This is a genomic window from Cellvibrio japonicus Ueda107, from assembly GCF_000019225.1.
GTDB lineage: Bacteria > Pseudomonadota > Gammaproteobacteria > Pseudomonadales > Cellvibrionaceae > Cellvibrio > Cellvibrio japonicus.
The window spans coordinates 2,273,602-2,331,272 of sequence record NC_010995.1; the positions used below are offsets into that span (position 1 = coordinate 2,273,602).

Annotated in this window: 53 protein-coding genes and 5 tRNA genes (2 of these 58 only partly in view); 25 read left to right on the forward strand and 33 right to left on the reverse strand. The window is 51.0% G+C overall.

Annotated features, from left to right (window positions below):
- From CJA_RS09525 to CJA_RS09545, 5 genes are all read right to left on the reverse strand, one after another.
- A protein-coding gene (locus CJA_RS09525) for an alpha/beta fold hydrolase (RefSeq protein ID WP_012487568.1) crosses the window boundary here: on the reverse strand, positions 1-331 show its beginning. Its footprint begins 566 nt before the window's first position; 331 of the gene's 897 nt are visible here — the first part of the coding sequence; the start codon lies at positions 329-331; its stop codon lies beyond the left edge, outside the window.
- A 42-nt stretch (positions 332-373) separates the two neighbouring features.
- Positions 374-841 (reverse strand): phosphohistidine phosphatase SixA, encoded by a 468-nt coding sequence (gene sixA / locus CJA_RS09530; protein ID WP_012487569.1) that lies wholly within the window; start codon positions 839-841, stop codon positions 374-376.
- The gene (locus CJA_RS09535; RefSeq protein WP_012487570.1) at positions 841-1,191 is read right to left on the reverse strand and encodes a DUF4389 domain-containing protein; all 351 of its coding nucleotides are present in this window, start codon (positions 1,189-1,191) and stop codon (positions 841-843) included. Before CJA_RS09535 ends, sixA begins: the two co-directional genes overlap by 1 nt.
- 29 nt (positions 1,192-1,220) lie before the next feature.
- On the reverse strand, positions 1,221-2,243 hold the full coding sequence (locus tag CJA_RS09540) for an NAD(P)H-dependent glycerol-3-phosphate dehydrogenase (protein ID WP_012487571.1): 1,023 nt from the start codon (positions 2,241-2,243) through the stop codon (positions 1,221-1,223).
- Positions 2,244-2,778: 535 nt separating this feature from the next.
- Complete coding sequence (locus CJA_RS09545; RefSeq protein ID WP_012487572.1) at positions 2,779-3,276, reverse strand: flavin reductase family protein; 498 nt, start codon at positions 3,274-3,276, stop codon at positions 2,779-2,781.
- Positions 3,277-3,485: 209 nt separating this feature from the next.
- Here CJA_RS09545 and CJA_RS09550 point away from each other — a divergent pair.
- From CJA_RS09550 to ppnP, 10 genes are all read left to right on the forward strand, one after another.
- Positions 3,486-3,562, forward strand: a tRNA-Pro gene (locus CJA_RS09550).
- 35 nt (positions 3,563-3,597) lie between these two features.
- Positions 3,598-3,674 (forward strand) — tRNA-Arg (locus CJA_RS09555).
- 58 nt (positions 3,675-3,732) lie between these two features.
- Positions 3,733-3,808: transfer RNA gene (locus CJA_RS09560), tRNA-His, on the forward strand.
- A gap of 197 nt (positions 3,809-4,005) precedes the next feature.
- On the forward strand, positions 4,006-6,111 hold the full coding sequence (locus CJA_RS09565; RefSeq protein WP_012487573.1) for a TonB-dependent receptor family protein: 2,106 nt from the start codon (positions 4,006-4,008) through the stop codon (positions 6,109-6,111).
- A gap of 169 nt (positions 6,112-6,280) precedes the next feature.
- Positions 6,281-7,123: a bifunctional methylenetetrahydrofolate dehydrogenase/methenyltetrahydrofolate cyclohydrolase FolD gene (gene folD / locus CJA_RS09570; protein ID WP_012487574.1), complete on the forward strand. Its 843-nt coding sequence runs from the start codon at positions 6,281-6,283 to the stop codon at positions 7,121-7,123.
- A 34-nt stretch (positions 7,124-7,157) separates the two neighbouring features.
- Positions 7,158-7,922, forward strand: coding sequence for a tRNA pseudouridine(65) synthase TruC (gene truC / locus CJA_RS09575; RefSeq protein WP_012487575.1), 765 nt, complete (start codon positions 7,158-7,160; stop codon positions 7,920-7,922).
- Positions 7,919-8,623: a 16S rRNA pseudouridine(516) synthase RsuA gene (gene rsuA, locus CJA_RS09580; RefSeq protein ID WP_012487576.1), complete on the forward strand. Its 705-nt coding sequence runs from the start codon at positions 7,919-7,921 to the stop codon at positions 8,621-8,623. Before truC ends, rsuA begins: the two co-directional genes overlap by 4 nt.
- On the forward strand, positions 8,613-9,677 hold the full coding sequence (locus CJA_RS09585; RefSeq protein WP_049765434.1) for a class I SAM-dependent methyltransferase: 1,065 nt from the start codon (positions 8,613-8,615) through the stop codon (positions 9,675-9,677). Before rsuA ends, CJA_RS09585 begins: the two co-directional genes overlap by 11 nt.
- Positions 9,678-9,893: 216 nt before the next feature.
- Positions 9,894-9,969: transfer RNA gene (locus tag CJA_RS09590), tRNA-Asn, on the forward strand.
- Between the two features lie 217 nt (positions 9,970-10,186).
- A complete protein-coding gene (gene ppnP, locus CJA_RS09595; protein WP_012487578.1) occupies positions 10,187-10,468 on the forward strand; it encodes a pyrimidine/purine nucleoside phosphorylase in 282 nt (93 codons plus the stop codon).
- Positions 10,469-10,571: 103 nt separating this feature from the next.
- On the opposite strand, the gene CJA_RS09600 is transcribed toward ppnP, so the two are convergent.
- A complete protein-coding gene (locus CJA_RS09600; protein WP_041551413.1) occupies positions 10,572-12,179 on the reverse strand; it encodes an alpha/beta fold hydrolase in 1,608 nt (535 codons plus the stop codon).
- Positions 12,176-12,898 carry a TIGR01621 family pseudouridine synthase gene (locus CJA_RS09605; protein WP_041552204.1) on the reverse strand — a complete coding sequence of 241 codons (723 nt, stop codon included), beginning with the start codon at positions 12,896-12,898 and terminating at the stop codon, positions 12,176-12,178. Before CJA_RS09605 ends, CJA_RS09600 begins: the two co-directional genes overlap by 4 nt.
- A 369-nt stretch (positions 12,899-13,267) precedes the next feature.
- Between CJA_RS09605 and CJA_RS09615 the strand changes: the two genes are divergently transcribed.
- The 4 genes from CJA_RS09615 to CJA_RS09630 all read left to right on the forward strand — a co-directional run bounded on the left by CJA_RS09615 (position 13,268) and on the right by CJA_RS09630 (position 16,915).
- Positions 13,268-13,879 carry an acyltransferase gene (locus CJA_RS09615; protein ID WP_041551416.1) on the forward strand — a complete coding sequence of 204 codons (612 nt, stop codon included), beginning with the start codon at positions 13,268-13,270 and terminating at the stop codon, positions 13,877-13,879.
- A gap of 33 nt (positions 13,880-13,912) precedes the next feature.
- Positions 13,913-15,454, forward strand: coding sequence for an FMN-binding glutamate synthase family protein (locus CJA_RS09620; RefSeq protein ID WP_012487582.1), 1,542 nt, complete (start codon positions 13,913-13,915; stop codon positions 15,452-15,454).
- Between the two features lie 27 nt (positions 15,455-15,481).
- Entirely contained in the window at positions 15,482-16,069 is a 588-nt protein-coding gene (locus CJA_RS09625) for a DUF3806 domain-containing protein (protein ID WP_012487583.1), read from the forward strand.
- 234 nt (positions 16,070-16,303) lie between these two features.
- Entirely contained in the window at positions 16,304-16,915 is a 612-nt protein-coding gene (locus CJA_RS09630; protein ID WP_012487584.1) for a TMEM165/GDT1 family protein, read from the forward strand.
- 93 nt (positions 16,916-17,008) lie between these two features.
- On the opposite strand, the gene CJA_RS09635 is transcribed toward CJA_RS09630, so the two are convergent.
- Both CJA_RS09635 and CJA_RS09640 read right to left on the reverse strand, forming a co-directional pair.
- A complete protein-coding gene (locus tag CJA_RS09635) occupies positions 17,009-17,428 on the reverse strand; it encodes an HIT family protein (protein WP_012487585.1) in 420 nt (139 codons plus the stop codon).
- 26 nt (positions 17,429-17,454) lie between these two features.
- Positions 17,455-18,300 carry a hypothetical protein gene (locus CJA_RS09640; protein ID WP_012487586.1) on the reverse strand — a complete coding sequence of 282 codons (846 nt, stop codon included), beginning with the start codon at positions 18,298-18,300 and terminating at the stop codon, positions 17,455-17,457.
- An 88-nt stretch (positions 18,301-18,388) separates the two neighbouring features.
- On the opposite strand from CJA_RS09640, the gene CJA_RS09645 reads away from it, so the two are divergent.
- The gene (locus CJA_RS09645; protein ID WP_012487587.1) at positions 18,389-18,844 is read left to right on the forward strand and encodes a YaiI/YqxD family protein; all 456 of its coding nucleotides are present in this window, start codon (positions 18,389-18,391) and stop codon (positions 18,842-18,844) included.
- A 435-nt stretch (positions 18,845-19,279) separates the two neighbouring features.
- A complete protein-coding gene (locus CJA_RS09650) occupies positions 19,280-21,085 on the forward strand; it encodes a DEAD/DEAH box helicase (protein ID WP_041551421.1) in 1,806 nt (601 codons plus the stop codon).
- A 75-nt stretch (positions 21,086-21,160) separates the two neighbouring features.
- Here the strand turns inward: CJA_RS09650 and CJA_RS09655 are convergent, their stop codons facing one another.
- Positions 21,161-21,442 carry a hypothetical protein gene (locus CJA_RS09655; protein WP_012487589.1) on the reverse strand — a complete coding sequence of 94 codons (282 nt, stop codon included), beginning with the start codon at positions 21,440-21,442 and terminating at the stop codon, positions 21,161-21,163.
- 13 nt (positions 21,443-21,455) lie between these two features.
- A complete protein-coding gene (rapA, locus tag CJA_RS09660) occupies positions 21,456-24,389 on the reverse strand; it encodes an RNA polymerase-associated protein RapA (RefSeq protein ID WP_012487590.1) in 2,934 nt (977 codons plus the stop codon).
- 185 nt (positions 24,390-24,574) lie between these two features.
- Between rapA and CJA_RS09665 the strand changes: the two genes are divergently transcribed.
- Positions 24,575-25,504 carry a D-hexose-6-phosphate mutarotase gene (locus CJA_RS09665; RefSeq protein WP_012487591.1) on the forward strand — a complete coding sequence of 310 codons (930 nt, stop codon included), beginning with the start codon at positions 24,575-24,577 and terminating at the stop codon, positions 25,502-25,504.
- A 68-nt stretch (positions 25,505-25,572) separates the two neighbouring features.
- Here the strand turns inward: CJA_RS09665 and CJA_RS09670 are convergent, their stop codons facing one another.
- Positions 25,573-26,556: a malate dehydrogenase gene (locus CJA_RS09670; RefSeq protein ID WP_012487592.1), complete on the reverse strand. Its 984-nt coding sequence runs from the start codon at positions 26,554-26,556 to the stop codon at positions 25,573-25,575.
- 395 nt (positions 26,557-26,951) lie between these two features.
- Between CJA_RS09670 and CJA_RS09675 the strand changes: the two genes are divergently transcribed.
- Positions 26,952-28,673, forward strand: a complete 1,722-nt coding sequence (locus CJA_RS09675) for a putative bifunctional diguanylate cyclase/phosphodiesterase (protein WP_238526749.1) — start codon at positions 26,952-26,954, stop codon at positions 28,671-28,673.
- Here CJA_RS09675 and CJA_RS09680 read toward each other — a convergent pair.
- The 5 genes from CJA_RS09680 to CJA_RS09700 form a co-directional block, all read right to left on the reverse strand.
- Complete coding sequence (locus tag CJA_RS09680; RefSeq protein WP_012487594.1) at positions 28,670-29,293, reverse strand: dUTP diphosphatase; 624 nt, start codon at positions 29,291-29,293, stop codon at positions 28,670-28,672. The genes CJA_RS09675 and CJA_RS09680 overlap by 4 nt on opposite strands.
- A 38-nt stretch (positions 29,294-29,331) precedes the next feature.
- Positions 29,332-30,123: a TatD family hydrolase gene (locus CJA_RS09685; protein ID WP_041551423.1), complete on the reverse strand. Its 792-nt coding sequence runs from the start codon at positions 30,121-30,123 to the stop codon at positions 29,332-29,334.
- Between the two features lie 16 nt (positions 30,124-30,139).
- On the reverse strand, positions 30,140-30,376 hold the full coding sequence (locus CJA_RS09690; protein WP_041551425.1) for a hypothetical protein: 237 nt from the start codon (positions 30,374-30,376) through the stop codon (positions 30,140-30,142).
- A gap of 83 nt (positions 30,377-30,459) precedes the next feature.
- Positions 30,460-30,813 carry a PilZ domain-containing protein gene (locus tag CJA_RS09695; RefSeq protein ID WP_012487597.1) on the reverse strand — a complete coding sequence of 118 codons (354 nt, stop codon included), beginning with the start codon at positions 30,811-30,813 and terminating at the stop codon, positions 30,460-30,462.
- A gap of 131 nt (positions 30,814-30,944) precedes the next feature.
- Entirely contained in the window at positions 30,945-31,958 is a 1,014-nt protein-coding gene (locus CJA_RS09700) for a DNA polymerase III subunit delta' (RefSeq protein WP_012487598.1), read from the reverse strand.
- A gap of 98 nt (positions 31,959-32,056) precedes the next feature.
- On the opposite strand from CJA_RS09700, the gene CJA_RS09705 reads away from it, so the two are divergent.
- Together CJA_RS09705 and CJA_RS09710 are read left to right on the forward strand one after the other, a co-directional pair.
- Positions 32,057-32,695 (forward strand): pseudouridine synthase, encoded by a 639-nt coding sequence (locus CJA_RS09705; protein ID WP_012487600.1) that lies wholly within the window; start codon positions 32,057-32,059, stop codon positions 32,693-32,695.
- 180 nt (positions 32,696-32,875) lie between these two features.
- Positions 32,876-34,030: a conjugal transfer protein TraF gene (locus tag CJA_RS09710; RefSeq protein ID WP_012487601.1), complete on the forward strand. Its 1,155-nt coding sequence runs from the start codon at positions 32,876-32,878 to the stop codon at positions 34,028-34,030.
- A gap of 81 nt (positions 34,031-34,111) precedes the next feature.
- Here CJA_RS09710 and tmk read toward each other — a convergent pair whose 3' ends face one another.
- Positions 34,112-34,738, reverse strand: a complete 627-nt coding sequence (tmk, locus tag CJA_RS09715; protein ID WP_041552208.1) for a dTMP kinase — start codon at positions 34,736-34,738, stop codon at positions 34,112-34,114.
- A 99-nt stretch (positions 34,739-34,837) separates the two neighbouring features.
- On the opposite strand from tmk, the gene CJA_RS09720 reads away from it, so the two are divergent.
- The gene (locus CJA_RS09720) at positions 34,838-35,329 is read left to right on the forward strand and encodes a peptidylprolyl isomerase (protein ID WP_012487603.1); all 492 of its coding nucleotides are present in this window, start codon (positions 34,838-34,840) and stop codon (positions 35,327-35,329) included.
- A gap of 3 nt (positions 35,330-35,332) precedes the next feature.
- Entirely contained in the window at positions 35,333-36,055 is a 723-nt protein-coding gene (locus CJA_RS09725) for a UDP-2,3-diacylglucosamine diphosphatase (protein ID WP_012487604.1), read from the forward strand.
- Between the two features lie 16 nt (positions 36,056-36,071).
- Here the strand turns inward: CJA_RS09725 and CJA_RS09730 are convergent, their stop codons facing one another.
- The 5 genes from CJA_RS09730 to CJA_RS09750 all read right to left on the reverse strand — a co-directional run bounded on the left by CJA_RS09730 (position 36,072) and on the right by CJA_RS09750 (position 40,328).
- A complete protein-coding gene (locus tag CJA_RS09730) occupies positions 36,072-36,482 on the reverse strand; it encodes a LiaF transmembrane domain-containing protein (RefSeq protein ID WP_012487605.1) in 411 nt (136 codons plus the stop codon).
- A gap of 66 nt (positions 36,483-36,548) precedes the next feature.
- Positions 36,549-37,157 carry a MiaE family protein gene (locus CJA_RS09735; protein ID WP_012487606.1) on the reverse strand — a complete coding sequence of 203 codons (609 nt, stop codon included), beginning with the start codon at positions 37,155-37,157 and terminating at the stop codon, positions 36,549-36,551.
- An 11-nt stretch (positions 37,158-37,168) separates the two neighbouring features.
- Positions 37,169-37,651 (reverse strand): DUF1289 domain-containing protein, encoded by a 483-nt coding sequence (locus tag CJA_RS09740; protein WP_012487607.1) that lies wholly within the window; start codon positions 37,649-37,651, stop codon positions 37,169-37,171.
- Between the two features lie 6 nt (positions 37,652-37,657).
- A complete protein-coding gene (treF, locus tag CJA_RS09745) occupies positions 37,658-39,289 on the reverse strand; it encodes an alpha,alpha-trehalase TreF (protein ID WP_012487608.1) in 1,632 nt (543 codons plus the stop codon).
- Between the two features lie 10 nt (positions 39,290-39,299).
- Positions 39,300-40,328: an SMP-30/gluconolactonase/LRE family protein gene (locus CJA_RS09750; RefSeq protein ID WP_012487609.1), complete on the reverse strand. Its 1,029-nt coding sequence runs from the start codon at positions 40,326-40,328 to the stop codon at positions 39,300-39,302.
- A 347-nt stretch (positions 40,329-40,675) separates the two neighbouring features.
- Here CJA_RS09750 and acnB point away from each other — a divergent pair, with 347 nt between their 5' ends.
- A complete protein-coding gene (acnB, locus tag CJA_RS09755) occupies positions 40,676-43,294 on the forward strand; it encodes a bifunctional aconitate hydratase 2/2-methylisocitrate dehydratase (RefSeq protein WP_041551427.1) in 2,619 nt (872 codons plus the stop codon).
- 154 nt (positions 43,295-43,448) lie between these two features.
- Here the strand turns inward: acnB and CJA_RS09760 are convergent, their stop codons facing one another.
- From CJA_RS09760 to topA, 9 genes are all read right to left on the reverse strand, one after another.
- Positions 43,449-45,314: a SurA N-terminal domain-containing protein gene (locus tag CJA_RS09760; RefSeq protein ID WP_012487611.1), complete on the reverse strand. Its 1,866-nt coding sequence runs from the start codon at positions 45,312-45,314 to the stop codon at positions 43,449-43,451.
- A 230-nt stretch (positions 45,315-45,544) separates the two neighbouring features.
- Positions 45,545-45,817 (reverse strand): nucleoid-associated protein HU-beta, encoded by a 273-nt coding sequence (gene hupB, locus CJA_RS09765; protein ID WP_012487612.1) that lies wholly within the window; start codon positions 45,815-45,817, stop codon positions 45,545-45,547.
- 244 nt (positions 45,818-46,061) lie between these two features.
- Positions 46,062-48,479: an endopeptidase La gene (gene lon / locus CJA_RS09770; protein ID WP_012487613.1), complete on the reverse strand. Its 2,418-nt coding sequence runs from the start codon at positions 48,477-48,479 to the stop codon at positions 46,062-46,064.
- Between the two features lie 138 nt (positions 48,480-48,617).
- Entirely contained in the window at positions 48,618-49,919 is a 1,302-nt protein-coding gene (gene clpX, locus CJA_RS09775) for an ATP-dependent Clp protease ATP-binding subunit ClpX (RefSeq protein WP_012487614.1), read from the reverse strand.
- A 124-nt stretch (positions 49,920-50,043) separates the two neighbouring features.
- Positions 50,044-50,688 (reverse strand): ATP-dependent Clp endopeptidase proteolytic subunit ClpP, encoded by a 645-nt coding sequence (clpP, locus tag CJA_RS09780; protein ID WP_012487615.1) that lies wholly within the window; start codon positions 50,686-50,688, stop codon positions 50,044-50,046.
- A gap of 169 nt (positions 50,689-50,857) precedes the next feature.
- Complete coding sequence (tig, locus tag CJA_RS09785; RefSeq protein ID WP_012487616.1) at positions 50,858-52,171, reverse strand: trigger factor; 1,314 nt, start codon at positions 52,169-52,171, stop codon at positions 50,858-50,860.
- Positions 52,172-52,244: 73 nt separating this feature from the next.
- Positions 52,245-52,329, reverse strand: a tRNA-Leu gene (locus tag CJA_RS09790).
- 142 nt (positions 52,330-52,471) lie between these two features.
- Positions 52,472-53,008, reverse strand: a complete 537-nt coding sequence (locus CJA_RS09795) for a DUF6586 family protein (RefSeq protein ID WP_012487617.1) — start codon at positions 53,006-53,008, stop codon at positions 52,472-52,474.
- Positions 53,009-53,030: 22 nt separating this feature from the next.
- Positions 53,031-55,652, reverse strand: a complete 2,622-nt coding sequence (gene topA / locus CJA_RS09800; protein WP_012487618.1) for a type I DNA topoisomerase — start codon at positions 55,650-55,652, stop codon at positions 53,031-53,033.
- Between the two features lie 354 nt (positions 55,653-56,006).
- Between topA and CJA_RS09805 the strand changes: the two genes are divergently transcribed.
- Positions 56,007-56,714, forward strand: a complete 708-nt coding sequence (locus CJA_RS09805) for a hypothetical protein (RefSeq protein WP_012487619.1) — start codon at positions 56,007-56,009, stop codon at positions 56,712-56,714.
- On the opposite strand, the gene CJA_RS09810 is transcribed toward CJA_RS09805, so the two are convergent.
- Positions 56,701-57,246 (reverse strand): hypothetical protein, encoded by a 546-nt coding sequence (locus tag CJA_RS09810; RefSeq protein WP_012487621.1) that lies wholly within the window; start codon positions 57,244-57,246, stop codon positions 56,701-56,703. The two genes, CJA_RS09805 and CJA_RS09810, sit on opposite strands and share 14 nt — an antisense overlap.
- Before the next feature lie 153 nt (positions 57,247-57,399).
- Here CJA_RS09810 and CJA_RS09815 point away from each other — a divergent pair, with 153 nt between their 5' ends.
- Positions 57,400-57,671: the 5' portion of a universal stress protein gene (locus CJA_RS09815; RefSeq protein WP_012487622.1), read on the forward strand. Its footprint extends 184 nt past the window's final position; only the first 272 of its 456 coding nucleotides appear in the window; the start codon lies at positions 57,400-57,402; the stop codon falls past the right edge of the window.

Here is a 57,671-nt window from a genome sequence, read left to right on the forward strand (position 1 = left end):
CACCTATGATAGCGCCGCGGGAGTGTCCCAAAATCACAAACTCTTGCCATTCCAACACATCAGCCAGCGCCAGGATATCCTGAATATCATCCCAGAAGTTATAGAGACCAACACCAGGGCGATGATCACTGAGCCCATGACCTGCCATGTCGACAGCAACCAGGTGAATATCCGGTAGCAAGGCTGCAATACGCGCAAAACTTGCAGAATTGTCCAGCCATCCATGCAGTGCCAAAACAGGCAATTGCCCTACTTGTCCCCACTCCTGGATAGCAAAGGAAAGGCCATTCGCGTACAAACGCCCCTGATGAGGTTGTGCATTATCTGACATTGTTCTCATCCAGGCAGATGTTGCGATGGGGAGCAACACACATCAAACAGCATCGGCATGTTGCTGCCACAACAAATGTGCGAGACCGACTGCTGGAACCTCCATCACCAATGCCGCCAGTGAGCTGGTCGCCATTGGATAAAAATCCAATGGCATACCACACAGCTGATTAACCACGCGACCGACCAAAGGCTGGTGGCTCACCAACAGGAGTGATGATGTATCACCTTGTTGTATTAACCACTCATACAAGGCCGCCGGTTCCGCTTCCGGCACCAACATGTCTGTCGTTTGAATCCCGACCCCGGGAAAATAGCCAGAGGCAATCGCTGCCGTTTGTTGCGCCCGCACCAGTGAGCTGGCCCAGATAGCATCCAGCTTTCCGATCATGGAATGACGCTGCTCAAGCACACGCTTAACATCAGCGCGGCCTTTATCGGTCAGATTGCGTGCTTCATCAGTGGTAACCTGGGCCTCGGCCTGGCCATGTCGCAGGATATAAAGCCGCATTACTTATTTGCCGTTTCATCGGCGGGGAGCTGCTCTGGCTCCTTGTTTTCGGCTTGCTCACTCTCGGCAGCAGGTGCCTCGGGCCAATCCGCAAACGGGAAAGGCTTTTCTTCACTGCTGTAGCAAAGGAATCTCAATACTTCATAAATATAGGTTGATAAAGAATGTCCGAACCGACGCAGGTGCACATTGTCCTGGCCGGTAATGAGCGAAAATAAAAATTGCAATATAACCAGCACCCACATAATCAAACTGGCCAGTTGCAAAATCGCCGCAAACAACAGCATGAAAATCAGGCGAAACCAGTGTTTGCTTGAAGTTAAATTGGATTTGAGTTGTTCATTATCCACAGTGCAGCTCCTTAAGATTAATTAGCTTATCAGGATCGGTTTTTAATAAATTCAACATCGTGATTCTGTTCGCCCATCATCAAACGGGCTGCGACTTCATGAATCGCCTTACCCTGGAATAAAACAGCATATAAACCGGACACCAATGGCATATAAACCCCCAATTCATCCGCTTTTTGCTTAACCTGGCGCAAGGTATTAACGCCTTCTGCCACTTGTCCCAGATTAGCCACGATTTCATCCAATGCCTTGCCTTGCCCCAATGCAAATCCGACACGGTAATTACGACTTAGATCCGAAGTACAGGTAAGAATTAAATCGCCAACACCCGCAAGCCCCAGAAACGTCATGGGATTTGCCCCCATCAATTGGGCAAAGCGCCCCATTTCTGCAAGGCTGCGTGTCAGTAGCATAGCCTGGGTGTTATGCCCTGCCCCCAAGGCAGCGGCCATACCACAAATAATGGCATAAATATTTTTCAAGGCTCCGCCCAGTTCTACGCCATAGCGATCGTGGTTAGCGTAGACCCTGAATGTCGATGAACACAAGGTTTTCTGGACACAGCTGATAAGCGCATCGCTCTCACTGGCGATGACCGATCCTGTTTGTTGTTGCTGGACAATTTCCTTCGCAAAGTTGGGACCACTAAGGACCCCGATAGAATGGCCCGGTAATTCCTGCTCCAGAATCTGGCTCATCAAGGTAAAACCTTCCGGCTCAATCCCCTTGGCAGTACTAATGACCATTGCCCCCGGATCGAGATATGCCCTGGCTTCACGAACCACAGCGCGGAATGAATGGCTGGGGATACTGACAAACACCAGTTGTGCCCCGCGAACAGCTTGTGCCAAATCCGCGCTAATCATCAGATCGTCATGCAACCGGTAACCGGGAAGATAACGGGTATTTTCGCGCGCCAACTGGCTCGCTGTTGCCTGTTCCCCAGAGCGCATCCACAGGTAAACCTGATGTTGATTACACGCAATGATATTGGCGATAGCCGTGCCGAAACTCCCCCCTCCCAACACAGCCACTTTCAGTTTTGTTGCCATACTGCTCATTCCCGTCATTTGCATTTTGGATCCAATGGTGATGGAAATATGCTCAACAACCATGGGATGTTACGTTTATAAAAAACACAAAACAGTCAATCTGTAACTTTTTTGCACAAAAAAATTCATTTTTTATTTGTCCACATTTTCTGTGGATAACTTAGTGGATAGTTTTTGGGAAACAGTCCAAAGGCCCGATAAAACCTACCCCTTTAACAAATTGATCAAAAAACAATCACAACAAATAAATAATTAAAAATCAATAAGTTACAGTTTTTTCATCGATTAAAAATGCAGTTTTTCGACAAATTGCGCAAGCTTCAACCAAGTTGTTCGCTAACACCCCTCAGGTGTGCATAAAGAGTTAGTGACTATTAACCCTAAACCCTAGGCAGACACGAAACCTTCACATTTCAAACGCTATTACCAATTCGCGAAAGGCGTTTATTTGCATCAATTTGTCACAAAATAAATACCCTGAAACCATCGCTGTGTATGCCATAACCTCTATTTAGCAAGCGATGCACAAGATAGTTTACTGGCGGCTGAAAGCACCATAACTACCATCGGTATACAGCAAGGGACTCACGGGCTCTGATGCCACTGAAACATGGCTAATCCGGGCAATCACGATATGGTGGGTGCCGTAGGACGTTACCTTATCGACCTTGCAAAAAAACACAGCCTGGGCATCTGCCAGCACAGGAATCCCTTCTTTCTCAACCCAATACCCGACAGAAAAGCGATCGCGATCGGGATAGCGCCCGGCACAGATATTGGAAACCTCCTGATGCTGGGTTCCCAGGACATTAATTGCAAAGTGGCAGCCTACAGTGGAGAGGTGGGCCTGCCTGGATACTTGCTGGTTGATACAAACCAATAAGGAAGCAGGTGTATCCGAAACAGAAGTTACCGAAGATACCGTCATTGCGAACTTCTCATTATCTTCAAAACAGGTCGATAACACGCATACACCAGATGCCAATCGCCGCATCCCCAGCTTCATGGACGAAGCCAAATTTATATCTTGCATAGAGTCTCTCCCAACGGATGAGCGCGTATTCTGACCAGCTCCCCCTACACAAACAAGTAGTCTACGCGGCGGCTGTATAGTCTCTGGGCAACCTGTTTATTATTTGTCGATGCGAGGTAAATATTTTATTTCACTGCATTTTTTCCGTTGACTCCCCTAAACCCCATCAGTATTATGCGCACCACTCGAAACGCATGGCGTTTTAAGTTCGGAGTGTAGCGCAGTCCGGTAGCGCGTCTGCTTTGGGAGCAGAATGTCGGGGGTTCGAATCCCTCCACTCCGACCAATTTGTACGAGCCTGCGAAGGTTTGTTTCCAGCATGCGCCCGTAGCTCAGCTGGATAGAGCACCCGCCTTCTAAGCGGGTGGTCGCAGGTTCGAATCCTGCCGGGCGCGCCATTAAGGTTACTACCTTTCGTATTCGTCTCCCTTATTTGCGCATTCGCGCATCGCTACGGTGGCTGTAGCTCAGTCGGTAGAGCCCTGGATTGTGATTCCAGTGGTCGTGGGTTCGATCCCCATCAGCCACCCCATTTTCCCTTTTGTTAAATCAATTTGTGTCATTTGATATGTCTATCCAGGCACATCCCCCTATATCTCATCCCATCCCAGCTTTATTCTCATTAGCGCCTGCAAACAGCTATTTTCTGTTGATGTAAATCAATCTTATTTGTATAGTCCTCACACGTAAAAAAACCGTAAATTTAATCATTAATACAAGGAGCCCTCTATGTACCCATCCCATCGTGAGACTTTACAGATCAAAAGATTGGCACTTGCCATATCCCTTAGTTGCGGCAGCCTGCTGTTGGTCAGCACAGGCGCTTCTGCCGATACCGCCTTAAAAAGCCTGCCCAAAATAGATGTGGTAGGACTGGAGGAAGGTGATGCCGAGCGCCAGCCAGGCGCAGTAGCCATAGTTACCCAGGAAGAATTGGAGCTAACCCAACCCCGCTCAACCGAAGAAGCTCTTCGTGCGGTTCCCGGTGTTGCCATTAAAGCTGAAGAAGAAAGTGCCATTGTGGCCAATATTGGTATTCGCGGCCTGAGCTCTGCTGACTATAAAACCCTGATTCTTGAAGACGGAGTACCCGTAGCACCGGGTTTATTCGTAGGTAATGGTCGTTACTACAACCCGAGGATACAACGCATGGAAGGCATTGAGGTCCTTAAGGGCGCGTCTTCTCTACGTTATGGCCCGAGCACCATTGGCGGGGTCATCAATTACATCACCAAACAACCCAAAGACGGAGTCGAGCTTTCCTTGCGTGGTGGCTCCTGGTACACCCGCGAAGGAACCCTGGAGGTAGGTGGTAGTACCCCCTCACAGGAAGCCAGGTTCGGTGCCTTTATAACCCATGTCAGCAGTGACGGCTTTTTGGACAAGGGTTATGACATGACCGATATCATGATCAAAACCGGTATGGCACTGGGCGAAAATCAATGGCTAAGCCTGAAATACAGCGATTACGATAGCGAAGCCAATATTTCCTATCGCGGTTACTTTTTGCAGGATTACAAAGACAAACAACGTTACAACCCGGCACCTGACGACTATTTCCTCAGCGGTCGCCGCTCGCTGGATCTAAACCACGAATGGGATATCAGTGAAGATATTAAGCTCAATACGCTGGTATACGGCAGTGAAACCTACCGCGACTATTGGCGCTATGCGGTTAATAGTACGCAGTCTGTCGCCCAGGGGCGCTGGGTATATACAGACAACCTGAATGGCAACAACCGCAGCTTTGAGCGTTTTGGTGTCGATAGCAGGCTCAAATTAAAACACCAGCTCTTCGGGATCGAAAACGAAACGGAATTCGGTGTGCGCCTGATGAACGAGGAAATGAATGACCAGAACGTTGCTGCCACGCGCGCTACTCCACGCACAGGAACGCTCAACACCGATCGCATAGATTCGGCAGACAGCCTGGCGTTTTATGCACAAAACCGTTTTGTGATCAGCGAGCAATTTGCCGTTACCGCCGGTCTGCGTGCAGAGCGCTACGAACAGAAGCGCAAGGACAAACGTGTAAGCGCAGCCACCGGTAATGAGGCCAGCAGTTCCAACACAGAATATATGCCAGGTGTAGGCTTTACCTACCAGATAGCTTCCGGCCCACAGCTGTTTGCCAGCGTTTACAAGGCATTCTCTCCCGCGCTGAATGGTGATGCACTGGATGGATTACAGGATCAACAACTGGATGCCGAACGCTCCGTTAACCTGGAAGCCGGGGTGCGCAGCAGCGGTAGTGGTGTTAGTTATGAATTGACGTTTTTCCGCATGGAATTTGATAACCAGATTATTCCCGCGAACTCCAACAGTCAGTTCCAGAGAACCAATGGCGGCGAAACTCTGCACCAGGGCGTTGAGGCAGCATTTGGCCTGGCGTTGGGTGGCGGTTTTAGCCTCAAGACCAACGCTACCTATATTCCCGATGCAGAATTTGTCGGTGACCGCCTCGATGCCAACGGCAACGTCACTACCCCCGATGGTAACCGTATTACCTACACCCCTGAATGGGTAGCCAATCTGAGCCTGGAGTATAACTACAACAAATTGCGCACGTCGCTCAGCCTGCACCACACCGGTAAGCAGTACACCGATGTGGCTAATACCATCGCCATTGCCGAAAACACGTCCGGGTTCTTCACCGGTCAAATTGACGCCTATACCCTGCTGGACCTGAGCCTGACCTATGAGGTTAACAGCCAGTTAACGCTAAGCGGCAGTGCCAAAAACCTGACTGATGAGAATTACATCGCCAGTTTACGGCAAGGCATTTATGTTGGGCCGGAGCGCAGCCTGGATGTGGGAATCCGCTATAAGTTCTAAGTGCCTATACAAACCGCACTTGAATACCGACAATCCCGCGCTTGACGCGGGATTGTTTTTTAACCTCTGCCATATCCAATCTACGCCTTGGCGATTGCTGCCTGCTTATGGGAAAATACGCGCAATTTTTTAACCCGCCCTTTTTGACCTCATCACAGGAACTCAATCCATGTCTGCACTGGTATTGGACGGCAAGGCACTTGCTGCAAAAACCGAACAGGAACTCTCACAACGCGTAACAGCGCTCAAAGCACGCAACGGCCAAACTCCGATACTGGCTACCATTTTGGTGGGCGATGACCCTGCTTCCGCAACCTATGTAAAGATGAAGGGCAATGCCTGTACCCGCATCGGCATGGAATCCATCAAGGTGGAACTCCCCTCCAGCACCACTACTGAAGAGCTTTTGGCCAAAATCCAGGAGCTTAACGACAATCCCAACGTTCACGGTATCCTCCTGCAACACCCGGTACCCCATCAAATTGATGAGCGCCTCTGCTTCGATGCCATTGCCCCGGAAAAAGATGTCGATGGGGTTACCTGCCTGGGTTTTGGCCGCATGGCGATGGGAGAGGAAGCCTATGGCTGCGCAACCCCCAAAGGCATTATGCGCTTGCTGGAAGCCTACAATATCGAGATCGCCGGCAAACATGCTGTTGTCGTGGGCCGCAGCCCAATCCTCGGCAAGCCTATGGCCATGATGCTGCTAAACGCCAATGCTACGGTAACCATCTGCCATTCACGTACACGCAACCTGCCCGACCTCATCAAACAGGCCGATATTATTGTGGGCGCCGTTGGCAAACCGGAATTCATTAAAGCTGAGTGGATTAAGGACGGCGCTGTTGTGGTTGATGCCGGCTACCACCCCGGTGGTGTAGGCGACATAGAATTAGGCCCGCTGGTTGAGCGCGCAGCGGCGTACACCCCGGTTCCCGGCGGCGTTGGCCCAATGACGATCAATACCCTGATCTACCAGAGCGTGGACTCCGGCGAGAAGAAGATCCGCTAACGCACCAGCCATACTGACTGCCGCAGCTCATACCATGGCCGAGACACTGACTATCCTGTATCAGGATGAGCATTTGCTGGCAGTTAACAAGCCAACCGGGCTGCTGGTTCACCGCAGCCCGATTGATCGCCACGAAACCCGCTTTGCCTTGCAGTTGGTGCGCGATCAGATCGGCCGTCGTGTCTATCCTGTTCACCGCCTCGACAAACCCACATCCGGCGCCCTGCTCTTTGCCTTGACACCGGACATTGCCCGCCAGCTGGGGCAGCAATTTGAACAGCACCAGGTGCGCAAAACCTATGTGGCAGTGGTGCGCGGTTTGTGCGAGGGGGAAGGTGTGATTGACCATCCATTGCGCGAAGAAATAGATGCCTGCGCCGATATGCGCACTGACAAATCCTCCCAACCTGCAATAACCCACTACAAACACCTTGCGTCTGTAGAGCTGCCCTATTGTGTTGATAAATATCCCAGCAGTCGCTATTCGCTGGTGCGCTGTCACCCACTGACTGGACGCAAACATCAGATTCGCCGCCATCTCAAGCACATTAACCACCCGATTATTGGCGATGCAAAACACGGTAAAGGCCGGCATAACCGGCTGTTCCAGCAGCAGCTGGATTGCCACCGGCTTCTGCTGGCGGCAACCGAACTGTGCTTCACGCACCCACAGACCCAGGAATCCATACAGCTCACGGCGCCCCTGGAACAAGATTTTTACCAGCTGTTACAGCGCTTTGGCTGGGAAAAATATATCCCGCACCACTGGGCTCCCGGAAACCAGGACCGAATCGAATGAGCCAACGCCTCGACGCTTTTATTAGCAACAATAGCGATTTTACGCGCTCGCAAATCCAGCGGTTGATCAAAGCCGGTCGAGTCCATATTGATGACAAGCCGGTATCCCAAGGCGCACAAAAGCTCAACGGCACGGAATCTGTCCGGGTGGATGGCGAGCTTATCGAGCCCTTATCACTGCGTTACCTCATGCTGCATAAACCCCAGGGCTATGTTTGTGCCAATACCGATTCAGAACACCCAACCGTACTGGACCTGATTGACCTGCCACGCAAACAAACGCTGCAAATTGCCGGACGCCTGGATCTGGATACAACAGGCCTGGTACTCCTGACCGACGATGGCCAATGGAATCATCGTATTACATCGCCGCGGAGGGAGTGCAGCAAGCGCTACCGGGTTACCACAGCAGAACCTATTGCGGCGGATACTGCCCATTATTTCACTGACGGCATTCAACTCCACGGGGAAAAACACAAAACACGCCCTGCCCATTTGGAGCTAATCGACGACTACAACGCCTGGCTGGATATTCACGAAGGGAAATACCACCAGGTCAAACGCATGTTTGCCGCCACAGGCAATAAAGTGATCGCCCTGCACCGCACCCGTATTGGCAGCATCACCCTGGATAATCAACTCACTCCCGCCCACTGGCGCCCGTTAACCCCGGCCGAAATACTTGGTATCCATGATGAGTGACCCCGCCTTCCTGTGGCTTTTGCAACAACTGCAACATGAGCCCGGCAGTAATAGCCTGTGGTGTGTCGATGAAAATACCACGGAAGAATGGCGCAGCCTGGCGCCCACCAGCCATATCCATGTCGTGAGTAACCGCTGGGACCTGGCAGATGCCATGGGTCAGGCAGGCTGGCACAGCGCATTCCATGATTTTGATCTCCGCCAGCAGGCCGCTGCCAGCCTCGATGCTGTTTTCTATCGCATTTCAAAAGAAAAACCCCTGGTACACCACCTGCTTAACCAAGCCTGGCGCTGCCTGAAAATTGGTGGAAAGCTGTATTTATCCGGGCAAAAAAATGAGGGAATAAAAACCTTTGCCGAGAAAGCCGCCGATTTACTGGGGTGCGCCAGGCAAACACAGAAGCAAGGGCTGGCCTATAGCGCGATACTAACGAAACAGGGAAACGTTACCCAAGGCCGCCTCCTGGACGATAGCGATTATTCCACCCTCCGGGTTATCAACCCTGAAAGTGCCGTGCCACTGCTCAGCAAGCCCGGGCAATTCGGTTGGAATAAAGCAGACCAGGGCAGTCGATTCCTGCTTGAACACCTACCCGCCCTGCTCCGCTCAGAACAACTTGCTCCAACCACTTGTCTGGACCTGGGTTGCGGCTATGGATATCTGACGCTGAATGCCAGCAAACTCCCCGAATGTGCCAGCATCCAACAATGGTTACTCACCGACAATAATGCTGCGGCCCTCTTGAGCGCCCAGGCCAATGTCGATTATCACCAGCTCAATGCGCAGGTGGTTGGCGACGACTGCGCCGCCCACCTGCGCGAACCGTTGGACCTGATCCTCTGCAACCCCCCATTCCATCAAGGATTTAATGTTGAAGGGGAATTGACGGGTAAGTTTATCGCCACCGCACAGCGCCTCCTGAAACGGGGAGGCCTTGCACTGTTTGTCGTCAATCAATTTATCCCATTGGAGAAAAAGGCCGCCGGTGTCTTTCGCACCATCAAGCTGCTAGCCGATAACGGCAGCTTTAAGCTGGTTGTTTTATCGAATTGATGATCGCGCGGCTCCTGGCAACGCCTTTTTTGCTTATAAAACAAGCGTTAACAGCTATCCTGATCACAATTTTTTTGCGCACTGAGCAACGAAAACACAACCTGTGGTTTTTCTGTACCATTTGCGCTATACCCCTGATTTTTTTATAAAAAAGGTGTTGACCGACCCAAAGGTCATCTATATCATGCGCACCACTTCCACAGAGGAAGTCACTGATCCGCCTTAGCTCAGTCGGTAGAGCAAATGACTGTTAATCATTGGGTCGCTGGTTCGAGCCCAGCAGGCGGAGCCAAACAAACGAAAGGCCGCATTTATGCGGCCTTTTTTGTGGCCGGCCGGTCGTCCATGGCATACCCACACAGGCTATCGCTATGCGAGGTCAAAAATTTCTCCCGACAATTTTTTGTGTGCGGAAAGCGGAAAAAACACAAACACTCAACGGACGTGCCATACCCGCCCAATAACCCGCCACAGATTGCCATCCCTATTGAACAACCAAGGTATAGATCATGTTTAAAGTGAATGAATATTTTGATGGCGCCGTCAAATCTATCGCCTTCCAGACCGAAACCCTTCCCGCCACTGTAGGCGTGATGGCAAAAGGCAGTTACGAATTCGGCACCAGCCAAAAAGAATATATGACCGTGGTTAGCGGTAGCCTTACCGTCGTATTACCGGGTAGCGATAAGGCAGAGACCTTTACGCAAGGACAAACTTTTATTGTAGAGGCCAACCAACGCTTCAACGTAACAGCTGATGTCGAAAGCTCTTACCTCTGCTGCTACGAATAACAATATTAAGTTTCTGTCCCATCCATAAAAAGGCCACCGCTCAGGGTGGCTTTTTTATTACCCGCTTATCTACCAATCGTTTAGAACAGCGACCAAACAACAGCTAGTGCTGTACCACATCAACAGCCTGACAAGGCTCAAAACTTGCCTGCAAGTTATTCAGAAACTGCGCCAGATCCGCCAGCACACAAGGCTCTTCAACCAGGACAGAATGTGCCACATCAGTGCGCAATACCCATTGCACATTCGGCCAGCGCTTTTTCAGGTCATGCGCCCAAGCAGCTGGTGTAATAGGATCAAGTGCGCCACTCAAGAGCAATGTCGGCACCTGGGGTTCAAACAATTCGAGCCCCTGATTATCGGAAGAGAGAAAATGGCAGGCTTGATAACGCCATTGATCGCGCATATATGCCGCCAACAATGGATGTTCCTCTACCGACGCTTGATACAACTGACCATCCTGTAATGGATTATCGGCACAATCCACGGCCATAAATGTCAGGCTATTAAAATCGTTTGAAAAACTGTTATTCATAAACGGCTCAAGCAATGCTTCCAGGTTGCTGCGCGCCTCACCGGGTGACAAGTGATTGATGTCGGGTCCAACACCGACTAATTGTTCTACCGCAACCATTGCACGAGTAACGCGGGGCCAGGCAACCGGCTGATAAATTGCTGCAAAACTGGCTGATAAAAATCGGTGGTCATTTACCATAAACTCAAGCGGCGCCTCACCATCCCAACGGCGCAAAGTCAGTGTTTGAGGCTTGTGTTTCAGTGCATCCAATACCGCCATAAAGCGCCGGGATAAAGCATCGGGCGAACTCTCCATTAGCGGCCCTGAACAAGACTCATACTTGATACACTCCTGAAAAAATCGCTGGAACGCTGTATCCAATACTTGTGGCCAGGTTTGTACACCGCCGTATCCGGCAGGATACACAGAATCCAATATCAACGAGCGCAGGCGCGGAGCATGACGGGAATCCACAGGTATGGCTGCGGATGAGATATTGGCAGGTGTGAAATTTTCCGCCTCCTGTCGTGCCACCTCAAGCGCAAGGCGGGTACCGTAGGACACGCCCAATAAATTCCATTCCGAATAACCCAGGTACGACATCAACGCACGCAGGTCACTTGCGCTATGGCGAGAGCCAAAATCCCCCGCATCCAACAAGGTCGGCTCAGCGGCCAGTTGTTCAAAGCAGTGCCGGGTAATGCGATATTGCTGCTCCAGCTCCTGGTCGAGTGGCAAATGCAATTGCAACAAGCGTTGGTTGAATCGATTAAAGGCAGGACAGGCGACGACAGGAGTGCTTCGACCTGTACCTCGCGGATCCATTAAAATTAAATCGCGTCCCAGATTGGCATAGGTCATCCAGGCCAGCCATTCGCGAATCCCCTCGGTATGTAAACGGGCACTGGCACCCGGCCCACCTGTCAAGTACACGACAGGGTCAGGATGCGACTCAACCCCCTGATTGCGAATAATCACAACAGGCAATATAAATCCACCGGTCGCCTTGGGCGTATGCAATTCACCGCAGCGAATATCTGCTTTCCAGTCAGCCTGGAACCAACAGGATGTACGCAGGAATTGATAGGTATCAACAGCAGGCCGGGTGGCCCCATGCAAAACAAAGTACCAGGTTACTACCGCAGATACTACGCACAGAACCATGCCAACACTATAGCGCACCACTCGCTTCATACAGAGTCTGCCATTCCCCCAACACCCGATAATACCGGCCAGGCCAAATGCCAGGGGTTGCTATAAGCACACATGGCCTGCTTTACACTATCTTCATTAAATATATTCCCCTCCCGCGGTAATTCGGAATATCGATACGCGACACCGTTTAGAGTAAATGCCAAAGAAAAAGCATGCAGATAAACACGATCTATGCCGGCATGGCGATCACCGTACAGCGAATCACCTACAATGGGAGCCCCAATACTTTTCAATGCAACACGCAGCTGATGCGTTTTACCGGTATGGGGTTTTAATACATACAACCGCTGCCCATTTCCCAATCCCTGGCTGAAAAATTGTGTGATGGCAGGGTTCTCCAGGGTTCTGCCCAACATCCAGGCACCGCGCCGGGCAGGATACATATCGCCTTTAATGAGCCCTTGTTTTTTAATAGGTTTACCCGCGCTTATAGCAAGATAATATTTTTGCGTCAGGCGCTGCTCAAATTGCGCGCAAAGCTGATGATTCGCCTCGGCTGTTTTGGCAAATACCAACAACCCGGACGTCACCTTATCCAGGCGATGCACCGGGTAAAGCTGTGCATAACCACCCCGCTGCCGGATGATTTCAAACAAGCCCGGCTCACCTTGCTCGCTGTGGAAACTCACACCCGGCTTTTTATAAACCAGCAGGAAATCTTCCTGCTCGTCCACTAACTGGAAAAATACATCCGACATAAAAAATACATCTAAAAAAAATAGGCTGGTGACGGAAAAGACTAAGCCAATGCTGGAAGCTACCCGGTGACTGGCTATAATCAAAACCAAGGTGTCCGCAACCGGCTGTACGTGTGACGGGTTATCCCTATGAGCACTTATGTCAGTGCTCCATGTTACGATTTGTGCCCTCAAACTTGCTGCGTCACTGGCAAGGGTTGAAAGGCCAAGCGAACAACCAATCCATAAACAGCCGCGGACACCATTCCTCCACACATCTTCATTATCATCCCTTGCCCTGGGGCAGCTAGTGTAACTATCCAGGCCCCGATAAAAAACCATAGGGCACTGCTATAATCGCCGCTATTCCGATTGACCTGCCGTGCCCCCATGCCTCCAGACCTCGAACACTACCGCCAACAACACAAGCTGCGCCTCAGCTACATGCCCTGGCTTTATGCCACACTCAAACCCGAGCACAGAGCCTGGGCAGAGGAATGGCAGCAACACTGGCAATCCTACTTATGCAGCGTTGAGACAGTGCAACTGGGCCAAAATTGCTTTATTGCCCCGGAGGCACGCCTTTTTGCCGAACCCGGTCGCCCCATTATTGTCGGAGATAACAGCTATATTGCCGCGGATTGTGTGATCCATGGCCCTATTACCCTGGGAGCCGGGGTATCTATCAATCACCATGTCACACTGGATGGCGGACGCCGCGGTATCCATATTGGCCGGAATACCCGTATTGCTGCCTATAGTTGTGCCTATGCCTTTAACCATGGCATGGCAGCAGATCACCCCATTCAGGATCAACCTGTAACCTCCAGAGGCATTTACATCGGTGAGGATGTCTGGATTGGTGCCAAAACAGGCATAGTGGATGGGGTAACCATTGGAGATGGCGCTATCATTGGTATGGGCAGCCAGGTTACCAGAGATATAGCGCCCTATACCAAGGTGGCAGGCAATCCGGCACACCTGATCGGGCAGCGCAGGTAATCCCCTTATGGAGTCATTTCAGGATAGGTATTTATGCTTATGAATAACGATCATTTGGCCCTGGCCATACTTACCTGGCTGGAAGTCATTTTTATTTTTGCCGTTGGCCTGTTGGTATTGTCACTGGTTTATATGTACATCGCGGATGTTACCCAAACTACACAAACCATTCGCAAAAATTATCCCATTATCGGTCGTTTCCGTTATTTTTTTGAACATTTGGGTGAATTCTTTCGCCAGTATTTTTTTGCACAGGACCGCGAGGAAATGCCGTTCAATCGCGCCGATCGCTCCTGGGTTTATCGCGCCGCCAAAAATGTCGATAGCAATGTCGGCTTTGGCTCAACACTCAACCTCCAGCAACCGGGCACGCTGATTTTCCTCAACTCTGCCTTTCCTATCCAGGAAGAAGATGCCCTGGCTCCTGCGCCTGTCACTATTGGTCCTTTTTGCACCAAGCCCTATACCACCCAGTCCATTTTTAATATTTCCGCGATGAGCTATGGCGCCATTTCCAAACCGGCTGTCCTGGCACTGTCACGCGGTGCAGCCAAAGCCGGCTGTTGGTTAAATACAGGCGAAGGCGGCTTGTCCCCTTACCATCTGGAAGGTGGCTGTGACCTGGTATTTCAAATAGGTACAGCCAAATACGGTGTGCGCGATTTACAGGGCAATCTTAACGATGAGCGCCTGTTTGCCCTGGGTGCACTGGAACAGATTAAAATGTTTGAAATCAAACTCAGCCAAGGCGCCAAACCTGGTAAAGGCGGCATATTACCCGCCGAAAAAGTCAGTGCAGAAGTTGCGGAAATCCGCGGCATACACCCAGGTGAAGCTTCTATCAGCCCTAATGGACACCGCGATATCCGCTCTGTGCAAGACCTGCTCAATATGGTTGAACGTATTCGCCACATCACCGGCAAGCCCGTGGGTTTTAAAGCCGTGATGGGTGACAAACGCTGGCTCGTTGACCTGGTCGATGAAATTCGTCAACGAGGTATAGAATCAGCACCTGACTTTATTACCCTGGACTCAGCCGATGGCGGTACAGGTGCAGCTCCACAACCCTTAATTGATCATGTCGGCTTGCCTATCAAGGAAAGCCTGCCCTGGCTGGTTAGCCTGTTAAGGGAAACCGGTTTAAAAGAGCGCATCAAACTGATTGTCGCAGGAAAGTTAATCACCCCATCCATGGTTGCCTGGGCGCTAGCCACAGGGGCAGACTTTGTTAACAGTGCGCGTGGTTTTATGTTTGCACTAGGTTGCATCCAGGCCTTGCAGTGCCATAAAAATACCTGCCCCACAGGCATTACGACGCACAATACCAAGCTGCAAAAGGGCTTAAATCCAGCTGATAAAGCGGAACGTGTGGCGTCATACCAGCACAACATGACCAAAAGTGTTGCCATGATTGCTCATTCTTGTGGCCTTGCTGAACCACGCATGCTGCGCCCGGAACATGTACACCTCGTAATGCCCGATGGTTTCTCCGTACCATTACCGGAAATACAACCACAAGCCCTGATTTTTCGCGAGAGCGATTCGCAACCCAATTCCACACTTCACACCAGTTGAACCCGTATTTGATCCGAGGAAGTCGTCATGACGTTTATTGCAAAAATTCCTGCGTTACTTATCGCTGTATTGTCATTAACCACACTGAATTCTGTTGCGCAAACCACTTTCGGAGGAAACACAAATACCACGTTTGAGAAAAAAGATCCCGCCGTCACTATCGAAGACATTGGCTGGATGGACAAAAATAAAATCAGTCAGGAGGTTGCCAAAATTAATGAGTTGGCACAGCTGAAACTCGGTACATCACTGCGCACAGACATGAGTGATCTGGACACCTTGCAACGCATCATTGATCGCGATCTGGTAAAGCGAGAAGACTATGCAACCCAACAAGCCATGGGGGTTGCCCTCGGCCAGGTTTTCCTGGCTGATTTCCCGCAAACCCTGGAGTGGAAAGTGTATCGTGATAACGTGGGGCGCAGTCGGGCACTTTGTGCCAAAGGCACGCAACAATGCTTTTTTCCGGTCACTATGCTCTCCCGTCGCATGGAGGTTGGCAGTAAGCCAGATGTCAAAAAAATCTATGTGGACGCCATAGATTTGATGAAAGAATACCTCCCCAAAATACCTTACACCGATGGCGAAGTTTTACATCGCCTGCCTCGCCAATAATACATCGGACTTGAGTTAGCCGGAGCAGATACCTATAATGCCTCCCACTCTCTCGGGGGAGTAATCTGCTTGACGATAAATGGTAATTTATATCATTTTCACCAAGCGCTTTTGTCAACAAACTTGTCGCTCAATCGGCATGGCAAAAGCGTCCTCAGTCGGGTTTTCTAACACCCGCCACTCTGGATTGATGAGACCTGAGATACCCTTGCTGCCTCTGGCGGGACGGCAAGTGTGTCTCTACTCGTTCATCAATCCCGCCTGGATACGTCCATGGAAGCATTATTCAGTTCAACCCTCGCCGTTGCCATCGCGGAGATTGGTGATAAAACCCAGCTGTTAGCCCTATTCCTGGCTGCCCGCTACGGCCGTCCCTACCTTATTAGCCTGGGAGTGTTAGTGGCCACCCTTGTTAACCACGCCCTATCGGCTTGGTTGGGTGCATGGTTGGTAGATGTCATTCCTCCACACTGGGTGCCCTGGATTATTAGCGGTAGTTTTGTAGCCATTGCACTCTGGCTGCTGGTTCCCGATAAAGAGGACGATGACCTTGGGCGATTTGCCAACTATGGCCCCTTTGTAGCAACCCTGGTGTTGTTTTTCCTCGCCGAAATCGGTGACAAAACCCAAATCGCCACTGTTATTCTTGCCGCGAAATACAGTGCTGATTTCTGGATGACGATTGCTGTTATCACAGGCACTACCCTGGGCATGTTGATCGCTAATATTCCGGTGATCTTTGCCGGCAAGTGGATCATGGATCGCCTGCCACTGAACATTGCACGCAAAGCGGCGTTTGTGCTCTTCCTGCTGCTGGCGGTATTAACGCTGGTGCAAATGACCTAACCGATTAATACCCGATATAAAAGGCGCTCCACTATAAAACCCGACACATTATTTGCCCGTTTTCTATTGGTAGCGCCTTTATAAAGGATAGAGTTAAATACTGGCCTCAGCATGTCCTTGTTGTTGCAAAACACTGCGTATTTTTTCAGCAGTTTGTTTTAACACTGCTGCATCTGCATTTTTTGCAAATGCAAAACTCAGGTCATTCATGGAGTCCATTGGAACCAGGTGAACATGGGTATGCGGCACTTCCAATCCAGCAATCATCAACCCAACCCGCGTAGCGGGATAGGCCACTTTTAATCCATTGGCAATTTTATGGCTGACCTGCATCACATGCTCTGCCAATGCTACGGGCAAATCGCTCCATTGATCAATTTCCTCGCGGGGAATGACCAACACATGCCCCTGGCGGATAGGCTGGATGGTTAGGATCGCGACCGCTTTATCATCTTTCCACACAAAATTACCGGGAATCTTGCCTTCCATAATCAGGGTGAACACACTTGCCATAACACTATGCCTCATTATCTGGATTATTAATAAATCGCCAATCCGCGCCGCATTAGCTCGCGCGCAAGAATGTCATCAATCTGGTGTATGGATTCATCGCGAAACTCAATGTAATCCACGTTGTGCTTTTTGTAGAGATTGTACTTTTCCAGTTCAGCACCAATCACCGCAGCCCGATCACTGCGCTGCTCAAGCTCATCAGCCCAGCACTCAATGCAGAGGTTGGCATCCGGCACATAAAAATCGGCGACTGCCGACTCCCTGCCCCACACCAGCGGGTAATCGCGAGCATGGACAATACGTGCCAAATACAACCAATTATCGACACAGCGCTGAACAGGATTATTAACGCCGTGCCCATCAAACGTTGAATCGCTGTTCGCCTGTGGCTCACCGCGCAAGGATTGTAATGCTGCCAATAGCTCTGGATCATCCAGAATGGTTTCTGGCCAGGTTACGTAAGGAATAGCCGATTGCTCAGCCTCCTGCTGTTGTCCGCCTATCGCTTTACCCGACCCGGTTAATAGCCAGCCGCGCACATGTTTCTTAATCAATCCCTTATCCGCCAGTAATAGATTCACCAGCCGCGCAGGAATATCCCACTTGTGGGATAAGTTGGTTGCGCTCAGCGGCGCCTCCGGCAATAACTTTAATAAGGGATGTTGCTGGATGGATTCCGGCCAGGCAATGTATTCACCGTACTTGGGATGATTAACATAAATCCCGCCCTCAAACCTGCCTTTTTCTGTCAGTTGCCAGTGACCATCCACTTTTACAATCCAGCCACCGCTCGTCAACAAGACGAACAGCTCCTTGCTCTCCTTACCCAAAAGGCGCGCCAAAGCGGTTGTAGAAATATGTTTTTCTGCCATAGTGCTCCCCTGTACACGGCAATACTGTGCCATTCTAGCGGTGTTTTTACCGCTACTTTGTTTTTATGACCGATGAGTTGAATTACCTATGCCTATCTGGGTTGATGCCGACGCCTGCCCCAAACCTGTCAAGGAAATCCTGTTTCGCGCCGCACACCAGCGGCAGATTCTGCTCACCCTGGTAGCCAACCAGTATATTGCAGTACCCGCCTCCCCGTTTATTAAAAGCCTGCAAGTCAGCAGTGGCTTTGATGTCGCCGACAACCATATTGTTGCCTCACTGGTTGCAGGCGACCTGGTTATTACTGCGGATATCCCTCTGGCTGCAGACGCCATCGCTAAAGGCGCTGCGGTTATCAACCCACGCGGCCAGGAATACACCAAAGACAGCATAGGCGCACGCCTGAATATGCGCGACTTCATGGAAACCATGCGCTCCAGTGGGGTAGTCATGCAAGATGGTCCCCCGCCATTCAGCCAGCAGGATCGCCAGTCTTTTGCCAACGCCCTGGATCGCTGGATTGCACGACAGCGCAAAATTTAACTGGCTTAAAGGCACCTAAAACCCTATACTTCGCGCACTTTTCAGTAACCCCCGCTCCGGATCGTGAAAATCTCGCCTTGGGGTCATGCTGAACAGACAGGATGTCTGAGGGCTGCCCGTTTATCCTTCCCGACGGTTTAATGTTTTCGAAGGTTCGTTTTCACTGCATTTCATCGCTCATCCGCTTTTCGGATCAGTTGCATCGACACGGCCTGCCCCAAAGTACGCGATCGTTTGTATGCGAGAGGAACTCGCCGATTGCATGTGGTGTAGCCAAGATTGCTCTCCCTTTTGCAGTATCTGGTGCCATGACGGCCCGGGTACATTCACAACAATCCATAAAAACCATCATTCACAACAGGGTTGGTGCTTGCACCTGCCAGGATTGTGACTAGGGTTTTTATAGCTGTTATCAAGACACACACAGGTCAATACATGTCTGAACCTATTTTATTTGCTGACTTAGCCCTTTCTGCCCCTGTATTAAAAGCCATTCAGGCTGTGGGTTATGAGGTCCCCTCACCGATCCAGGCAGCTGCCATCCCCATCCTGCTGGACGGTGGCGATATTCTGGGTATGGCGCAAACCGGCACCGGAAAAACCGCCGCTTTTGCCTTGCCGCTACTGTCCAAACTGGACTTGAGCCAAAACGAACCGCAGATTCTGGTGCTGGCGCCAACGCGTGAATTGGCGATCCAGGTCGCTGAAGCCTTCCAGAAATACGCTGCCGACATGCCCGGTTTCCACGTCCTGCCCATTTATGGTGGCCAGGATATGACCAGCCAATTACGCCAACTCAAGCGCGGTGTACACGTGGTGGTCGGTACGCCAGGCCGTGTTATGGATCACCTGCGCCGCGGCAGCCTCAACCTGAACAACCTCAAGAGCCTGGTGCTTGATGAGGCCGATGAAATGCTGCGCATGGGTTTTATCGATGATGTCGAATGGATTCTGGAACACACCCCGGAAACTCGCCAGACAGCCCTCTTTTCTGCCACCATGCCGCGTGAAATTCGCAAGGTTGCCGACAATTACCTGCGCGATGCCAAAGAAATCAAGATTGCCAGCACCCAGCAAACCGGTGACAACATCGAGCAGGTGTACTGGATGGTGAGCGGCACCAATAAACTGGATGCCCTGACACGTATCCTCGAGGTGGAACCTTTCGATGGCATGATTATTTTTGTGCGCACAAAAACTGCCACTGTTGAGCTCGCCGAAAAATTGGAAGCACGTGGTTACTCTGCAGCACCACTCAACGGCGACATGAACCAACAGTTGCGCGAGCGCACGATTGAGCGTTTAAAAACCAGCAAACTCGATATTGTTATTGCTACCGATGTGGCGGCACGCGGCATCGACGTGGAACGCGTCAGCCATGTAGTGAATTACGATATTCCCTACGACAGTGAAGCTTATGTACACCGTATTGGCCGCACCGGTCGTGCAGGCCGTAGCGGTAAGGCAATTCTGTTTGTGGCACCGCGCGAAAAACGCCTGCTTTATACCATCGAAAAAGCAACACGCAAACCCATCACACTGATGGAGTTGCCCAGTGGCGCGACCGTAACCAAGCACCGTATCGATCAATTCACCCAACAAATTACCGATGTGCTGACTGAACAGTCCGACCTCAGCTTCTTTAATGATTTGTTGGCCGAATACGGACGCACCAACGATGTATCACCCGAGCAAATTGCATCGGCATTGGCCTACCTGGTACAAAAAGAGCGTCCGCTGCAAGTCAAATTTACCGACGTAAAACCCGAGCGTAATGACCGCAGCGAGCGCCGTGAACGCGGTGAGCGCGATGAACGTCGCGGCAGCCGTGAAGACCGTCCGCGCCGCGACCGCTCCGATGAAAATATGGAGCGCTACCGGATTGAAGTGGGCCGCAATCACGACGCGCGCCCCGGTGACATTGTAGGTGCAATTGCCAACGAAGCCGGTATCGAAAGCCGCTTTATCGGCCATATCAAACTGTTCGATGAATTCTCTACCGTTGATTTGCCTGCGGGCATGCCGAAGGAAGTGCTGCAACACTTGAAAAAAGTGCGTGTACGCAATCGCCCGCTGGAAATCAGCCTTGATCAGGGCGGCTCACGTGGAGGTTATCGCGATAATAGCGATAAGCCGCGCTTTAAGGAGCGCGATTTTGGCGGTCGTGACAAGCCTCGCTTTAAGGACAGAGATAACTCAGGCAGTGGCAAACCCGGCCCTCGCTCACGCAAGTTTGATTAATCCCTAACGCCAAGACCTGCAAAAAAACGCCGCGCAATTGCGCGGCGTTTGTCATTATAGGTACCCGAAAAATCACTATTCATCAAACATCTGGATCCAGTAGCCGTTTTTAACCGCCTCCGCCATGGCTTTGTCAGCGGCAATGACACGAGGATCAGCCAATAAACCACTGGGCACCAGCTTGCGCTTTTCAATATCGATCTCAGTAAAACCGGCGCGCATCAAAAACAATTTACACAAATGCTCGGCACCGAAAAGGTCGACGAAATTGATGTACACAATAAAGGGAACCATCTGCCCTTCCTTAATATCATCAAACGCTTTTTTGGCACGACCGTTGGCAGAAAAAATATACATAACTGTTTCCCCGTTAAATAGTCATTACAACGCGTAATGAGTCCAGGCGCACCTTGGCCAACCCCAGGAAGTGCTGGCTGGCCGCCAACCGCTCCTGCAAATACTGGATTTCTTCCTGGCGAACATTCGGGTTGACTTCCGCCAGTGCTTTCAGGCGATCTATTTCCGTATTCAGGTGTGTTGCCACTGCTGCCTTGGCATTTTCGATTAAGCCTGCCTGATTAGCCTGTGTCACCTGCTCTGCTTTATGGATGATCTCTGTCAATTGCGGACGCGCATGGCGCACCAACTCCTGCGCATTATTGCGCGGCACCTTTTGTACCAGCCTGGACAGTTGCGCCACGTTCAGCACAGCGGAAAGGTCCTTACCCTTATCGTCCAACAACACCCGTATGACTGATTGTGGGATAAAACGCGAAAGTTGCAACTCGGCCGGCGCCGGACAATGCAACACAAACAAAGCCTCAACCAGCAAATTACCGGGTTTCAACGGTGGCAACTTAAGGGTACAAAAGGCGGTATTGCCGAATTCACTCAACACAATCAGATCCTGGGCGCCGCGCACCAGCGGGTGCTCCCAGGTGAGGAATTGCATATCTTCACGCGATAGCGCTTGCTGGCGCTGATAGGTAATGGTGAGGCCCGACTCCGGCAAACCGGGAAATTGCTCAATACGCATATGGTCGCTCGGGTGCAATACCAGGCTGTGCTCCGAATGGCGATCCATATCAATGCCGAAGCAGTCAAATACCGATTCCATGTAATTGGCCAGTGCAGGATGCTGGTCATTATCGGCCAGGGCATCAACCAATTGCTGCGCCTGCTGTGGCTTGCATGAATTCAGCTCCAGCAAACGATCGCGCCCCTGCTGTAATTGTTCCAGCAGCGCCTGCGCATGTGCCCGCGTCGTCGACAAAAGCGCCTCAAATACCTGCGGCTCCTGTCCCACCAGCGCGGGCAGTAATTCATCGGCAAAACGACTATAGACCGCCTGGCCAATAGCACAGGTTTTTTCAAACGCATTCAACCCCTGGTGATACCAATCGAGCAATCTGGCCTGGGCAGTCCCCCTAAAGAAGGGAACATGGATATTGACGGTTCCCGTCTGGCCGATACGGTCGAGGCGACCAATACGCTGTTCCAATAAATCCGGGTTAATCGGCAAATCGAACAACACCAAATCCTGCGCAAACTGGAAGTTGCGCCCTTCACTGCCGATTTCTGAACAGATCAACACCTGGGCGCCCTCTTCCAGATCCGCAAAATACGCAGCGGATCGATCGCGTTCAATCAGGCTCATGTGTTCATGGAAGACACTGGTGAGGATTCCCTTACGCAAACGCAGGTATTCTTCGAGAGTTTGCGCCGTATCCGCACTGGCGCAAATCACCAGTACCTTCTTGCGTTTATTCTGCTTTAACCAATCTGCCAACCAGGTGACACGCCCGTCTTGTAACCACCAGTCAGCCTGGGTTTTGCTGTGCCAGAAGGTTTCCGCACGGATTTGCGCCACCAGCGGCTGATCGACAAAGGCCTGTTCATCATCCCCCAGATCCAGCGCGTAGCCATGCAACTGGCGCCCGGGAAAACCGCTAACCGAGTTGCGGGTATTGCGGAACAGCACCCGGCCGGTACCGTGGCGGTCCAGCAGGCAGGTAATCGCCGTATCCACGGCAGAGGCAAAGGAATCGCTGGCGATCTGCTGTTTCAACTGTACCAGGGTGCCCACCGGCAGATACCCCTTCAGGGCGCCAACCTGGCTATCACTCAATGTCCCGGCATCGGCATCCCGCGCTTGCAGAAGGTCCTGTACCAGATCATTCAATGGCTTATAGGATTGCTGCTCCGCCTTGAACGCGTCGAGATCGTAGTAACGATCCGGGTCCAGCAGGCGCAGGCGCGCGAAATGGCTTTCCAACCCTAATTGCTCGGGTGTTGCCGTCAGCAGCAACAATCCCCTGGCAACACGCGCCAAGCCTTCGATACAGGCATAGGCCGCACTGACATGGCCAGGGCTCCATTGCAGGTGATGGGCTTCATCCACCAGTAGTAAATCCCAGCCGGCAGCGACGGCTTGCTGGTAGCGAACAGGATTGTCCGTCAGGAAATCCAGTGAACAAAGCACTAGCTGGGCAGACTCAAAAGGATTTTCACTGTTTGCCCGGTGCTCGGTATCATCCTCAAAGTCATCGACATAATCGACAGACTCTTCCTGGCTATCCAAGCCAACCAGTGCATTGCAGCGCGCTTCATCCAACAGGGTAAACGACAGGTTGAAGCGGCGCAGCATTTCGACCAGCCATTGGTGCTGCAAGCTGGCGGGCACCACAATCAGGGCGCGCTTGATACGACCGCTCAGCAATTGCTGGTGCAACACCAAACCCGCTTCAATGGTTTTCCCCAGCCCCACCTCATCGGCCAATAACACACGGGGAGCATGGCGCTGGGCGACCTCACCGGCGATATACAACTGGTGCGGCAACAACTGGACGCGCGGGCCGGCAAGGCCAAAATAAGGGGAATGGCGATGCTGGTGTTGATAATGCAAGGTCTGGTAGCGCAGGAAAAAATGTTCATGTTTATCAATTTGGCCAGCAAAGAGACGCTCGCGTGGGGTGCTGAACTGCACAAAACTATCCAGTTCAAACTCGGGAATCGCAAACTCTTCCTGGTCTTTGGTCAGACCAACGTACATCAGGCAGCCTGCCTGCTCCACGATTTTGGTGATTTTGATGCGCGTACCGTCCTGGTGGCGCACTGTCTCACCAACCTCATACTTCACCCGACTCACCGGCGCATTGTCCAGGGCATAAGTGCGACGCTCACCGGCGGCAGGAAAGCTCAGGGTCAGGCGACGGTTGGCGACATCCAATACAATCCCCAGCCCCAAATCCACTTCTGCTTCGCTGATCCAACGTTGACCTATTACAAACTGCACCTTGCTCACTCAAATACCTGCTTCTATCTAATGGGTAGCCTGATCACCGCCTGTATCACAGGACACAGGAGAGATACCGCTCAAAGGGTGCGCATCATACTGTTTTAACGGGGTAATTCCAAAAATTTTGGCTGCTGATAAGGACAGATTTCTATAGAATCCGGGGACTTGGGCAATAAACACAGAGAGACCACATGCATATCAACAGCCTCGATCCGCAAGCCATCCAGCAACTCGATAACCTCATCGCCAAATGCGATTTTCTCCAGTTGCGCACCAGCAATGATGTCTATCCCCAGGCCCCCGGTAGTGGCTTACCCCTGATCTGTGTTGAAACCCCGCTCTGCTCTGCCGTTATCTCACTCCAGGGAGCCCATCTGCTCGAATACAAAACCACTGAGGGCGATCCCCTGTTATGGGTCAGCCCCAACTGCGACTTTAGCCCCGGCGCAGCGCTGCGCGGTGGCGTTCCCCTGTGCCTGCCCTGGTTTGGCGTTAATCGCGAAGATCCCAACAAACCCAAGCATGGTTTCGCGCGTAACAATTTCTGGCAACTGGCCGACGCCCGCATGCTGGCGGATGGCAGTGTGGAACTGGAGTTCCTGTTTGTCAGTGAGGGGCATTTGTTGTTTGCCTATGATTTCTCTGCCGAACTGCGCATGACCTTAGGCCAGAGTGCAAAATTGGAACTCACCATTAATAATACCGATGACGAAGATTTCGATTGCAGTTGGGCTATGCACAACTACTACCCCGTACACCAGCTTGCCGAAGTTCGTGTGGAGGGACTGGGCGGCCGAACCTATAAGGACAACCTGGAAGGCTATGCCGAAAAGCTACAAGCTGGCGATGTCCGCTTTCAGGAGCCGGTAGACAGGGTCTTCCCAGGCATCGACAACTCACTCAAGATTATCGGTTCCCCGTCGATTGCAATCACCCAGCATAATTGCCCCAGCGTCATTACCTGGAACCCAGGCGATGAAGCGGCGGCAAACATTGCGGACATTGGCGCAGGACAGGAACAGTTTTATATCTGCGTGGAGCGCGGCGCGGTATTGGATGAGCAATGGCACCTGCCTGCCGGCAGCAGCAAAAGCGCGTGGATGGAGTTCAAACAGGTTTAACCCAACCTGTAAAAAAACAAAGCCGCTGTTCGCGAGAGCAGCGGCTTTGTTTTTTAATGCCAGGAAAATTACGCTGGCAACAACTCTTTCACTGCATCGCGCTCTTCCTGCAATTCTTTTTCAGTTGCAGTCATTTTTGCGCGCGAAAATTCGTTGATATCCAGGCCTTGCACAATTTCCCAGTCGCCGTTTTTGCATACACAAGGGAAAGAATAAATCAGGCCTTTTTCAATGCCGTAAGAACCATCGCTGTAAACACCCATGCTCACCCAATCGTTTGCTGGAGTACCCAGGGCCCAATCGCGGATGTGGTTGATTGCAGCGTTAGCGGCAGATGCGGCTGAAGAAGCACCGCGTGCAGCGATAATGGCAGCACCGCGTTGTTGTACGGTGGGGATGTAGTCACTTTCGTACCAGGCTTGGTCCACCAGGCTCAGTGCTGGCTTGCCATCTACCAGGGTGTTGTGCAGGTCAGGATACTGGGTAGAGGAGTGATTACCCCAAATCAGCGCCTTAGTGATGTTGTTGATGCTGGTACCGGTTTTGGTAGCCAGTTGTGACAGTGCACGGTTGTGATCCAGGCGGGTCATGGCAGTGAACTGGCGTGGGCTGATGTCCGGGGCATTGCGCTGGGCAATCAGGGCATTGGTGTTGGCAGGGTTACCGACTACCAGCACTTTAATGTTTTTGGACGCATGATCATTGATGGCCTTACCCTGTACAGAGAAGATGGCGGCGTTAGCAGCCAGCAGGTCTTTACGCTCCATGCCCGGGCCGCGTGGACGCGCGCCCACCAGCAATGCGTAATCAGAATCTTTGAAGGCAACTGACGGATCGTCAGTAGTAACAATGCCGGCCAGCAGCGGGAAAGCACAGTCGTCCAGCTCCATAGCCACGCCTTGCAGCGCTTTGAGGGCCGGGGTGATTTCCAGTAATTGCAGGATTACTGGTTGATCTTTGCCCAACATATCGCCAGCAGCGATACGGAACAGAAGCGAATAGCTGATTTGACCAGCGGCGCCAGTGACGGTAACTCTTACAGGTGCTTTCACAGTGTGACTCCATTTAGGTGTATGGGACTGAACAAGGGCAGACAGCTCTCGATTATCACTTGCCAATCAGGTTCAGCATTAAAACATTGTTCTATCTGATTGATTCGCAAACACAAACTGACCAGGCATTCAGGATGAAAAATGTCTCTCAGCGGTGTAGAAGAGCCGTATGGCCGGCATTTTGTGCCTTGGGCGGGCAAGCATTATAGAGATTTATCGGGAAATTACACCCTCTTGAAAACTTTTGGCCGCTGCCAGCGATATAGGCCCGACACCTAAATACAAGTACACCAGTATCGCGGTCCATTGCCAAATCTGACCTATACTGGTTGTCAGCCCACCACCCCTGGGCCCTAACCTTCATAAACCATAATAATTTGGGTCAGCCAATGTCGATGGAAGCCTTTTTGCTGGCGGCACTTGCCGATAACTCACCCGACCTTATCTATGCCAAAGACACCCGGGGACGCTTTATTTTCCTCAACAAAACCCTTATGGCAGTGATGGGAGCGCAGGACCTGCAAGATGTTCTCGGCAAAACCGATTTTGATTTCAATACGCCCGACAACGCACAAAATTACTATCAGGATGACCAAACTGTTATCCAATCTGGCCAACCACTGATCAATCGCGAAGAACCTGTTGTCGACCGACAAAGCGGTCGTATCCGTTGGTTGCTAACCAGTAAATTCCCGGTTTTTAACGACACAGGTAAGACCATAGGCCTGGTGGGTATAGGGCGCGACATTACTGAACGCAAGCAATCGGAAGAGCAAATCCAATATCTGGCAACGCACGATAGCCTGACTGCCCTGCCCAACCGTTTTATGTTCAGCAAGCTGCTGGCGGTTGCAATTGAGTCGGCGCGTCGCCACCAACGCCAATTAGCGGTCTTGTTTATTGACCTTGATCGTTTCAAAAATATCAACGACACCCTGGGGCACGATGCTGGCGACCAGTTGTTAATTACCATGGCCAATCGCTTCCGCACCTGCTTGCGCACCAGTGATATTGTGGGGCGCCTGGGGGGTGATGAATTTGTCATCCTGTTACCGGAACTGGAAAGCCACGACCAGGCTGCCAGGGTCGCCCAGAAAATCCTCAGTGCCGCTATACAGCCTTTGGATGTTCACGGACAGGAGTGCCGGGTTACCGCCAGCATTGGTATTTGCCTTTACCCTGAGGATGCCGAGGATGAGCAAGCCCTGATGAAAAATGCAGACATCGCTATGTACAGGGCCAAAGAAGAAGGTAAAAACAACTACCAGTTTTACTCACCTGACCTCAAGGTTCGCTCACTGGAGCGCTTGATGCTTGAAAACAATCTGCGCAAAGCACTGGAGCGCCATGAGTTTTTCCTGCACTACCAGGCAAAGCGCAACCTCAAGACGGGCAAGATCGCAGGTGTCGAAGCCCTGGTGCGCTGGCAACATCCCGAGCTGGGCACCATTTCCCCGGCACACTTTATTCCGCTGGCTGAGGAAACCGGCTTGATTGTCCATCTGGGGCGCTGGGTATTAAGGGCGGCCTGTACCCAGGGAGTTATCTGGCAACAGCAGGGATTACCCCCCATTTGTATCGCAGTGAACTTATCAGCACGCCAATTTTTTGATGATAACCTGATTAATGACATCGCCAACGCACTGCGTGAATCAGGCCTGGCCCCTGAGCTTTTGGAAATGGAAATAACCGAGGGCATGATTATGCAGGACGCTGAACGCGCCATCCGCATCCTAACGGGCATCAAAGCACTAGGCGTCAGATTGGCGATTGATGATTTTGGTGTGGGTTATTCATCCCTTGCGCACATCAAGCGCTTCCCGATAGATACGCTGAAAGTGGATAGCTCGTTTATCCGTGACATCCCGGCTAACCGTGAAGACCGGGCCATCACCGAAGCCATTATTGCCATGGGCAAGACCCTGAGCCTGACCGTGATTGCCGAAGGCGTCGAAACACAGGAGCAGGAAAATTTCCTGCGCGACAGTGCCTGCGACCAGACCCAGGGATACTATTTCAGTAAACCGGTCAGCCCGGAGGAATTTACCCGATTTATGCTAGCGCACATGGTAGAGGCGATGGTTTGCTCCCCACCGGAAAAACAATTCACCCATTAATTGATATAACGTTGTTTCAACTCCAGGTAGAGCGCATCCTTAAAATCTGCCCGGCTGGCGTCCAACAATTTAACGGCATCCACTAAATGTTCGTTGTCTTCGCGACCGTCCTGCCAATGCTTGCGATAGGTACCGTCTTTATAGCCATGATCCTGGCGGAAAAAATTCAATACATTTTTACCGACATAACCGCGATAAAGCTGGTCAAAACTCAGGGAAACCCCTGCCATCAGACGGGCGAACAGGCCTATATGAAATTGTTTATCGGCCAACGTCGCTGCTGCAAACTGCTCCAAATCCAGGCGAAAGTCTTGCTCGTCGGTTCGTATCACCAACTCGCGTTCAATGCGCGCAATAATCTCATCCAGTGATGCACCAGACTGTAAGAGAATACTTAAGCCAAAGTGCCAGATATCAATCAATTCCAGGGCTACCTGATCCGTATCCGGCGACTGTTTTTTCCACCACTTCCAACCATAGTGATCCATCAACTCGGCACACTCTACCCAAATAGCGCGATACCATTCATAACCTTGCTGGTGCCAATCGGCGTTCACCCTGGTGTTCATGCCATCCTGTAATTCGAGCATGATACGAATTTGTTGAGCCTGTGCAGACATGTGATATTCCCGCTACTAAAAGTTAAGAATAATGAAAGTTAATGAGGTAAATACTGTTCGGCCCGGGTAAACAGACGATAGAAATTGGTGGTGGTGATCTCTGCCAGCTGTTCCAGTGGCATACCGCGCAAATCGGCAATAAACTGTGCGACTTCACGCACATACTTGGGCTCGTTGGGTTTGCCGCGATAGGGCACTGGCGCCAAATAGGGGGAATCGGTCTCCACCAACAAGCGATCCAGTGGCATCTGCTGTACTACCTCGCGAATCTGCTCGGCATTTTTAAAGGTCACTATGCCGGAGATAGAAATGTAGTAATTCAAATCCAGCGCCGCCCTGGCCATTGCCCAATCCTCGGTAAAGCAATGCAGGACGCCGCTGTGTTCCAGGCTGCCGTGTTCGCGAATCAGCGCCAGGGTATCTGCCCTCGCCTCGCGGGTATGGACAACAATCGGCAAGCCAACTTCTTTACCAACGTGCAAATGCATGGCAAAGCTCTCGTGTTGCAATGCCTTGCTTTCGGTTTCGTAGTGATAATCCAGCCCGGTCTCCCCCAGGGCAACCACCTTGGGTTGTGCCGCCCAGGTTTTTAGTTGCTCAACACTGGCAGTCCCCTCTTTGACATCACAGGGATGTACACCCACAGAGGCGACAACCCCGGGATAGCGTCGGGCAATATCGATAACTGTAGGGATATTTTCCAGACTGATACCAATACACAGCATCTGCTGGATACCCCGTGCATGGGCAGCGGCCACAGCTTCATCCAGGTTGCCGTCGTAGGCGGCCAGGTTCAATCGATCGAGGTGACAATGGGAATCAACAATCATCTGTGTTAACAACTCTTCAGGACTTGTTTAATAACCAGTAAAACGCCAACCCTGCCAAGGCCAAAAACAGGAGCATAGGCCCCAGACTGACTGGCCCGGCCTTAGGGTGTGAGTCCACGATTGACGCTGCATAAGCATCCACCTGCTCCCTGGCATCTTTCAAACTAATGCCCTGCTGCTCGTGCAAGAGTTTGACCGCATGGATTTTCTGGTTGGCGTGGATCAATGCCTTAACGTCGGGTGATAGCTTCATAACAACTCCTTTGGAAGACTCCCCACAAATAACAAAGCCAGGTATAACCTGGCTTTGCAGCAATATCGCAAGGGTGTGAATTATTACATGGTATGTGTCGGCTTGTCAGAATTGAGCATGCCTGCCAGGTAATTCTCAATCTTGCTCACAGCAATGTTGTCCTGATCGCTAAATTGTACGCCGATGCCGGCCGCGCGATTGCCTTGGGCTCCCTTTGGAGTAACCCATACGACCTTACCCGCTACCGGGATTTTCTCCGGTTCGTCCATCAGGCTCAACAGCATGAACACTTCATCGCCCAGCTTATAGTTTTTGCTGGTGGGGATAAAAAGCCCGCCGTTGGTCACAAACGGCATATAGGCGGCGTAGAGCACAGCCTTATCCTTGATGGTGAGCGAAAGGATACCGTTACGGGCGCCACCGCCAATTGCTTGCATGGGAAGTCCTGTGTCATGAAATTCGAAAAAGAATCACTGCGAAGGTAAACCGAGGCGCAGACACTAATAGATTAGACCAGCAGTGTCCAGACGCCAGCCCAGCCAGGCCTCAATCCTGTGAAAGGCATCGCTCAGCCCGCGCGACGCCGGGGTGGCCGTAACACCACACCCCAATCGAGTAACAGCTCTTCCCACAATAATTGCTTGTTGGGGTTGGCACCACTCAGCAACAACCGTTTGGCATGCAGTACCTTTTCCAGATAGCGATGCAACAGGGAAAGTTCTACCCCCTGCAGGCGCTCACGCAATTCAGTGGGCCAACGCTGTGCCTGGGGATCATCCACACCGGCGCGCCAGCGCGCCAGGGTATGGAGAAACCCCAAGAACCATTCCATCAACCCCGGTGCATCACCGGTATGCCAGTTGGCTGCCAACTCAATGGCCGACAGCTGCCCAAGGCTCATGCGGGTCAATTGCTGCAACTGCTGCTCGCGCTGCTCCAGGGCATCCCCCTCTAACAGGGACAAGGCGATCAGCGGCGCACCGCGCGCCGCCGACAGTAATTCATCGGCGGGAATATCACGCCCAACCAGCAGGGGCGATAACCAGCGCACGACTTGCTCCTGGCGCGGCATGGCCATGGCGCGCAATTGGCAGCGACTGCGAATAGTGGGGAGGACTGCACTGGGTGTATGGGAAACCAGGATTAACAAGGTATTGGCTGCAGGCTCTTCCAATGACTTTAACAGGGCATTGGCCGCATTGGTGTTCATCGCTTCGGCAGGCTCAAGCACCACCACTTTATAGCCGGATAACTGCGCCGTTTTACCCAGGGCATCCGTCAACTCCCGCACCTGATCGACCTTGATTGCCTTGCCGGCTTCCTCAGGCTCAAGCCACAGTAAGTCCGGGTGGGTAGCCGCCTTGTTAAGTTCACAGCCACGACACTGGCCGCAAGCGCCACCCTCGCGCGGAGCCTGGCATAACAGCAGCTGCGCCAGGGCCTCGGCAAAATGACGCTTACCGATTCCCCGGGGCCCCGCCAACATCAGGGCATGGGGTAACTTACGCGCAGCAATCAACTGCGCCAGCTGTTGCCACTCACCCAATTGCCAGGGATAGAGATGTCGGGGGAAATCGCTCATGGGTCAGGAGTCCATAATCAAAATGACCGTCAGCTTACCAATCCGGGGCGATATTTGCGATAATCCGCGCCCTTGCAAAAAACGACCGCCCAGAGCCAATGACCAACGCCCCACTCGATATCCTCCACCTTGACGATGACCTGCTCATTGCCAATAAACCCTCGGGCCTACTCACCGTTCCCGGCAAGGGGCCGGAAAACCAGCATTGCCTCTACAAGCAAGCCCTGGCATTTAATCCCAATGCGCGGATTGTCCACCGCCTGGATCAGGCAACCTCCGGCATTGTGATGTTCCCCCTTAATTACCCTTGCCTTAAGCAGTTGACCCACCAGTTCGAGGCGCGCGCTATCCACAAGCGTTACCTGGCAGTCGTACACGGTTTGGTTGGGCAGGACGAGGGTGAAGTCACCCTCCCCCTGATTTGCGATTGGCCTAATCGGCCCAGGCAAAAGGTGTGCTTCGAACACGGCAAATCGGCCCATACACGCTATAAGGTCATCCACCGCGATCAAGGCTTACAACAGACCCGCCTGGAGTTGGAACCGGTAAGCGGCCGCACCCATCAATTGCGGGTACATATGCTCAGCCTCGGCCATCCTATTTTGGGTGATAGGCTTTACGCCCCTGACGAGATTATTGCCCAAGCCCCTCGCCTTTTGTTACACGCGCAGGAGCTTTGGTTAAACCACCCGATTTCCGCCCAGCCCTTGCATATTAAGGCGCCAGCCTGCTTTTAATGTCACACATCGGCAAAATCCCTCTTGTTAAAACCTAAAATAAGCGGCACTCAATAAATTTATAAATAAATCGTCTATAGCCAAAATGAGTTATTGCCTAAACTCATAACGACTCGCCAGAATGGCCAGGTAATTCACATAATCAGTTACAAAAAATCTATTAGCGTCCAGGAGAGCTCCATGAAGAAAACCCTTATTAGCCTTGCTCTGCTAGCAACCAGCGGCAGTGTTTTGGCAACCGAGCTGTATAACGGTCGCCTGAGTGGTATGGCCGGTGCCGGTTATGTTACTGGCGGCTACAGCGATGGCGTCTTACTCAACCCCAGCCTTGTCGCCAGTCATGGCGCCAAAGATGACTTTGCGCTGGTGATTAATGCCGGCGCCTTGGGTTCCGACAAAGATGACTTAATTGACGGTTTGGATGATTTGGTGGACTTCACCGACTATCTGCAATCAGCCACCAACCTGACCGAAGCGGATGCTGATGAACTCAAACGTTTGATGGCCAATGTCGACGATAAAACCCTGGGCGCCACCTTCGGTGCCAGCACGGTTCTGGCAATCCCCAACAGCATCATTTCCGCCGCCCTGATCCTCAAGGCCACCGGGACTGTAGGCCTGCTGGCCAATATCGACGATAGCGATTACGAGCTGATCGATGATCGCACTAACACAAATTTCGACCCCGAAGACCTGCAATCTTCCGTGATTGGTCGCGGTGTGGTGGTTAAAGAGCTGGGCGTGGCACTCGCCAAAAACGTTTCCCCCAGTGATGATTACCAACTGCTGGTTGGCATTACCCCCAAGCGCATCGAAGTCGACACCATTGTCTATGAAGCCACAGTTGCTGATTATGACGAAGACGACCTCGATGCGGATGACTACACCATTACAGGTAAAACCAGTGGCTTGGATGCCGGTATCACCTACATTAAAGGCAACCTGCGCTATGGCTTGACCATCAGTAACCTGAGCAGTAAGAAATTCAAATCCATTGCCGAAGGCGAGACCTTTGAACTGGCGACCCGCACTACCGCCGCTATTGGTTACACTGGCGACTGGTATAAGGCGGAGGCGTCTGTAGACCTGGATGCGGTTCCTACCTTTGGCCTGGGTGGCGATACCCAGATTTTCCGTGCGGGCGTGGAGGTATCTCCCCTGAGCTGGTTGCAGCTGCGTGCCGGTATACAGCGCGATCTGGAAGATACGCTGCCGGATGCCTACTCAGTCGGTATCGGATTCTCGCCCTTTAATGTGATCAATATTGATCTGGCAGGCTACAGCGGCTCAGACGAAACCGTTGGCGGTGCCGTACAGTTGGGCCTGCGCTTCTAAAATATACACCCCATAAAAAACGCACGCTTGTCTTGGCAACCGTGCGTTTTTTATGCTCGACATTATTTAGCCACGCCCAGCTCACGCCTGAATCAGTTGCTCCAATCGCGCTGCAATATCCTGTTGTACCCGCTCAAGGGACTGCCCCGCATCAATCAGCGTATAGCGCTCCGGAGCCATAGCAGCACGCGAATGGTATGCAGCCCTCACCCGTTCAAAAAATGCCAGGCTTTCACTTTCGAAGCGATCCAGCTCAGCACGCTGGCTTGCGCGCTCCAGCCCTTTCTGCACATCAATATCCAACACCAGGGTCAAATCGGGACGCAATTGCTGCTGCACCAGGTTCTCCAGTTGTTCGATAATCGCCAGGCTCAAACCTCGTCCCCCGCCCTGGTAAGCATAGGTAGCATCGGTAAACCGATCACTCAATACCCAGGCGCCACGCGCCAGTGCAGGTTTAATCACTTGCGCCAAATGCTGGGCTCGCGCGGCGAATACCAGTAACAACTCTGCCGTTTCATCCACGGGCTCTGTACGTTTAGCGAGCAGCAGGTTGCGGATTTCCTCTGCCAAGGGGGTCCCGCCCGGCTCGCGGGTGACTATTAATTCGATGCCGCGCGCTTCCAGCCAAGCGCGTACAAAAGCCAGATTGGTGCTTTTTCCAACACCTTCGGTGCCTTCCATGGTGAGAAATTTGCCAGATTGCATAAAGGGATAACTCAATCAAAAAATTTAATCGGATGACAGATTCCTTCACCCTCGGGGAGCGCGTATCATACCCGCTTTTTCATCCAGGGAGCTTTGCCCATGATTACCTTGCACACCAATTACGGCGACATCACTATCGAATTGGACGTCGAAAAAGCGCCGAAAACCTCAGCCAACTTCAAGCAATATGCGGAAGAAGGCTTTTACGATGGCACCATCTTTCACCGTGTTATTGATGGTTTCATGATTCAAGGGGGCGGGTTTACTGAAGACTTCGATCAAAAAACCACCCGCGAAGCCATTGAAAACGAGGCCGATAATGGCCTGCAAAACCTGACGGGCACAATTGCCATGGCTCGCACCAACGACCCGCACAGTGCAACGGCCCAGTTTTTTATCAATGTTAAAGACAACCACTTCCTCAACCACAGCGCTAAAACTTCATCCGGTTGGGGCTACTGTGTATTTGGTAAAGTCACGGCAGGTATGGACGTTGTTAATAAAATCAAAGGCGTAAAAACGGGCAGCAAGAGCTTCCATCAGGACGTACCTAAAGAAGCCGTGATTATCCAGAAGGTCAGCATCGCCTGATTCATGAACACCCTGTTCATTTCAGACCTGCACCTGCACTCCTCGCGCCCGCAGATCACGCGGGCGTTTTTCGACTTTCTCCGGCAACAAACCCACCACACCCAAGCGCTCTATATCCTCGGTGATTTTTTTGATGCCTGGATTGGCGATGACGATGATGATCCCCTGCCCAATGCAGTCGCTGAGCAATTGAAAAAGCTCAACAGTGCCGGTGTTGCCATATTCCTCATGCACGGTAATCGCGATTTTTTGCTGGGTAATAGTTACGCTCAACGCGCAGGAGCAACACTGATTGCAGAGGGGACGGTGATTGATCTCTATGGCCGCCCTGCACTCCTGTTACATGGCGATGATCTGTGCACACTCGACACAGACTATATGGCATTTCGCCAGCAAGTCCGCAACCCGGACTGGCAGGCTCAATTGCTGGCCCAGCCACTGGCAGCACGTCGCGCCCTGGCAGCCCAGTTGCGCGCGCAAAGCCAAGCCATAAACAATATGAAAGCTGAATCCATTATGGATGTGACACCCGACGAAGTGGTTCGGGTGATGGAAGAAGCGGGTGTGGATTTGCTGATCCACGGGCATACCCATCGCCCTGCACGTCACCCCTTAACCGTTCAGGGACGCCCTGCAGAGCGAATTGTCCTGGGTGACTGGCATCACCAGGGCTGGTGCCTGGACGCCAGCGCAACAGGGCTTGCCCTGCGCAACTGGGATATATAACCCCATAATTTCGCTGTTAGTTTGATTTGCTACTGGTAACCATTAGCAAACCACCCACAATCAGGAATGCCGGCCACCAGGTCCAGAGCGACAAATCCAGCAAAAATAACAATGCCAGCATCACAATTGCACCTGCCGCCACCAGTGAATTGGCAACAGCATTACCCCACCCGTTACGCCGGTATTGACTGATCGCTTGTTGTAAGGGGGCGATTGCCGCCAGCAAAATAAAAATGGCCCACCAGTTATGGAACTTCAAAAATGCAAAATCAACGCCCAGGTTACGCGCCAATAACAAGGCACCAATCGCCACAATAGCCAATCCCAAGGCCCAGTTGGAATTACTGCTTGGTGCAGGCTTCATCGGCGGTTGGTTTGAACTGTTATTAGATTCCTGGCTTTTTTCGGGTGTTGGTTGTTCACTCATGGTCATTTCCGTCATGATAAATGGGGCTGATAAACCCCTTGGACACCAAAGTCTAGTCGATTGGATTCACGCCGCCAGCACACCCGAATGAAAGCGAAACTCCACATCGGTTCCCTCAATCAACTGTTTTTCCAATGCCAAAAACTGCTGGATACGCTCAGAGAGATCCTTACCTTCTGCGGCGCGCTTGGCTAACTTGAGGTAATCCTCATAGTGGCGCGACTCCGACTTCAGCAAAGACAGGTAAAATTTTTGCAGTTCATCATCCAAATGTGGCGCTAATTTGGCAAAGCGCTCGCAAGAGCGCGCTTCGATAATCGCGCCCACGATAAGGGTATCGATATAACGCCCCGGCTCATGGGTACGCACCAACTTGCGCAATTCACCCGCATAGCGCCCCGGCGTGATCTGGTCATAGCTGACGCCCCTCGCCTCCATGATATCCATGACCTGCTCGTAATGACGCAGCTCTTCGCGCGCCAACCGCGACATTTTTTGCATCATGTCAAAATCGCCTACGTAGCGAAACATCAATGTCAGCGCGGTCGACGCTGCCTTTTTTTCACAATTGGCATGGTCGAGCAACAGCAACGCCTGGTTGTCCAGGGCATTTTTAATCCAGGCGTCTGGTGTTTCACACAATAAAAACTGGTGGATATGGGCAAGAGAGGTCATAACAGGGTTTCTTAATCTTTAGTATCAAGCATATCGGGAGTGACAAATACAGGCGAAATATAGCGCTCGTAATAAGCACAGGAAAGCGCGTAAAAATCTTTATCGATGGCATCGCGGATAGTCGACAATGGAACCTGGGTCCAACCGGGCTGTAAGGCCAGCCCGTAATCCCCCAGGTCATCAATCTGACTGGCACCAGCGCGCAACAGATCAAACACCCAGCAATAGGGATTTTGCTCAGGCTTAAACTGGATCTGCTGATGCTTGATTTGTGCTAACAATAATTTTTCGTCCACGACCTTCACCCTGTTTTGCACAATTTGGGCAAGAAAGGTTTCGAGGCGCTGGGCAATAATCAGCCGCTGCTCGTGGGTATAGGCATTCCAGTCAATCACTTCATGGGCAAAGCGCTTGCAACCACGACAGACACTGTCGCCAATGCCTGTCGAGCAAATACCAACGCAAGGTGTTTTTACAGGTTTAAATAACGACATACCAATTTAGTGGGCAATGGGTGAATCCAGAAATTCATAAAACGCCAAGGCAACGCCATTCGTCCAACCAAAACCATCCTGGTTGGGATAATTACCGCCACCGGCTTTGACATGGGTATCCACCACATTATATTTTTCCATCATTTTTCCCTCCTCGCGATAGACACGCTCATTCAAGGCTAACCAACGACGGGCAATATCGCGCGCAAGGGTGTCATAGCCATAGTGGGCCAAGCCCTCTACTGCTACGTATTGCAAGGGTGCCCATCCATTCGGGTAATCCCATTGCTCCCCGGACTGGCGGAGGCTGGTCACCAAGCCACCGGGCTTTAAAAATTGTTGCTCCAGTACTTTGACAACCCCAAGGGCATTGTCAGGACCAGCCACCCCAAAAAACAATGGGAACAGCATTGCCAGGGACAACTGTCCCGTATGGCTCGCAGCAACGTAATTGTAATCCTGGTAGGTTCCCGTCACAGGGTCGAAATGGTACTGCTCAATCAATTGCTGGCGCCGTACAGCCCGCGTGCGATAGAACGCCGATTTGGCTTGATCCTGTCGGTGCTCGTACATCCGGGCAAGCGTGATCTCCATGGAGTACATCAAGCTACTCAAATCAACCGGGATAATTTCATGGGTATTAATACTGGCCTTGGATTGGCCATCAGCAAACCAGCGGCTGCTAAAGTCCCACCCGGATTCACACGCCGCACGCAAATCGCGGAAAAATTGCGCCTTATCCTGAACCTGATATTGCTCAGCCCAGAGATACTCCTTGTTGTAAGCCTCGGCGCGCGGCTCACTGCGGCTGCCATAATAGCGATTTAAAAAATCGCCATTGGCCAGGGTTACCAAATGCTTCCCTTCTTTTCCCGCGTCCAACTCACCGGATTGACCATCCATCCAGAAGCGATACTCCCGCTCCAGCAAAGGCAGGTATCCAATGACAGACTCCATACCATGTTTGTTGGCGTAAAGTTGTAAGCTGGCGGCAAAAAATGGCGGCTGGGAGCGTCCCAGGAAATAGGTGCGATTGCCGTTGGGAATATAGCCATAGCGATCAATCAAATAAGCGAAATTATCGATCATTTGCTTAGCCAGGGTATCTCTACCGGAAGCCATAAGGCCAACGAGCGTGAAATAGGAGTCCCAATAAAACATCTCACGAAAACGCCCACCGGGGACAACATAAGGCTGCGGCAAGGGGATTAATGTGGAGGAGCGCTCATCCGCTGAAGCTTCGCGCACCAACGCATCCCAATGATGCTGCAAATGCTCACGCAGGGGACGACTGACATCAACATTTATCGCCGGTAAAGGGTCTGGCAGACGGAAATGGGATGCCACAAACGCGGCCATATCAAAAGACTCCTCGCCTGCCGAACGCCGATAATCCGCCAAAATATCTGCCGGCGGAAACAGCGGCGTCGCATCGACAAAGGTCTTGGAATCCGGATAAAGCTTTTCCATTTGTACCCGCACAAACAACTCTTCCAAATCGCGATCCGGCTGGTAATCAACTGTCTCCGCTATTTGTAAATTTTCTGCAGGGGTTTCCGGGTGATATGCCGGTGATTTGCGCTCGCATGCCACCAATACCAGGCAGAACGCGACTGGCATGATCCAATAGTTAGCCATGGTCACAGCCTCAGTATGGGGAGCCAGTCACGGACAGTTCCACCTTCCAAACAGCACCAGCACCTGTCAGATAGAGTGTCTTGCCTTCAGGACCACCAAAAGCAGCATTAGTGACATTGGCATCCGTTTTAATCAAGGCCAGCTGTTCACCGCTGGGGCTAAATACACGCAAACGCTGCGCGGTATGTTCCGTCACGTAAATATTGCCGTGGCAATCAACCGCCATACCATCGGGAATCACCAATCCTTCCACCAGGTTGTTACCTGCCTGGGGGTATCCATCCACCATGGGGTAAGCCCGCAGGATACCCTGCTCCCCACCGCCATTGACGTAGAGCACATCTTGCGCAGGTGAAAGTGAAATACCGTTGGGATTGCTGATGGTGTCGTCTACCAGGGTCACAGTGCCATCGAGATCAACGCGATACACACTGGTTTTTTCCTGCCCACCGGGCGCTGCATCGCGCTGGAAAGCCGGATCCGTAAAATACAGTGAGCCATCGTTGGCCAGTACCAAATCATTGGGACTATTGAACACATTGCCCTGATAAGCCTCAGCCACGGATGTACGCTCACCTGTCAGCAGGTTGAAACGAGACACACTTTTGTATTTATGGGTACCCGCCAATAAGTCGCCAGCCAGGTCCACGGCCAAACCATTACTGCCTGAATCCTCAATGACCGTAGTCAAGGTGCCATCCATATCAAGCTTTTGTACTCGCGATGGAAACCCCTGGGAAAATGTGAAATCCGAAAAATACAGCGCATTGCCAATCCACACAGGCCCCTCATAAAGGCCGGGCTCACTGCGCGTGCTATTGGCTGCGTCAATCCGTTGTGCAACCAGCTCGCCTTGCGGTGCGGCACCACAGGTAGAGTCTGCCGGAGAGACTGCAGCAGAGGGAGTGGAATCCGCCTTGTAATTATCAACCGGGGCCTGAACCTCGTCGCGCTGGCACCCTGAGAGTGCTACAACACACAAAATCGATACGCACAAGGACGTCAGGCGATAGTTTTTCCTTTGAAGTGTATTTTTCATGGAGTCCTCACTTTTTATTTGCCGATAGGAATGTTTTACGTCGGAAAATGATCAGTGGTTAATCATCGAGCACCAGCACTGTCATCCGCATTCAAGGTTGGTCACCTTAACATATCCCCCCTGCAAAGCCGACCGCCTCCTGCGTTAACAGGACCAGAGGTATCGTGTATAATTCGCGCCCGATTTAGCTCTTCGTTAAACCCTCTACCCAGAGGGTTTAACGCGTTGCAATCATCCCGCAAGCGGCTGCCTGAGCAGCGCTTGAATCATCCATGAAGGTCATGGATAGTCTCCCTAGGCAGAGATCCTGTCGCCGGAGTAACCCCTACACAAATGAGGATAAAACCGTGCTTGAAGCCTATCGTAAACAGGTCGCAGAACGCGCCGCAGAAGGTGTTCCACCCAAACCGCTTACCGCTGAACAGGTCGCAGGATTGGTGGAGCTACTGAAAAATCCCCCCGCTGGAGAAGCTGAAGTATTACTGGATTTGATCACCAACCGCGTTCCCCCTGGCGTTGACGAAGCCGCCTATGTAAAAGCAGCCTTCCTGAGCGCAATCGTTAAAGGCGAAGCCACCTCCCCCCTCATTGATAAATCCCTCGCAGTCAAGCTGCTCGGCATGATGCTCGGCGGTTACAACATCGAAACCCTGGTTAACCTGCTCGATAACGCCGACCTGGCCGCCCTGGCTGCCGACCAGCTCAAGCATACCCTGTTGATGTTCGATGCCTTCCACGATGTGGAAGAAAAAGCCAAAGCCGGTAACACCCATGCCCAAGCGCTGCTGCAATCCTGGGCCGATGGCGAGTGGTTTGTCAGCAAACCTAAAGTGCCGGAAAGCATCAAGCTCACGGTTTTCAAAGTCACCGGCGAAACCAACACCGATGACCTGTCACCGGCGCCTGACGCCTGGTCCCGCCCTGACATTCCGCTGCACGCCCTGGCCATGTACAAAATGGCACGCGAAGGTTTAACCCCCGACGAGCCAGGCAAAATTGGTCCTATCCAACAAATTGAAGCCCTGAAAACCAAAGGTTATCCCCTGGTATTCGTGGGCGATGTTGTGGGTACGGGTTCATCCCGTAAATCTGCCACCAACTCTGTACTCTGGTTTATCGGCGAAGATATCCCCGGTGTACCTAACAAGCGCACGGGCGGTGTGTGTATCGGCGGCAAAGTTGCCCCCATTTTCTACAACACCATGGAAGACGCAGGTGCCCTGGTATTTGAAGCCCCGGTCGACACGTTGAACATGGGCGATGTAGTTGAAATCCGCCCTTATGACGGCAAGATCCTGAATGCAGAAACCGGCGAAGTTCTCTCCGAATTCAGCCTCAAGTCCGATGTACTGCTGGATGAAGTACAAGCTGGCGGTCGTATTCCACTGATTATCGGTCGCGGCCTGACGACCAAGGCACGCGAATCCCTGGGCCTGCCACCCAGCACCCTGTTCCGTTTGCCCCAAGCACCTGTCGATACTGGCAAGGGTTTCACCCTGGCACAAAAAATGGTAGGTAAAGCCTGTGGCGTAACAGGCATTCGTCCCGGCACCTATTGCGAGCCTAAAATGACCACTGTGGGCTCACAGGACACCACCGGCCCAATGACCCGCGACGAACTCAAAGACCTGGCATGCCTTGGCTTCTCTGCCGACTTGACCATGCAGTCTTTCTGCCACACAGCCGCCTATCCCAAGCCCGTAGACATCGAAACCCAGCACACATTGCCCGACTTCATCATGACCCGCGGCGGTGTCTCATTGCGTCCAGGTGACGGTATCATCCACAGCTGGCTGAACCGCATGCTGCTCCCGGATACCGTGGGCACCGGCGGTGACTCCCATACCCGCTTCCCCATCGGCATCTCTTTCCCAGCCGGTTCCGGCCTGGTGGCATTTGCCGCTGCTACTGGAGTAATGCCACTGGATATGCCCGAATCCGTTCTGGTTCGCTTCAAAGGCGAGATGCAACCAGGTATCACTTTGCGCGATCTGGTAAATGCCATCCCGCTTTACGCGATCAAACAGGGCTTGTTGACTGTCGAGAAAAAAGGCAAGAAGAACATCTTCTCTGGCCGTATTCTCGAAGTGGAAGGCCTGCCCAACCTGAAAGTAGAGCAAGCGTTTGAAATTTCTGACGCCTCTGCCGAGCGCTCTGCCGCAGGATGTACCATCAAGCTGGACAAAGAACCCATTATCGAATACCTCAAGTCCAATATCACCATGCTGCGCTGGATGATCGAGCAGGGTTACGGTGATATCCGCACCATTGAGCGCCGTGCACGCAAGATGGAAGAATGGCTGGAGAACCCCGTGCTGATGGAAGCCGATGCGGATGCCGAATATGCAGCCATCATCGATATTGATCTGGCCGACATTAAAGAGCCAATCCTGGCCTGTCCTAACGATCCGGACGATGTAAAAGTGCTGTCTGACGTTGCTGGCGACAAGATTGACGAAGTGTTTATCGGTTCCTGTATGACCAACATCGGTCACTTCCGCGCTGCGGGAAAACTGCTCTCTGCCACCAAAGACGAGCTGTCCACCCGCCTGTGGATTGCCCCCCCCACCAAAATGGATGCACACCAACTGATGGAAGAGGGTTACTACAGCATCTTCGGTGTAAAAGGTGCGCGCACCGAAATGCCCGGCTGCTCACTCTGTATGGGTAACCAGGCGCGTGTGGCCAAGAACTCTACTGTGGTATCCACCTCCACCCGTAACTTCCCTAACCGTTTGGGTGAAGGCGCCAATGTGTATCTGGCATCCGCAGAACTGGCCGCTATCGCAGCCGTGCTTGGCAAACTGCCTACACCGGAAGAGTACCTTTCTTACGCGCAGAAAATTGACAGCATGTCTGCTGATATATATCGCTACCTCAACTTCAACGAAATTGAGAGCTACCAAAGCGCCGCCAATGAAGGTAAGCGCATTGCAGCCGTAGAGATACAGACAGTAGCCATTTAAATTGCCGTACAACGCCAGTAAAAAAGCCGGAATAAATCCGGCTTTTTTACTGGCTCTGGCTTAATTAACCCTAGGCACTTCCAAACAAAAACTGGCTACAAATAAAAAGGCGGCTGTTAAAAGCCGCCTTTTTATTGCAATAATAAATAATCAATTATTGATCAATATCTGCAACTTCTTTTAAATAACCTTGAAAGCTGGAGAAGTCTGCCAAGCCATTCATATTACCAACCTGAGCGACAATCGCCTTTTTCTGCTCTTCCGCAATCTCTTCAGCGCCTAAATTTACCGCCGCCAGTTGGATCAATGCATAATCACCACTGGCAGTGACAAAACCTGCCACAGAGGCGACCTCAGCAGTTGGTTTTGCCATATCGAACGCAAAGCCAGCAATTTCCGGCTCAACATCACTACCATAACGTTTGGCAGCTGCCGCGGTCTTCAACGCTTGTCCTTCAGCACTTGCCAACTCATCCAACGCCTTACCAGCATGCAGATCGGCAAGCAATTGAGAACCTTTGGTGCGCATCAGCTCCCTGGCCTTGCTTTCCGTCAACACACCAACAATTTGTTGCTTCACTTCATCCAGCGGTAATAGGCGGCTTGGTTGGTAATCTGTCTTTTTAATCACAACCGCACGCGTAGTATCAAGTTCTATTGGTTCACTGCTATTGCCATCCTGCAAAACATCTTCGGAAAAAGCCGCGTCAGCAACCAACTTGTTAGCAGCGATCCCTTGACCACTTGTACGAGAGAAAAGCCCGGTATTTGACACCTTTGCATCAATTTCTTTAGCCACCTCAGCCAGACTGTCGGCATTAAATGCCAACTCTTTCAGCTGCTCCAGCTTGGCAACAAAGATATTTTCAGCTTCAGCGCGCTTGAGATGCTCTTCCAAAGAGGCTTTTTGCTCCTCAAAACTTGGCGCCTGCGAACCCCGCTCAGCCAACAATTTAATAAAGTGAGTACCTGCATCTGTTTCTACAGGTGCCGAAACCTCCCCTACTTTTAAACCGGCAAGTGCCGTTTCAAATTCTGCCGGGAACGTATCTCCCTTAGTAAAACCAAGGTCGCCACCCTGCTCTTTGCTACCGAGGTCGTCCGAATAGGTTTTGGCAAGCTCAGCAAAATCCTCACCAGCTGCCAACTTTTCACGAACGGCCTTGATTTTTTCAGCATCTTGATTTTCCACAAGAATATGCGCAGCATGACGCTCGGGAGCAGCCACAAAGCTGGCAAGCCCCTGCTCATATTGTTTATGCAATTGCTCTTCGCTAATGGAAATATCAGCCATAAGAGCATCAACACTCAACTCAATGTAATCAACAGCAACCTGTTCTTCGCTGGTGTAAGCTTGCGGATTTTTGGCATAGTAATCTGCAATTTCTTCATCACTAACAACAACAGACTCTTTAATTTTGGAGGAAGGAAGAACAAAGTATGAAAAATCACGCGTCTGGTAGCTAAGCGCAATCAACTGCTCTATTTCATTAGGTGTGGTAAACGAGCTGGATGCCAAGCCTGTATACAACTGGTTCAAAACCAAATCTTTAGCCAACTGTTGGGTGTAAGTCGCATGGGTATATCCCATCATGCTCAATGCCTGGCGATAACGGGTGTTATCAAATACTCCCGCTTCATTCTTGAACACCGGCGCAGATGAGATTTGCTCGGTAATTAAATCATTGCCTACTGTCATACCCGCTTTTTTAGCAGCCTGATACAACACCTGATTTTGGATCAAATTATCCAATACCGGCTTTCGCAGATAATCTTCGCTCAGAAACTCGCTGGGAACCTGGTCGCCATAGCGATTCATCATTTGCTGTTTTTGACGAGCAATCGCATTTTGCAACTCAACTTGCGTGATTTTCTCACCATTGACTTCCACCACTTTATTAGCGGTTGGATTCCAGTTAAATAGTGATTCAACACCAAAAAGGGCAAAAATGACCACCAGGAATCCAATCAATATGTAGGAGATGACTCCTTTTGAATTATCTCTGATGCTTTGCAACATGGGGAAACTCCTAGGGCTCCAGCGGTTCCATATCTTGTGATGCCTAAGCAACAGCGATATGGAAAAGAAGGCTCTTAGCTATTAATAATCTAGATAAAATGATGAATTTCCAGGGCGAGTATTATTAGAGAAATAACCCATACAGACTAAAAAAAAGGCGCACTCAAATGCGCCCTTTTTTGTTGGTAGACCTTATCGCTATCTCCAAGATCTCACACCTGAAAGCCAAATTAATTTACTGCGTCTTTCAAGGCTTTACCGGCTTTGAAGCCAGGCACTTTAGCTGCAGCAATTTTAATTTCTTCGCCAGTTTGAGGATTTCTGCCAGTACGAGCAGCGCGCTCTTTTACGGCGAAAGTACCAAAACCAACCAGAACTACCGAGTCGCCATTTTTCAGGGCACCAGTGATGCTCTCAACTACCGCGTCCAAGGCACGTCCGGCAGCCGCTTTAGGAATATCCGCAGATGCGGCAATGGCTTCAATCAGCTCAGTTTTGTTCACACTTAACCCCTTTTGAGTAATTATTTGTTCGACAAATTTAGCACAGGGAGACCTTCTTCTATATGGCTTTACTACCTGTGCAACCTATGCAGCAAATGAACTGCGATTTATACCAACTGATCAGAGGGGGGTCAAGGAAAGCTTTTGAGTTTATGCAATTCCTCTCATTCCTCTCCGGAATACGCATATAAGCACTGCAAATTGACCGCAAAACAGCCAATTTGCAGCATATATCTATCAATGCTTAATGAGTGCTCAAACGGTTATCACTGTCGTTTTTTTGAGCAGCTTTTTCCAGCGCCCGATACTCCTCATCACTAAGGGGCTTGGGGCGATACTGCAGGGCTATCTCCAATACCTCATCAATCCATTTAACAGGCTTAATGAGTAGATCTTCTTTGATATTGGCAGGTATTTCCTTCAAATCACGCTCATTATCTGCCGGGATAACCACTGTTTTGATACCGCCACGATGAGCAGCCAACAGTTTCTCTTTTAAGCCACCTATCCGTAACACTTCCCCACGCAAGGTAATCTCACCCGTCATAGCAACATCTGCGCGCACAGGAATCCCGGTCTGTACAGACACCAGGGCGGTACACATGGCTATACCTGCACTTGGACCATCCTTAGGTGTTGCACCTTCCGGAACATGGATATGAATATCCACCTTTTCATGGTGATCTGGCGCAATACCCAACGACTGCCCCCGAGAACGAACTACCGTCAGCGCAGCCTGGATAGACTCCTGCATGACATCGCCCAAAGATCCTGTCTTGATAATACGCCCCTTACCCGCGACTGCCGAAGCCTCGATCGTCAACAGCTCACCACCCACCTGGGTCCAGGCAAGCCCGGTGACCTGCCCTATTTGATCCTTACTCTCCGCCTTGCCAAAATCAAACTTATGCACACCTAGCAAATCTTCCAGCGAGGATGGCTCCACCACGTGAGCTGCAGTCTTACGTTCTTTTACATGCAAGGTAACCACTTTACGGCAAATCTTGGCAATCTCACGCTCAAGGCCACGCACACCCGCTTCCCGTGTGTAATAGCGAACAATATCGCGAATGGCATCAGCCTTAATATCAACTTCACTTTCTTTGAGTCCATTGGCTTTCATTTGCTTGGGAATCAGATAGCGTGTTGCGATATTCAGCTTTTCATCCTCTGTATAACCCGGAATACGTATAACTTCCATACGATCCAGCAAAGGCCCAGGGATATTCATTGAGTTTGAAGTGCAAACAAACATGACATCTGACAAGTCGTAATCCACTTCCAGGTAATGATCGTTAAAATGGCTATTTTGTTCAGGGTCCAAAACCTCCAACAGCGCAGATGCCGGATCACCACGGTTATCCATGCCCATTTTGTCAATTTCATCCAACAGGAATAACGGGTTCTTAACCCCTACTTTTGCCATTTTTTGGATCAACTTTCCTGGCAGCGAACCTATATAGGTACGCCTATGGCCGCGAATCTCCGCTTCGTCGCGTACGCCGCCCAAAGCCATACGCACAAACTCACGGTTAGTAGCTCGGGCAATAGATTCCCCCAAAGAAGTCTTACCTACACCTGGAGGACCAACGAGACATAAAATTGGCCCTTTGACCTTTTTTACACGCTGTTGCACGGCCAGATATTCAAGGATGCGTTCTTTCACCTCTTCCAACCCAAAGTGGTCTTTGTTAAGAACCTCTTCAGCTCGTACAAGATCATGGCGAACTTTACTGCGCTTACTCCAGGGTACACGCACCATCCAATCGATATAGGCACGCAATACAGAGGCTTCAGCCGACATCGGAGACATCATTTTCAATTTGTTTAGTTCAGCCTTTGCCTTTTCCTCTGCCTCTTTAGGCATGGCAGCAGTGACAATTTTCTTATCAAGCTCATCAAATTCACTGACATCCTCCCCCATCTCACCCAGCTCTTTCTGAATGGCTTTAATCTGCTCATTCAAATAATACTCACGCTGGCTTTTTTCCATTTGCTTCTTGACGCGACCACGTATTTTTTTCTCTACATGGAATAAATCCACTTCTGCATCCATCATCGTCAGAAGATTCTCAACGCGCTCACGGATATCTGCAGTTTCAAGAATGGATTGTTTTTTCGCCAAATCCAAAGAGAGATGCGCAGCAATGGTATCGGCCAAACGTCCCGGCTCATCAATGCCACTAAGAGATGTAATGACTTCAACAGGAACTTTTTTACTCAGGTTGACATATTGCTCAAATTGACCAATTGCCGAAGCCACCAACGCTCTTGCTTCTGTTGAGTCCACCGCTTCAGTGTGGATCACTTCGACATCAGCACGAAAATAACTGCCTACGTCTTCAAACTTAAGCAGACGTGCACGCTCCCGTCCCTCAATCAAAACCTTTACAGTACCGTCCGGCAACTTAAGCAATTGTAAAATACTGGCAATAGTGCCAATGGCATATAGGTCTTCTTCAAGTGGATCATCTTGTTGGGGGTTTTTCTGGGCCACCAGGAGAACCTGCTTGTCACTGGACATCGCTTTCTCAAGGGCCTCAATGGATTTGCCACGCCCAACAAACAGTGGAGTGACCATATGGGGATAAACCACCACATCCCGCAGGGGTAATAAAGGGATTTCATTCACAATGGAATCCGGCAGAGTATCTGCGACCATATTTTCCTCTCTCTTAGGTTGGAGCCACAAGCTCCGTATACCCATTAAGAGTGGGGGCAGAATAGGAGAATTACAAGTTTCAGAATGTAAAAAAGGGCGCTATAGCGCCCTTATAATGCAGAGTTTTAACAGGACTAATTAATCCTCGGCCGAAGCTGCCTTGGGAGGCTTTTCCACTTGTTCATAAACCAATAACGGTTCAGATTCACCCTTGATAACCAACTCATCGACAACCACTTTTACCACATGCTCTTCGGAGGGAATGCGATACATAGTATCCAGTAGCACAGATTCCATAATTGAACGCAATCCACGTGCACCTGTTTTACGCTCCAGGGCTCGCTCGGCAACCGCATCCAAAGCATCCGGACGGAAGTCAATCTGAACACCTTCCATTTCAAACAACTTGCCATACTGCTTGGTCAATGCATTTTTAGGCTCGGTCAAGATCTGGATCAAGGCAGCTTTATCGAGTTCGTCCAAGGTAGCAATAACGGGTAAGCGACCAACAAACTCCGGTATTAATCCATAACGAACCAAGTCCTCTGGCTCCAAATCGTGGAGAGTCTCACCAAAGTTACGCTTATCGTCTTTACTCTTCACTTCGGCTGCAAAGCCAATACCGCCTTTTTCAGAGCGATCGCGAATCACTTTATCCAATCCTGCAAATGCGCCGCCGCAAATAAAGAGAATATTGGATGTATCTACCTGCAAAAACTCCTGCTGGGGATGTTTGCGTCCACCTTGTGGAGGAACAGATGCAATAGTACCTTCAATCAATTTTAACAGCGCTTGTTGCACACCTTCACCAGACACATCACGAGTGATGGAGGGATTATCAGATTTACGCGAAATCTTATCGATTTCGTCGATATAAACGATCCCCTGCTGTGCTTTTTCTACGTCATAGTCACACTTTTGCAGCAATTTCTGAATAATATTTTCAACATCCTCTCCCACATAACCTGCTTCCGTTAATGTGGTGGCATCTGCGATAGTAAAAGGCACATCCAGAAGTCGCGCCAAGGTTTCTGCCAAAAGGGTTTTACCACTACCTGTTGGTCCCACCAACAAGATATTACTTTTACCTAATTCAACAGGCTCTTTATCCTTGGCGGTCTTATCGCCAAAACGCAAACGTTTGTAGTGGTTGTATACAGCTACTGCCAGTACTTTTTTAGCGCGCTTTTGCCCAATCACATATTGATCAAGAATGGCGGAAATTTCATGGGGCTTCGGCAACTTGTCCGATGAACCCTCAGAAGCGCTTTCCTGAATTTCCTCACGAATAATATCGTTACAGAGATCAACGCACTCATCACAGATAAAAACGGACGGGCCTGCAATCAGCTTGCGGACCTCGTGCTGGCTCTTCCCACAGAAAGAGCAATAGAGCAATTTTCCGTTTTTGTCACTGCTGTCATTGGTGTGGTCGGTCATTGAAACCTCTCCATCAAATTTACTCTGTCGTATATCTGGTTTGATACCCGCGCTTTCAAGCCCACAACCAGTATTTCTGATCAGGGTACAAACCCGGCAAGCAATCCTGCCAACGCTACTTGGTTTACTTGGTTGATGTTGTCATGATTCGCTTTTCAACCACTGCGTCAATCAGGCCATAGTCTTTAGCCTGTTGTGCTGACATAAAGTTATCGCGCTCGGTATCCACTTCAATTCGCTCAATAGGCTGACCGGAATGGTGCGCCATCAGCTCATTCAAGCGAGCCCGAATCTTTAAAATTTCCTGAGCCTGGATATGAATATCAGACGCCTGACCCTGTGCTCCACCACTAGGTTGATGGATCATCACCCTGGAATTAGGCAAGCAGAAGCGCTTTCCTTCAGCACCTGCATTCAACAGGAACGCCCCCATACTGCAAGCTTGACCAATACACATGGTACTTACATCCGGCTTAATAAACTGCATGGTGTCGTAAATAGACATACCTGCCGTTACAGAACCACCGGGGGAGTTGATGTATAAATGGATATCCTTGTCGGGATTTTCCGCCTCAAGGAAGAGTAACTGGGCGACAACCAGGTTAGCCATATAGTCTTCAACCGGCCCAACCAGGAATATAACCCGCTCTTTCAACAAACGAGAATAAATATCAAAAGAGCGCTCTCCACGAGCGGTCTGCTCAATCACGATAGGCACAAGACCACTATTGATAATAGGTGATTGTGATTTAGGGTAATCGTACGACATCTTGAGTTTTTATCCTTATGAAGCCCAAGGCTTCCCGTATAGAACACTGGATCAAGTCACCAGAGAGCTTAACCCGTGATGGGATTATATGCCAGTCAAAAGCAGAATTTAGAGGAGGATTTGGCGGGGGAAAGCCGCAAAGCGAGCGCTTTGCGGATTTTTTAGACAACTAGCGCTGAGCCTTGGATTTGATGACATCGTCATAGGTTGAATCGACATCGGAAACCTTGGCTTTTGACAGAATATGGTCAACTACCTGGTCTTCCAAAACAGCAGATTCAACACCGGCCAGCAGCTCCTGATTACTGTTGTAATAATCAATCACTTCCTGCGGCTCTTGATAGGTCGATGCAATCTCTTCAATCATTGACTTGATACGCTTGGCATCAGGCTTAAGCTTGGCAGATTTAACAATCTCACCCACGATCAAACCCAGAGTCACGCGGCGACTGGCTTCCTCCTGGAACATGGTGTCAGGCAGCAATGACTTAACATCAAAGTTTTGCTGTTGACCACCAAAGCGCTGCAACATCTGGTTGCGCAACACCTGAATCTCATTGGCAACCAAAGCCTTTGGAACATCAACGGTATGGGAGGCAACCAATGCATCCATAACCTGGCCTTTCACTTTTGCCTTGAGCGCGTTACCAAGCTCACGCTCCATATTGGCTTTTACCTCTTTACGGAACTGCTTCTCGCCACCCTTCTCAACACCGAACTTTTGGAAGAATTCTTTATTCAATTCCGGCAGTACAGCTTCTGATACTGAGTTGACAGTAACCGCAAACTCAACGGCAGCGCCTTTCAACTCTTCTGAGTGATAATCCTCAGGGAATGTCAATGCGAGGGTCTTTTGATCACCCGACTTCAACCCAACAAGTCCGGCCTCAAACCCGGGAATCATAGAGTTGGAGCCCAAAATCAGGTTTTGGTTGTCCGCCTTGCCGCCTGCAAACTCAACGCCGTCTTTGGTGCCTACAAAATTGATATTGACCTGATCGCCATCCGCAGCAGCACGCTCTACCTGAGTCCAGGTTGCCTGGTGTTTGCGCAGCACGTCAATCATGTTATCTACATCTACATCGGTTACCTCAGCCTTGTGGCGGGTAATCTCAAATACAGACAAATCACTCAGTTCAACAGAAGGATACACCTCGAATACAGCAATATATTCCAGATCCTGTCCGGCAGAGAGTTGCTTGGGCTGGATAGAAGGCTGACCGGCAGGTTTGAGATTCTCTTTTTGAACAGCAGCGTAAAATGAGCGATTAATAACATCACCCACCACTTCTTGGCGGATACCTGCACCAAAACGCTGCTTGACCACAGAAAGAGGCACTTTCCCTTTACGGAACCCCTTGATAGTGACATTGCGCGCTGCTTGCTTCAGGCGATTTTCAACTTCGTTTTCTACCTGCTCTGCTGGTACGCCAACAGTCAGGCGGCGCTCCAGTCCAGACGTCGTTTCGAGTGAAACCTGCATATCTGCCTCGTGAAATAAACTGATGAGATAACTCAATCGACACGCAACCCGGTCATGCCAGATTGCAAAAATATGGTGCGGACGGAGAGACTCGAACTCTCACACCTCACGGCGCCAGAACCTAAACCTGGTGTGTCTACCAATTTCACCACGTCCGCTTAACACTCCAAAACACCCTAGCGGGCGCATGGATTTCGCACCGCTCTAACCAACTGATTTTTATAGAAATTTATAAAAATTATCCGGCCCGATACGCGAAGGGTGCAGATTTTGCCACAGTCATCCTGCAGCTTCAACCATTTAATACTCAGCGCTGGTTTCACGCTGACGCAGCACTAACTGGCGGAATTCCTTCACCCAGGACTCAAGTAGCACACCAGACACTGACGAATCCACACTATCCCGTTCGCTGGAAGCTATATCAACTACAGCAATCAAATTGTCGCCCTGGGGGAATGCCTTTTGCGGTTTTTCAGGTGCTGGAGAAGATGATAAATCTCTCACAGCACGCAGCATTTGCGCTAACCAGGAGCCAGAATCAGACCCCAGGTGCAATAGTTCCTCTGCTTCCGCCGGAGATTTACCCGCTTGGGATAAAACATCAACCAGGTTTACTACGTCCTGGATCAATGCCACATTTTTTAAGTGATAGTTTTCACCAAGCTCGCGCAGATAGAAGGTATACGCCAACCCCAAATGCATCAGTGCGCCATCTTCCAATGCCCGCTGTTGAATTCGCTGGGAGGACTGGAGACTGTCGAGCGCAGCAGCCATAGCAATCAGCGTACCGGCATAAGCAATCTTTTGATTGACTAGGGAAAGGTGTTTATTTGCCATTTCTTATCAACAGGACAGGTGCTTATTTCTGCACCTGCCACCGGCCATTCACATAAAAAGCCTTCCAGCCTGTCGCCTTGCCATTCACTTCCGTTTGCACATATTGCTCTTTTGTCTTGCGACTGAAACGCACTATGGCTTTATTGCCCTCCGGATCGGAAACCGGCGCAGACAGCAGGAAGTGGTACTTGGGATCAAGCTGGTTTTTGTAAGGCAGCAACTCAGCGACAAGTGGCGCACGTGTCTCGCGATTTTTCGGGAATTGGCTGGCCGCCAGGAACAAACCGGCAGCGCCATCGCGCAATACATAGTGATCATCCACCTTTTCACAGCGCAACTCCGGCATAGCGATCGGCTCCACTTTCGGGGGAGCAGCCTCGCCATTCTTGAGCAGCTTGCGTGTGTTTTTACAGTCAGCGTTAGTGCAGCCAAAGTATTTGCCGAAACGCCCGGTCTTCAGCTGCATTTCACTACCGCATTTATCGCACTCAATCGTAGGACCTTCGTAGCCCTTGATGCGATATACACCCTGCTCCACCTCATAACCGGGACAATCAGGGTTATTGCCGCAAATATGCAATTTGCGCTGCTCGTCAATCAGATAGGAGTCCATTGCCGAGTTACACAATTTACAGCGATGTTTGGAGCGCAATTGACGTGATTCGGCCTCGTCATCCGCATCGGCATCTATTACTTCATGGCCGGAAACAAGGTTCATGGTGTTCTTGCAGCGCTCCTTGGGCGGCAAGGCATAACCTGAACATCCCAGGAAAACCCCGGTACTTCCGGTGCGGATTTGCATATGGCGACCGCAGAGGCTGCAGGGGATATTGGTATCTGTTGGATCGTTGGCACGCATGCCCTTATCCTGACGCGATGCGGTATCCAATTGCTGGCTGAAATCGGCATAGAACTCATCTAGCAGCTGACGCCAGTTCTTATCCCCCTGCGCAACCTGATCAAGTGCTTCCTCCATATTGGCGGTAAAACCGTAGTCCATCAGGTCGTCAAAGCTTTCCATCAGGCGCTCTGTGACAATATCACCCATTTTTTCCGCATAGAAACGGCGATTCTCCTGGCGTACATAACCGCGCTCCTGGATGGTGGAAATAATCGCTGCATAGGTTGATGGGCGGCCAATCGCACGCTTTTCCAATTCTTTTACCAAGCTGGCTTCGGTGTAACGCGCTGGCGGTTTGGTGAAATGTTGCTGTGGGTTCAGCTTCACCAAAGGAAGCACCTGCCCCACCTTCATGTCTGGCAGGACCACGTCTTCGTCTTTTTTGGCCTGCTGCGGAAGCACTCGGGTATAGCCGTCAAAGCGGATCACGCGACCGCGGGTACGCAACTCATAGTTGCCTGCTTCAACTACCACACTGGTACTGGTGTACTCGGCCGGGGTCATCTGGCAGGCAACAAATTGTTGCCAAATCAAGCCATAGAGCCGCTCTGCATCGCGCTCCATAGCAGAAAGTTGATTGGGCATAACATCTACGCTGGAGGGGCGTATAGCTTCGTGAGCCTCCTGCGCTCCCTCTTTACTGGAATAAGCCACAGGCTCCTTTGGCAGGTATTTCTGACCAAAATTATCCAGGATATAAGTTCGACAGGATTCCACCGCCTCCTGGCTAAGGTTGGTTGAATCTGTACGCATATAGGTGATGTAACCCGCCTCATATAAGCGCTGGGCAAGCATCATGGTTTTCTTTACCCCAAACCCTAAGCGGGTACTGGCCGATTGTTGCAAGGTCGAAGTGATAAAGGGCGCTGTCGGTTTTGACTGGGTAGGCTTATCTTCGCGGCTGACGACCTTGTAAGCGGCATGCTGTAGTGCTGTGACAGCAGCCATCGCCTGGGCTTCATTGATCGGCTTGAACGCCTCTTCACCCTGCTTTTTCACCTCAAAACTGGCGATTTGGCCACTTTCGGCCTTCAGGTCGGCAAACAGGGTCCAGTATTCTTCCGGAATAAAGGCGCGTATTTCGCGTTCGCGTTCGACAACCAAGCGCACAGCAACAGACTGTACCCGCCCGGCAGATAGGCCCCGGGCAACCTTTTCCCATAGCAATGGCGACACCATATAGCCGACAACACGATCCAGGAAACGGCGCGCCTGTTGCGCATCGACACGGTTCTGGTCTATCGGGCCAGGACTTTTAAAGGCATTTTGAATAGCCGTCTTGGTAATCTCGTTAAATACGACACGGCGAAAACGGCTTTCATCGCCGCCGATAGCCTCGCGCAAATGCCAGGCAATTGCCTCTCCCTCTCTATCCAAGTCGGTTGCCAGGTAGATGGCGTCCGCCTTTTCAGCAAGCTTCTTCAGCTCATCAACCACTTTTTCCTTACCAGGGAGTATTTCGTAGTGGGCCTCCCAGTGGTTTTCCGGGTCTATCCCCATTCGGCCTACCAACTGGCTTTTGCTCTTTTGCGCTTGATATACCGCCTTTTGTTCTGCCGACATTTTGCGCGTAGCAGCTGCCTGCCTGGCTCGCTCCTTGGTATCCACGGGTTTGTTATTGCCACTGGTAGGCAAATCGCGGATATGGCCAATACTGGACTTAACGACAAAGTCGCTGCCCAAGTATTTATTAATCGTTTTTGCCTTTGCAGGCGACTCAACAATAACTAAGGATTTACCCATGGCAGGTCACGGTATCTCTGTAATAAAAAGAAGGACGACATAATGAAAAATGTGCCGCCACTTTGTAATATAAATGCCTGGAGTCACCAGATTTCACCCGGATCACTCCGGTGCCGGCTCGAAAGGTGCGCATATATAAGTCGATAACCCCCCGTGGTCAAGCGACTTTTGTTACACAAACCTGAGATAAAGCAGCTATATAGAAGCATCAAGAGCCGGTATTGCAATCCAGAACCCACTTGAAGCTATGATGGCAAGTCTCTGTTTTGCAATGGTTTTACCTATAAAACAACAATCCCGGCTTTTCTTGGCCGGCAAAGTTTTCTAACCATAGTCGACAGTTTTCAATTTCGCATGACTCTACTCACCATTTTGATCTTCATCACGCTGGCGACACTGCTCCTGGTCAGTATTCTTAACCGCATCCAGCAGCGCCAGCGCCAACGCCGGCAACAACAGCGCAGGCTCAGGTTACAGGTTGAAGCCCTGCAAGACATGCTACAGTGCCTGGAGCAAACCCTGGCCAACCCGACCATTGCGCGCCATATCAACGATAGGATCATTGATCTGCTGAATCAGATTCTGGCATTGGAAGATCGCCATACCGAGCATATAGAAACCGCCATTCACAAGGCAGAGGCCTATGCTAACCAGCTCACTAGCCCTAGCTACACCAACCGCGCCAGCTACCAGCGCGATAGCGATGCCCAAATTGCCAAGAGCCAGGCCCATTTGCTGGAGGTGATTGATTTAATGCCACACCTCGCCGTCCAAGGCAAAATCAGCGAGGTAGAGCTGGACATTTATCGGAAAGAATTGCGCTGGGCACATTTGATGGTGGCGGTCATGTCATTTGTCGCCCAGGGAGATAAATGCATGGCTATCAGCGATCGCTTTTCTGCACAGGCGTTTTACCGTAAAGCCCAGCAATTATTGATGGAATCCCTTGACCCAGACCCACGCCGCTTGAAGTTAATCAAGGAACTGAGTGAATTGATTGACGGCTCACGCAACAATTTGAGCCGTGACTTGAGCGAGCCCAAACGACTTAGCCTGGCCTAGAGGCTTGCTTGGGACTTGATAGCGCAGCCTTTTCGTTCGCCTGGACTCCGACTAACAATTGATGCAAATACTGCAGGCTGGCCGCTTGCTCCTCTGGTGTTTTGGCAACACCTTTTTCCGTCCAGTAAACACTGGTGCCCGCCATTCCGGAGGCTATTGCTTTGAAAGAGACAGGTACCGTCGTCATCTGTTCTTTTAACCAGTCAGCCACGGCGGACGCAGGCCGTCCATCCCCTATCCAATCCCACTCCTGGTAAAAATTCCCTTCATGGGCATAACTCGTGCGCATCAATATCCAATTGGACTCAGGGATACAAGACTCTGGCGGAGGCAAGTAATAACAGGGGATAGCCGGCGAATCCTCCAGGTCTGTTTTCAGGCGCGGCAAATGACGCATGGCAAAACGCAGCCCCAAATCGCGTGCGGCCAGGCGCAACTGCTCGCGACGGCGCTGTTCCGGATTGGGTCGGAGCATGGCCATAGGGCCAACCACCAATGCAATAGCAATTACGAGTAATAACAGGAACTTCATGTGATTCTTCCGATCCGACTAACAACACCTGAACTATTGACATCAGCCAACGGGAAAATACCAATCCCTGCCAAATGACAATCCGGGAACTATGATTACACTACGAGAATATGATTACACTAAAAGGCGCAGCATATTCACCGAGGGGGAATCATGAGCAACAGCCTGTATCAACACATCATCGTCGGACTGGACCTGGCCGAGGACTGTCCGCAAGTGCTACTCAAGGCAGCAGCCCTGGCAGCCAGCTTTCGCGCCAAACTTACCCTGGCCCATGTATTGGAGCCCATCGCATTTGCCTATGGCGGCGACATGCCGGTAGACCTGTCCGGTATCCAGGAACAGCAAGTCCAGAAAGCGGAAACCGAACTGGCACAACTGGCCAAACTGACCGACTATCCAATCCAGCAGCAGCATGTCCTGGT

Bases quoted from the DNA above. Each gene is read 5' to 3' on its own strand.
- sixA (WP_012487569.1), bottom strand. From the start codon at position 841: ATGCGGCTTTATATCCTGCGACATGGCCAGGCCGAGGCCCAGGTTACC.
- CJA_RS09540 (WP_012487571.1), bottom strand. From the start codon at position 2,243: ATGGCAACAAAACTGAAAGTGGCTGTGTTGGGAGGGGGGAGTTTCGGC.
- CJA_RS09545 (WP_012487572.1), bottom strand. From the start codon at position 3,276: ATGCAAGATATAAATTTGGCTTCGTCCATGAAGCTGGGGATGCGGCGA.
- CJA_RS09565 (WP_012487573.1), top strand. From the start codon at position 4,006: ATGTACCCATCCCATCGTGAGACTTTACAGATCAAAAGATTGGCACTT.
- folD (WP_012487574.1), top strand. From the start codon at position 6,281: ATGTCTGCACTGGTATTGGACGGCAAGGCACTTGCTGCAAAAACCGAA.
- truC (WP_012487575.1), top strand. From the start codon at position 7,158: ATGGCCGAGACACTGACTATCCTGTATCAGGATGAGCATTTGCTGGCA.
- rsuA (WP_012487576.1), top strand. From the start codon at position 7,919: ATGAGCCAACGCCTCGACGCTTTTATTAGCAACAATAGCGATTTTACG.
- CJA_RS09585 (WP_049765434.1), top strand. From the start codon at position 8,613: ATGATGAGTGACCCCGCCTTCCTGTGGCTTTTGCAACAACTGCAACAT.
- ppnP (WP_012487578.1), top strand. From the start codon at position 10,187: ATGTTTAAAGTGAATGAATATTTTGATGGCGCCGTCAAATCTATCGCC.
- CJA_RS09600 (WP_041551413.1), bottom strand. From the start codon at position 12,179: ATGAAGCGAGTGGTGCGCTATAGTGTTGGCATGGTTCTGTGCGTAGTA.
- CJA_RS09605 (WP_041552204.1), bottom strand. From the start codon at position 12,898: ATGTCGGATGTATTTTTCCAGTTAGTGGACGAGCAGGAAGATTTCCTG.
- CJA_RS09615 (WP_041551416.1), top strand. From the start codon at position 13,268: ATGCCTCCAGACCTCGAACACTACCGCCAACAACACAAGCTGCGCCTC.
- CJA_RS09620 (WP_012487582.1), top strand. From the start codon at position 13,913: ATGCTTATGAATAACGATCATTTGGCCCTGGCCATACTTACCTGGCTG.
- CJA_RS09625 (WP_012487583.1), top strand. From the start codon at position 15,482: ATGACGTTTATTGCAAAAATTCCTGCGTTACTTATCGCTGTATTGTCA.
- CJA_RS09635 (WP_012487585.1), bottom strand. From the start codon at position 17,428: ATGGCAAGTGTGTTCACCCTGATTATGGAAGGCAAGATTCCCGGTAAT.
- CJA_RS09640 (WP_012487586.1), bottom strand. From the start codon at position 18,300: ATGGCAGAAAAACATATTTCTACAACCGCTTTGGCGCGCCTTTTGGGT.
- CJA_RS09645 (WP_012487587.1), top strand. From the start codon at position 18,389: ATGCCTATCTGGGTTGATGCCGACGCCTGCCCCAAACCTGTCAAGGAA.
- CJA_RS09650 (WP_041551421.1), top strand. From the start codon at position 19,280: ATGTCTGAACCTATTTTATTTGCTGACTTAGCCCTTTCTGCCCCTGTA.
- CJA_RS09655 (WP_012487589.1), bottom strand. From the start codon at position 21,442: ATGTATATTTTTTCTGCCAACGGTCGTGCCAAAAAAGCGTTTGATGAT.
- CJA_RS09665 (WP_012487591.1), top strand. From the start codon at position 24,575: ATGCATATCAACAGCCTCGATCCGCAAGCCATCCAGCAACTCGATAAC.
- CJA_RS09675 (WP_238526749.1), top strand. From the start codon at position 26,952: ATGGAAGCCTTTTTGCTGGCGGCACTTGCCGATAACTCACCCGACCTT.
- CJA_RS09680 (WP_012487594.1), bottom strand. From the start codon at position 29,293: ATGTCTGCACAGGCTCAACAAATTCGTATCATGCTCGAATTACAGGAT.
- CJA_RS09685 (WP_041551423.1), bottom strand. From the start codon at position 30,123: ATGATTGTTGATTCCCATTGTCACCTCGATCGATTGAACCTGGCCGCC.
- CJA_RS09690 (WP_041551425.1), bottom strand. From the start codon at position 30,376: ATGAAGCTATCACCCGACGTTAAGGCATTGATCCACGCCAACCAGAAA.
- CJA_RS09695 (WP_012487597.1), bottom strand. From the start codon at position 30,813: ATGCAAGCAATTGGCGGTGGCGCCCGTAACGGTATCCTTTCGCTCACC.
- CJA_RS09700 (WP_012487598.1), bottom strand. From the start codon at position 31,958: ATGAGCGATTTCCCCCGACATCTCTATCCCTGGCAATTGGGTGAGTGG.
- CJA_RS09705 (WP_012487600.1), top strand. From the start codon at position 32,057: ATGACCAACGCCCCACTCGATATCCTCCACCTTGACGATGACCTGCTC.
- CJA_RS09710 (WP_012487601.1), top strand. From the start codon at position 32,876: ATGAAGAAAACCCTTATTAGCCTTGCTCTGCTAGCAACCAGCGGCAGT.
- tmk (WP_041552208.1), bottom strand. From the start codon at position 34,738: ATGCAATCTGGCAAATTTCTCACCATGGAAGGCACCGAAGGTGTTGGA.
- CJA_RS09720 (WP_012487603.1), top strand. From the start codon at position 34,838: ATGATTACCTTGCACACCAATTACGGCGACATCACTATCGAATTGGAC.
- CJA_RS09725 (WP_012487604.1), top strand. From the start codon at position 35,333: ATGAACACCCTGTTCATTTCAGACCTGCACCTGCACTCCTCGCGCCCG.
- CJA_RS09730 (WP_012487605.1), bottom strand. From the start codon at position 36,482: ATGAGTGAACAACCAACACCCGAAAAAAGCCAGGAATCTAATAACAGT.
- CJA_RS09735 (WP_012487606.1), bottom strand. From the start codon at position 37,157: ATGACCTCTCTTGCCCATATCCACCAGTTTTTATTGTGTGAAACACCA.
- CJA_RS09740 (WP_012487607.1), bottom strand. From the start codon at position 37,651: ATGTCGTTATTTAAACCTGTAAAAACACCTTGCGTTGGTATTTGCTCG.
- treF (WP_012487608.1), bottom strand. From the start codon at position 39,289: ATGGCTAACTATTGGATCATGCCAGTCGCGTTCTGCCTGGTATTGGTG.
- CJA_RS09750 (WP_012487609.1), bottom strand. From the start codon at position 40,328: ATGAAAAATACACTTCAAAGGAAAAACTATCGCCTGACGTCCTTGTGC.
- CJA_RS09760 (WP_012487611.1), bottom strand. From the start codon at position 45,314: ATGTTGCAAAGCATCAGAGATAATTCAAAAGGAGTCATCTCCTACATA.
- lon (WP_012487613.1), bottom strand. From the start codon at position 48,479: ATGGTCGCAGATACTCTGCCGGATTCCATTGTGAATGAAATCCCTTTA.
- clpX (WP_012487614.1), bottom strand. From the start codon at position 49,919: ATGACCGACCACACCAATGACAGCAGTGACAAAAACGGAAAATTGCTC.
- clpP (WP_012487615.1), bottom strand. From the start codon at position 50,688: ATGTCGTACGATTACCCTAAATCACAATCACCTATTATCAATAGTGGT.
- tig (WP_012487616.1), bottom strand. From the start codon at position 52,171: ATGCAGGTTTCACTCGAAACGACGTCTGGACTGGAGCGCCGCCTGACT.
- CJA_RS09795 (WP_012487617.1), bottom strand. From the start codon at position 53,008: ATGGCAAATAAACACCTTTCCCTAGTCAATCAAAAGATTGCTTATGCC.
- topA (WP_012487618.1), bottom strand. From the start codon at position 55,652: ATGGGTAAATCCTTAGTTATTGTTGAGTCGCCTGCAAAGGCAAAAACG.
- CJA_RS09805 (WP_012487619.1), top strand. From the start codon at position 56,007: ATGACTCTACTCACCATTTTGATCTTCATCACGCTGGCGACACTGCTC.
- CJA_RS09810 (WP_012487621.1), bottom strand. From the start codon at position 57,246: ATGAAGTTCCTGTTATTACTCGTAATTGCTATTGCATTGGTGGTTGGC.